The sequence below is a fragment of the Butyrivibrio sp. AD3002 genome (assembly GCF_000420905.1).
GTDB lineage: Bacteria > Bacillota > Clostridia > Lachnospirales > Lachnospiraceae > Butyrivibrio.
Map to the genome: position 1 here is coordinate 173,014 of NZ_ATVV01000001.1, position 57,671 is coordinate 230,684.

At 39.0% G+C, this 57,671-nt stretch carries 52 protein-coding genes (2 of these 52 only partly in view); all 52 read left to right on the top strand.

Features of this window, described 5'->3' with window-relative positions; translation table 11 throughout:
• A protein-coding gene (locus tag G596_RS0100715) for a UDP-N-acetylglucosamine pyrophosphorylase (RefSeq protein ID WP_022759903.1) crosses the window boundary here: on the top strand, positions 1–261 show its 3' portion. The gene continues 417 nt to the left of window position 1, outside the view; 261 of the gene's 678 nt are visible here — the last part of the coding sequence; its start codon lies off the left edge, out of view; the stop codon is at positions 259–261.
• Between the two features lie 72 nt (positions 262–333).
• On the top strand, positions 334–537 hold the full coding sequence (locus G596_RS20395; RefSeq protein ID WP_049944826.1) for a DUF6465 family protein: 204 nt from the start codon (positions 334–336) through the stop codon (positions 535–537).
• Between the two features lie 76 nt (positions 538–613).
• Entirely contained in the window at positions 614–1,468 is an 855-nt protein-coding gene (locus tag G596_RS0100725; protein ID WP_022759905.1) for an HAD-IIA family hydrolase, read from the top strand.
• Between the two features lie 77 nt (positions 1,469–1,545).
• Entirely contained in the window at positions 1,546–2,229 is a 684-nt protein-coding gene (locus G596_RS0100730; protein ID WP_026671142.1) for a F0F1 ATP synthase subunit A, read from the top strand.
• 59 nt (positions 2,230–2,288) lie between these two features.
• Positions 2,289–2,510, top strand: a complete 222-nt coding sequence (gene atpE, locus G596_RS0100735; RefSeq protein ID WP_442855837.1) for an ATP synthase F0 subunit C — start codon at positions 2,289–2,291, stop codon at positions 2,508–2,510.
• 41 nt (positions 2,511–2,551) lie between these two features.
• Positions 2,552–3,025, top strand: a complete 474-nt coding sequence (locus tag G596_RS0100740) for an ATP synthase F0 subunit B (protein ID WP_022759908.1) — start codon at positions 2,552–2,554, stop codon at positions 3,023–3,025.
• 43 nt (positions 3,026–3,068) lie between these two features.
• A complete protein-coding gene (gene atpA, locus G596_RS0100745) occupies positions 3,069–4,868 on the top strand; it encodes a F0F1 ATP synthase subunit alpha (protein ID WP_022759909.1) in 1,800 nt (599 codons plus the stop codon).
• Positions 4,869–4,879: 11 nt separating this feature from the next.
• Positions 4,880–5,824, top strand: coding sequence for an ATP synthase F1 subunit gamma (gene atpG / locus G596_RS20400; protein ID WP_022759910.1), 945 nt, complete (start codon positions 4,880–4,882; stop codon positions 5,822–5,824).
• Positions 5,825–5,839: 15 nt separating this feature from the next.
• On the top strand, positions 5,840–7,246 hold the full coding sequence (gene atpD, locus G596_RS0100755; RefSeq protein ID WP_022759911.1) for a F0F1 ATP synthase subunit beta: 1,407 nt from the start codon (positions 5,840–5,842) through the stop codon (positions 7,244–7,246).
• Between the two features lie 19 nt (positions 7,247–7,265).
• Positions 7,266–7,691 carry an ATP synthase F1 subunit epsilon gene (gene atpC, locus G596_RS0100760; RefSeq protein WP_022759912.1) on the top strand — a complete coding sequence of 142 codons (426 nt, stop codon included), beginning with the start codon at positions 7,266–7,268 and terminating at the stop codon, positions 7,689–7,691.
• Between the two features lie 12 nt (positions 7,692–7,703).
• Positions 7,704–8,804, top strand: a complete 1,101-nt coding sequence (locus tag G596_RS0100765) for an acyltransferase family protein (protein ID WP_022759913.1) — start codon at positions 7,704–7,706, stop codon at positions 8,802–8,804.
• Between the two features lie 41 nt (positions 8,805–8,845).
• Complete coding sequence (locus G596_RS0100770; protein ID WP_022759914.1) at positions 8,846–11,383, top strand: homocysteine S-methyltransferase family protein; 2,538 nt, start codon at positions 8,846–8,848, stop codon at positions 11,381–11,383.
• A gap of 65 nt (positions 11,384–11,448) precedes the next feature.
• Positions 11,449–13,083, top strand: a complete 1,635-nt coding sequence (ilvB, locus tag G596_RS0100775; RefSeq protein WP_022759915.1) for a biosynthetic-type acetolactate synthase large subunit — start codon at positions 11,449–11,451, stop codon at positions 13,081–13,083.
• A gap of 107 nt (positions 13,084–13,190) precedes the next feature.
• On the top strand, positions 13,191–13,679 hold the full coding sequence (ilvN, locus tag G596_RS0100780; RefSeq protein WP_022759916.1) for an acetolactate synthase small subunit: 489 nt from the start codon (positions 13,191–13,193) through the stop codon (positions 13,677–13,679).
• Between the two features lie 189 nt (positions 13,680–13,868).
• Positions 13,869–14,384 carry an acetolactate synthase small subunit gene (gene ilvN / locus G596_RS0100785; RefSeq protein ID WP_022759917.1) on the top strand — a complete coding sequence of 172 codons (516 nt, stop codon included), beginning with the start codon at positions 13,869–13,871 and terminating at the stop codon, positions 14,382–14,384.
• 75 nt (positions 14,385–14,459) lie between these two features.
• Positions 14,460–15,488 (top strand): ketol-acid reductoisomerase, encoded by a 1,029-nt coding sequence (gene ilvC, locus G596_RS0100790; RefSeq protein WP_022759918.1) that lies wholly within the window; start codon positions 14,460–14,462, stop codon positions 15,486–15,488.
• Positions 15,489–15,535: 47 nt separating this feature from the next.
• Positions 15,536–17,977, top strand: coding sequence for a YfhO family protein (locus G596_RS0100795; protein WP_155829088.1), 2,442 nt, complete (start codon positions 15,536–15,538; stop codon positions 17,975–17,977).
• An 84-nt stretch (positions 17,978–18,061) separates the two neighbouring features.
• The gene (gene leuC / locus G596_RS0100800; RefSeq protein WP_022759920.1) at positions 18,062–19,327 is read left to right on the top strand and encodes a 3-isopropylmalate dehydratase large subunit; all 1,266 of its coding nucleotides are present in this window, start codon (positions 18,062–18,064) and stop codon (positions 19,325–19,327) included.
• A gap of 36 nt (positions 19,328–19,363) precedes the next feature.
• The gene (gene leuD, locus G596_RS0100805) at positions 19,364–19,852 is read left to right on the top strand and encodes a 3-isopropylmalate dehydratase small subunit (RefSeq protein WP_022759921.1); all 489 of its coding nucleotides are present in this window, start codon (positions 19,364–19,366) and stop codon (positions 19,850–19,852) included.
• Positions 19,842–20,837, top strand: a complete 996-nt coding sequence (locus G596_RS0100810) for a glycosyltransferase family 2 protein (protein ID WP_022759922.1) — start codon at positions 19,842–19,844, stop codon at positions 20,835–20,837. The genes leuD and G596_RS0100810 overlap by 11 nt, the downstream gene beginning before the upstream one ends.
• A 27-nt stretch (positions 20,838–20,864) precedes the next feature.
• Positions 20,865–21,683, top strand: coding sequence for an Mrp/NBP35 family ATP-binding protein (locus G596_RS0100815; RefSeq protein ID WP_022759923.1), 819 nt, complete (start codon positions 20,865–20,867; stop codon positions 21,681–21,683).
• 48 nt (positions 21,684–21,731) lie between these two features.
• Positions 21,732–23,144, top strand: coding sequence for an AI-2E family transporter (locus G596_RS20405; protein WP_022759924.1), 1,413 nt, complete (start codon positions 21,732–21,734; stop codon positions 23,142–23,144).
• Between the two features lie 193 nt (positions 23,145–23,337).
• Entirely contained in the window at positions 23,338–24,369 is a 1,032-nt protein-coding gene (locus G596_RS0100825) for a branched-chain amino acid aminotransferase (RefSeq protein WP_022759925.1), read from the top strand.
• A gap of 240 nt (positions 24,370–24,609) precedes the next feature.
• Positions 24,610–24,993 (top strand): NusG domain II-containing protein, encoded by a 384-nt coding sequence (locus tag G596_RS0100830; RefSeq protein ID WP_196805171.1) that lies wholly within the window; start codon positions 24,610–24,612, stop codon positions 24,991–24,993.
• A gap of 26 nt (positions 24,994–25,019) precedes the next feature.
• A complete protein-coding gene (locus G596_RS0100835) occupies positions 25,020–25,508 on the top strand; it encodes a Gx transporter family protein (RefSeq protein ID WP_022759927.1) in 489 nt (162 codons plus the stop codon).
• Positions 25,509–25,616: 108 nt separating this feature from the next.
• Positions 25,617–29,393, top strand: a complete 3,777-nt coding sequence (locus G596_RS20410; RefSeq protein ID WP_022759928.1) for a response regulator — start codon at positions 25,617–25,619, stop codon at positions 29,391–29,393.
• Positions 29,394–29,419: 26 nt separating this feature from the next.
• Positions 29,420–30,808 (top strand): GGDEF domain-containing response regulator, encoded by a 1,389-nt coding sequence (locus tag G596_RS0100845; RefSeq protein WP_022759929.1) that lies wholly within the window; start codon positions 29,420–29,422, stop codon positions 30,806–30,808.
• Positions 30,809–30,848: 40 nt separating this feature from the next.
• Positions 30,849–31,466, top strand: a complete 618-nt coding sequence (gene ruvA, locus G596_RS0100850; RefSeq protein ID WP_022759930.1) for a Holliday junction branch migration protein RuvA — start codon at positions 30,849–30,851, stop codon at positions 31,464–31,466.
• Between the two features lie 16 nt (positions 31,467–31,482).
• Entirely contained in the window at positions 31,483–32,520 is a 1,038-nt protein-coding gene (gene ruvB, locus G596_RS0100855; RefSeq protein ID WP_022759931.1) for a Holliday junction branch migration DNA helicase RuvB, read from the top strand.
• Positions 32,521–32,626: 106 nt separating this feature from the next.
• Complete coding sequence (gene zapA, locus G596_RS0100860) at positions 32,627–33,034, top strand: cell division protein ZapA (RefSeq protein ID WP_022759932.1); 408 nt, start codon at positions 32,627–32,629, stop codon at positions 33,032–33,034.
• 50 nt (positions 33,035–33,084) lie between these two features.
• Positions 33,085–35,421, top strand: coding sequence for a peptidase U32 family protein (locus tag G596_RS0100865; protein WP_022759933.1), 2,337 nt, complete (start codon positions 33,085–33,087; stop codon positions 35,419–35,421).
• Between the two features lie 18 nt (positions 35,422–35,439).
• Positions 35,440–36,795: an FtsW/RodA/SpoVE family cell cycle protein gene (locus G596_RS0100870; RefSeq protein ID WP_022759934.1), complete on the top strand. Its 1,356-nt coding sequence runs from the start codon at positions 35,440–35,442 to the stop codon at positions 36,793–36,795.
• Positions 36,779–38,197 (top strand): peptidoglycan D,D-transpeptidase FtsI family protein, encoded by a 1,419-nt coding sequence (locus tag G596_RS0100875; protein WP_022759935.1) that lies wholly within the window; start codon positions 36,779–36,781, stop codon positions 38,195–38,197. Before G596_RS0100870 ends, G596_RS0100875 begins: the two co-directional genes overlap by 17 nt.
• Positions 38,198–38,263: 66 nt before the next feature.
• Entirely contained in the window at positions 38,264–38,566 is a 303-nt protein-coding gene (locus G596_RS0100880; RefSeq protein ID WP_242829156.1) for a hypothetical protein, read from the top strand.
• A complete protein-coding gene (locus tag G596_RS0100885) occupies positions 38,566–39,564 on the top strand; it encodes a DUF2953 domain-containing protein (RefSeq protein WP_022759937.1) in 999 nt (332 codons plus the stop codon). Before G596_RS0100880 ends, G596_RS0100885 begins: the two co-directional genes overlap by 1 nt.
• Before the next feature lie 16 nt (positions 39,565–39,580).
• Complete coding sequence (locus tag G596_RS0100890; RefSeq protein ID WP_022759938.1) at positions 39,581–39,979, top strand: GerW family sporulation protein; 399 nt, start codon at positions 39,581–39,583, stop codon at positions 39,977–39,979.
• Between the two features lie 24 nt (positions 39,980–40,003).
• Entirely contained in the window at positions 40,004–40,537 is a 534-nt protein-coding gene (locus G596_RS0100895) for a hypothetical protein (RefSeq protein WP_022759939.1), read from the top strand.
• A gap of 146 nt (positions 40,538–40,683) precedes the next feature.
• Complete coding sequence (rpmB, locus tag G596_RS0100900; RefSeq protein ID WP_022759940.1) at positions 40,684–40,869, top strand: 50S ribosomal protein L28; 186 nt, start codon at positions 40,684–40,686, stop codon at positions 40,867–40,869.
• A 149-nt stretch (positions 40,870–41,018) separates the two neighbouring features.
• A complete protein-coding gene (locus G596_RS0100905) occupies positions 41,019–41,381 on the top strand; it encodes an Asp23/Gls24 family envelope stress response protein (protein WP_022759941.1) in 363 nt (120 codons plus the stop codon).
• A 16-nt stretch (positions 41,382–41,397) separates the two neighbouring features.
• On the top strand, positions 41,398–43,179 hold the full coding sequence (locus tag G596_RS0100910; protein ID WP_091819627.1) for a DAK2 domain-containing protein: 1,782 nt from the start codon (positions 41,398–41,400) through the stop codon (positions 43,177–43,179).
• A gap of 4 nt (positions 43,180–43,183) precedes the next feature.
• Complete coding sequence (gene recG, locus G596_RS20415) at positions 43,184–45,247, top strand: ATP-dependent DNA helicase RecG (RefSeq protein ID WP_022759943.1); 2,064 nt, start codon at positions 43,184–43,186, stop codon at positions 45,245–45,247.
• A 66-nt stretch (positions 45,248–45,313) separates the two neighbouring features.
• Positions 45,314–46,183, top strand: coding sequence for a DegV family protein (locus G596_RS0100920; protein WP_022759944.1), 870 nt, complete (start codon positions 45,314–45,316; stop codon positions 46,181–46,183).
• Positions 46,184–46,220: 37 nt separating this feature from the next.
• Positions 46,221–48,143 carry a DNA gyrase/topoisomerase IV subunit B gene (locus G596_RS0100925; RefSeq protein ID WP_022759945.1) on the top strand — a complete coding sequence of 641 codons (1,923 nt, stop codon included), beginning with the start codon at positions 46,221–46,223 and terminating at the stop codon, positions 48,141–48,143.
• Between the two features lie 64 nt (positions 48,144–48,207).
• Complete coding sequence (locus G596_RS0100930; protein WP_022759946.1) at positions 48,208–50,445, top strand: DNA gyrase/topoisomerase IV subunit A; 2,238 nt, start codon at positions 48,208–48,210, stop codon at positions 50,443–50,445.
• Positions 50,442–50,990 (top strand): 16S rRNA (guanine(966)-N(2))-methyltransferase RsmD, encoded by a 549-nt coding sequence (gene rsmD / locus G596_RS0100935; RefSeq protein WP_022759947.1) that lies wholly within the window; start codon positions 50,442–50,444, stop codon positions 50,988–50,990. Before G596_RS0100930 ends, rsmD begins: the two co-directional genes overlap by 4 nt.
• 67 nt (positions 50,991–51,057) lie before the next feature.
• Entirely contained in the window at positions 51,058–53,679 is a 2,622-nt protein-coding gene (locus tag G596_RS0100940; protein WP_022759948.1) for an Ig-like domain-containing protein, read from the top strand.
• A gap of 15 nt (positions 53,680–53,694) precedes the next feature.
• Entirely contained in the window at positions 53,695–54,198 is a 504-nt protein-coding gene (gene coaD / locus G596_RS0100945) for a pantetheine-phosphate adenylyltransferase (protein ID WP_022759949.1), read from the top strand.
• Positions 54,199–54,203: 5 nt separating this feature from the next.
• The gene (locus tag G596_RS0100950; RefSeq protein ID WP_022759950.1) at positions 54,204–54,854 is read left to right on the top strand and encodes a vacuolar family H+-ATPase subunit H; all 651 of its coding nucleotides are present in this window, start codon (positions 54,204–54,206) and stop codon (positions 54,852–54,854) included.
• 60 nt (positions 54,855–54,914) lie between these two features.
• Positions 54,915–55,622, top strand: coding sequence for a pseudouridine synthase (locus tag G596_RS0100955; RefSeq protein ID WP_022759951.1), 708 nt, complete (start codon positions 54,915–54,917; stop codon positions 55,620–55,622).
• A gap of 19 nt (positions 55,623–55,641) precedes the next feature.
• On the top strand, positions 55,642–56,244 hold the full coding sequence (locus G596_RS0100960; RefSeq protein WP_022759952.1) for a hypothetical protein: 603 nt from the start codon (positions 55,642–55,644) through the stop codon (positions 56,242–56,244).
• Positions 56,245–56,254: 10 nt separating this feature from the next.
• Positions 56,255–57,313, top strand: a complete 1,059-nt coding sequence (locus G596_RS0100965; protein ID WP_022759953.1) for an RluA family pseudouridine synthase — start codon at positions 56,255–56,257, stop codon at positions 57,311–57,313.
• A gap of 35 nt (positions 57,314–57,348) precedes the next feature.
• Positions 57,349–57,671, top strand: the 5' portion of a protein-coding gene (locus G596_RS0100970; RefSeq protein ID WP_022759954.1) for a Holliday junction resolvase RecU. It continues 211 nt past the right edge of the window; 323 of the gene's 534 nt are visible here — the first part of the coding sequence; the start codon lies at positions 57,349–57,351; the stop codon falls past the right edge of the window.

Genomic DNA, 57,671 nt, shown 5'->3' on the forward strand with positions numbered 1-57,671 from the left:
TCAATAACATCAAATGTTAAATCCGATAAGAAGCTGGTTGTAATCAAGAACGGTAAGGATGATACGGTGGAGACCGGTCTTAAAAAGGTAGGAGCAATGCTTGGGGATAATGTTGAGGTTGGCTGCGGAAGTATTCTTAATCCCGGCACAGTAGTAGGAAGAGAAAGTAATATTTATCCTCTTTCTTCCGTTCGTGGTTGTGTTCCCGCAAAACATATCTATAAAGATAAGGATAATGTTGTATTAAAGACTAACGAATAATTGACTACAAACCGTTTACGGTATTATAATCAAGAAAGTTTATGATAAATTTTTGCGAGGAGGGAAATGAAAATGGCACAGATTAAGACTAAGATCGAGCTTCAGTATGCTGACAAGAGTATCTCTTCAGAGGATCTTATCGAGAGAGCTAAGGCTGCATATGAGGCAGAATACGGTGTGAAGGGTGCTAAGAATCTTGAGCTTTACGTTAAGCCTGAAGAAAATAAGGCTTATTATGTAGTAAATAACAAGATGACAGGTAGCATCGATCTTTAATTTTATGGTAGCAAAGGCCTCAGGTTTAACCTGGGGCTTTTTGTATGCTGCTTGGTACAAAAAGGAATAAGAACTTATGAACAAAGAACTATCATTAGAACAAGACTTTGAAAAAATATGCAATTGTCAATTGTTTCTTCTTGATATGGACGGAACTTTATACCTTGGTGATGAAGTGTTTGATGGAGCGATTGACTTTATTCTTACGCTTGAAAAGCTTGGGAAGAAATATATATATCTTACAAATAATTCATCACGCGCCGGAATAGATTATGTAGATCGTCTGAAAAAACTTGGTTTTCCCTGTGAGATGGAAAATGTTTATACTTCGGGTATGGCTACGGCAGAGTACCTTAAAAAGAATTACGGCAACAGAGATATCTATGTTGTAGGTACCCGTACATTTTACAATGAGCTTAAAAATGCCGGATTAAATGTTTTTAATGCCACGGATTACGACAGCTCCGATTATGGAGATGTTTCTCCTGTGGTGTGTGTCGGCTTTGATACTGAACTCGTATATAGAGATCTGGATCTTGCAGTTCATTTTTTGCGAAAAGGATCTGAATTTATAGCTGCGAATCCTGATTGGGTATGTCCTATGCCTGCAGGAGAGGTACTTCCTGACTGTGGAAGTATATGTGCACTGCTCACAGCTTCCAGTGGCTCTGAACCTACATATATTGGGAAACCAAACCGTAATATGGTAGATATCATTTCGGCTATGACAAATATTGACAATGCAAAAATCTGCTGCGTTGGAGACAGACTTTATACCGATATTGCCGTTGCTCAAAATGCCGGTTCTGTTTCGGTTTGTGTGCTTTCGGGTGAATGTAATGAAGCAGAAATAGCCGATATGGATAAAAAGCCTGATTACGTGATTGATAATGTAGCAGAACTTGCGGATATACTTTTTTCTCATTGTTAAAATTGCTGCCTGGAAGTATAATAATAATTGTGCATGAAATTTGCTAAATTGTTTTTTGGAGATTATTTTTTATGGATATTGGTGGACTTTTAAATGAGCTGTTACTAGAGGACAAGGTGATGATTCACTTTGACTTTATGAACGGCTTTTTTGATATCAATAAGTCTGTAGTTGTCACGTGGGGAGTGATGGCAGTTCTGACTTTATTCCTTCTATGGCTTACCAGTGGTATGAAGGTTCATAATATTAGTACGAAGCAGCTTGTTGCTGAGACTATAGTTGACGGCCTTCGTGGTATAACCGGGGGAATGCTTGGTGAAGAGGGCATCGCATACAGAGATTATATGGCGGTGGTTCTGGTTTTTATAGGAGCATCCAACCTGGTCGGACTATTTGGGCTTACTCCCGCGACAATGGATTTGAATGTAACCGTGGCACTGGCGCTAATGAGTATAGTACTGGTCGAAGGAGCCGGAATACACCACAAAGGTGTAAGGGGATGGCTTAAATCATTTACAGCTCCTTTGTGGCTGATAACTCCAATAAATATTCTTGAGATTGCGATTAAACCGTTGTCATTATGTATGCGACTTTTCGGAAATATTATCGGAGCAACCGTTATTATGGAGCTTCTTAAGATGGCAGTTCCGATAATTGTGCCTGCAGCTTTCAGTATTTATTTTGATATCTTTGACGGACTTATTCAGGCATATGTATTTGTTTTTCTTTCGTCTCTATATATCAAAGAGGCTATTGAATAAAGAAATTATATCTTTTAATGGATAAAATGCATTTAAAAGAAAAATAAAAAACGGAGGTTATGATTATGGATTTAACAGCACTTGGCGCAGCTATTGCAGCATTTACGGGAATTGGAGCAGGTATCGGTATCGGTATAGCAACAGCAAAGGCAGTTGATGCGGTTGCTCGTCAGCCCGAGGCAGATGGTAAGATCATGAAACTTTTAATCCTTGGATGTGCGCTTGCAGAGGCTACTGCTATTTATGGCTTCGTAGTAGCTATCATGATTAAGTTTGCCTGATTGTTTTGGGAGGATATTAAGCAGTGTTAAATATCAGCATAATGGGTATTGTTTATACGGTGGTAAATTTATTACTCCTATATATAATATTCAGATTATTTTTATTTAAAAGAGTTGATGCTGTTTTGCAGAAGAGACGAGAAGAAATTGAACATGCAAAGGATTCCGCATCAAAAATGGAACAAGAGGCAGAAGAGCTTAAGGAAAGCTATGCCAAAAAGCTTCAGGAAGCCGGTAAAGAATGCGAGGAGCTTGTCGCACAGTCCAAGAAAGATGGATATGATGAGTATGATCGCATCATTAATGATGCCAAAGCAAAGGCTGAACAGATTATAGTTGAGGCTAAGCACAATGCTCAGATCGAAGCACAGCGCGAGAAAGATGCTTATGTATCAGAGCTGACCGATCTGGTTGTTCATGCAGCAAATAAGATTGCTGTTTCCAAGCATGACGAAGAGTCAGATAAAGAGCTTTACAACAAATTTATTTTTGAGGCTATTGAGAAAAGCGAATAATATACCTCGTTCATTAAATAATTAATAGAAGAGGATCATTTATATGATAAATGAAAACAAAGCAAGGCTTCGTTATTCTTCAGTTCCGCCCTTGGATCATCAGGCGGAGCAGATAAAGAAGGCTCTTGCAAAAAAGTTTAACAGACCTGATCTTGAGCTTGAGATAATTCATGATCCAAAGGTTAACGGTGGATTTATCGTTAATTATGGGAATTTTGAGTATGACTGGAGTGACGAAGGTCGTACAAGACAGCTCAAAGAACTTATAGAGCTAACAAAAAAACGCCAGAATACCAGTGCTGAGAACCTTGTTTCAATTATAAGAGACAGGGTTAACAGTTTTGATCTTAAGGCAGAAGGAAAAGAAGTCGGTAGAACCATCTGGGTTGGAGATGGTATTGCCAATGTTGTTGGCATTGATCATGCTTTTTACGGAGAAATTGTCCGCTTTGAGGATGGAACCAAGGGTATGGTTCAGGATATAAGAGATGACCATATCGGAGTTATTCTGTTTGGAGGAGACGAAGGAATCCGTCAGGGAAGCAGATGTGTCAGAACCTATAAGCAGGCAGGTATTCCCGTAGGCGAGGCCTTTATAGGAAGAGTTATCGATGCTCTGGGCAATCCTATCGATGGCGGAGAAGAGATAAAGACAGAAGTTTACAGGCCTGTCGAAGAACCTGCTCCCGGTATTGTTGAGAGACGTTCTGTTAATGAACCTATGGAAACCGGAATCCTTTCAATTGATACTATGTTCCCCATCGGAAGAGGACAGCGTGAGCTTATTATTGGTGACAGACAAACCGGTAAGACATCTATTGCTATGGATGCAATCCTCAATCAGAAAGGAAAGGATGTAATCTGCGTTTACGTTGCTATCGGACAGAAGGCAAGTACCATTGCTAAGCTGATAAACACATTAAAAGAAGCAGGAGCAATGGAGTATTCAATTATTGTAGCTTCAACGGCTGCAGACAGTGCACCGCTTCAGTATATTGCTCCTTATGCCGGAACTGCTATGGCAGAGTATTTCATGCTTATGGGTAAGGATGTACTTATCGTATATGATGACCTGTCTAAGCATGCGGTAGCTTACAGAGCGTTGTCACTGCTTCTTGAAAGATCCCCCGGACGAGAAGCCTATCCCGGAGATGTATTCTATCTTCATTCAAGACTTCTTGAGAGATCGAGCAAGCTTTCCAGCGAACTTGGCGGCGGCTCGATTACAGCACTTCCGATTATAGAAACACAGGCAGGCGATGTTTCTGCTTATATTCCTACAAACGTTATATCCATCACTGATGGTCAGATTTTCCTTGAATCGGATCTATTCTTCGAGGGCATGAGACCTGCGGTAAATGTCGGACTTTCCGTTTCCCGTGTAGGTAGTGCTGCGCAGACCAAAGCTATGAAGAAGGCTGCGGGTAGTATACGTATTGACCTTGCTCAGTACAGAGAGATGGCTGTATTTACGCAGTTTGCTTCGGATCTTGATGAGACTACAAAGGATCAGCTCAGACATGGAAGCGTACTGATGGAGCTGTTAAAACAGCCCCTCGGAAGACCGTATTCAATGCATGAACAGGTAATCCTTCTTGTATGCGCAAATGGCAAAAAGATGGATTTTGTTCCGGTTAATCAGGTAAGAGAATATAAAGATAAGCTTTTGAAATTCTTCGAAGAAAACAGAAAGGACATTATCGAGGATATCGATAAGTCTCAGGATCTTTCTGATCTTACGAAGAAGGAAATACTTGAAGCAGCTGATGAATTTGAAAAGCACAACAACGAGAAATTGAAAGAAGAACTTAAAAAGAAGAGAAAGAAATTTACTCTTGATTAAGGTGATTTTCAGTGGCAAACATAAAAGAAATTCGCGATAGAATCGGTAGTATTCGCGACACAATGAAAATTACAAATGCGATGTATATGATATCCTCAAATAAGCTGAGAAAAGCAAAGAAACAGCTTACGGATACAGAGCCTTATTTCTATGCGCTGCAGGCTATGATAGCGAGAGTTTCAAGGCATATTCCGGATGATGTTGAGGATATTTTCTTAAAGACCACAGATGATATTCCCTTTGAAGCAAGAGCTAAAGGGTATCTGGTGCTTACCTCCGATAAAGGTCTTGCAGGTGCTTTTAACCACAATGTTGTTAAAGCGGCAGAGGAGCATATAAGAAATAACAATAAGCTTGTGAACTATAAACTATATGTTGTTGGTGAGTTTGGAAGGCATTATTTTACAAGTCTTGGTCTTAAGATAGAGGAGAATTTCCGATATACTGCGCAAAATCCCAATATGGACAGATCCAGGGATATTACATCCATAATTCTTGATGATTATGCAAATGGCACTATTGATGAGGTATACGTAGTTTTTACTTCAATGAAGAATTCTATAACCAGTGAGGTTAAACTTGAAAAAATTCTTCCGTTGGATATCATCGAAAACGCCCGCAATCGCTACAGAATTATCGATGCCTACAATGAGGAATTCATTTTCGATCCGAGTCCGAAAGCTATTATTGATAATATTGTTCCAAACTTTATAAACGGATTTATTTATGGTGCTTTGGTTGAAACTTTTTGTTCGGAGCAAAACGCCAGAATGATGGCAATGGATAATGCAAATAAAAATGCTACTTCCATGATAGGAGAACTGACAAAGCAGTACAACAGGCAGCGACAGGCTGCGATAACTCAGGAAATAACGGAAGTTGCAAGTGGTGCCAAAGCGTTAAAGAGAGCCAAAGCAGCTAAAGAAGCTAAACTAAGAAAACAATCTTCAAGATAATAAGAGGACAGATTAGTGAGTAGTGAAGGGAAAATCCTGCAGGTTATGGGACCTGTAGTGGATGTATTATTTGAAAACGGAAGTCTTCCGTACATAAGTGATGCTCTTAAAGTTAAGGTTGGTGATAAAAAGGGTGTCATGGAGGTTGCACAACACATCGGTGATAATGTTGTAAGGTGCATCATGCTTACTGCCAGTGAGGGGCTTGCAAAAGACATGCCTGTATATCAGACAGGTGGTTCCATCAGTGTTCCTGTCGGAAGAAAGAACCTTGGAAGATTATTCAATGTTCTTGGCGATACAATTGACGGCGGTCCTAGTCTTGAAAGTGAAAAACACTGGTCAATTCACAGAGAGCCTCCAAAGCTTGAGGATATGAGCCCTGTAGCAGAAATACTTGAAACAGGTATCAAGGTAATAGATCTTCTTGCACCATACGCAAAGGGCGGTAAAATCGGTCTTTTCGGAGGTGCCGGTGTAGGAAAAACAGTTCTTATTCAGGAACTTATCCAGAACATTGCCACCGAGCATGGAGGATATTCCATATTTACAGGTGTAGGAGAGCGTTCCCGTGAGGGTAACGACCTTTGGACTGAAATGAAGGAGTCCGGTGTTATTGAAAAGACGGCACTTGTTTTCGGACAGATGAACGAGCCTCCAGGAGCACGTATGCGTGTTGCCGAGACAGGACTTACAATGGCTGAATATTTCAGAGACAGAGAAAGACAGGACGTTCTTCTTTTCATAGATAATATTTTCAGATTTGTCCAGGCGGGATCAGAGGTTTCTTCACTTCTCGGCCGTATGCCTTCAGCGGTTGGTTATCAGCCCACGCTAGCAACTGACCTTGGACAATTGCAGGAGAGAATCGCATCCACTAAAAGCGGTTCCGTTACTTCAGTTCAGGCTGTCTATGTTCCTGCTGATGACTTGACGGATCCTGCTCCCGCAACTACCTTTGCGCATCTTGATGCAACAACAGTTTTATCAAGAAAGATTGTTGAGCAGGGTATTTATCCCGCCGTAGATCCGCTTGAATCCAGCAGCCGTATCCTTGAAGAGGATGTTGTCGGAAAAGAACACTATATGGTTGCTACCAAAGTTCAGGAGATGCTTCAGAAATATAAGGAGCTTCAGGATATTATCGCAATTCTCGGTATGGATGAGCTTGGAGAAGAGGATAAGCTCACTGTTTATCGTGCACGTAAGATTCAGCGATTTTTATCACAGCCTTTCCATGTTGCCGAGACTTTCACCGGTGTAAAGGGTGTTTATGTTCCTCTTAAAGAGACCATTAAAGGCTTCAAGATGATTATTGAAGGAAAGATGGACCAGTATCCAGAGGTTGCATTCTTCAATGTGGGTACAATTGATGAAGTAATTGCCAAAGCAAAGAAGCTTGAAGGTAACAGTGCCGAATAAACCGGAGGAATGATTTGATTTGAAAGCTGATAGAAAGACCTTTCGTTTACAGGTCATGTCAATAAACGGAATATTTTTTGATGACAGAGCCAGCGAAATTATTCTTCCCTGCATAGATGGAGAATATGCCATTTTACCTGAACATGAGGAACTTGTTTTGGCCATATATAACGGTAAGATGACCATCAGGGATGCAATCGGGGATAAGATTGAGGCAATAGTAGGCGTTGGTTCTGCGCAGATTGCAAATAACAGAGTTATTGTTCTTGTCGATACTGTAGAAAAGCCGGAGGATATCGACAGAGTAAGAGCTCAAAGGGCTCTTGAGAGAGCAGAGGAAGAGATGCGACAGAAAAACTCTATCAAAGAGTATTACACTGCCCAGGCCGCTATGGCAAGAGCTCTCAGCAGACTGAAGCATTCTTCTGATTACGGAATTGATTAAAGGAGATACGATTTGTATAAAGCTGACAGAAATGCAGAAAATTATACATTTGACAATATAAAAGCTGCAGCTTGTATTTTTGTAATTCTTATACACTGTAAGTTCCCCGGCGTTGCCGGAGACTTATTTGAAGCATTGGCTCGTTTTGGCGTGCCAATGTTTTTTGCTATTTCCGGGTATTACCTTCTTAAAGATGATGACAGTACCGGTGGTATTCGCAAAAATATGGCACGAAAATTAAAGAAGACCTCCATAGTTACTTTAAAGATATGGCTCATTTATACAGCTTATTCTTTTCTTTATGCTATTACTGTAAATTACGGAATAAAGGAGTGGGTCAACGAGAAATTTAACCTGTTTGAATTTTCAAGATTATTACTTTTTAACTCAGGCAAATTTATCTATGACTTCACCTATGCTTTTGACCATTTATGGTATTTATTTGCTCTTTTATATGTATATCTGCTTGTTTTTATTTTTGCGCCGATTTTAAAAAAGGGCGCAAAACCGATTTCTATTTTACTTTTGGGATTATTGTTTTTCGGAGAACTTTTGAAGATATATTATCCGATCAGACCGTTCGGAATCAGTGTATCGGTTTGGTATGTGATAAGGAATTGGCTTTTTGTAGGTGTTCCCTTCACATTACTCGGATATTGGATGCATGAGGATAAAGCTGCATCTCTTATTAAAAGGCCGCATACGCTCGGAATGCTTCTTGTTATTACCGGTGTGTTTTTTACTTTCTTTGAATATAAAAAGTGGGGCCAGACAGAAGTATACTTTGGGTCTCTTTTGATTGTTGTTGGCCTTTTATTATTCGGAGACAGCGATAATGAGGATGCGGAATTAATAACGGAGCAGCAAAGTATATTATCGAAACAACTTTCTTTTATCGGTAAAAATCTCTCAGCTAATATATATTTTTTCCATGTTATGGTGATTTCTTTTTTGGGCTGGTGTGTAGACAGGATAAATCCTGATTTCTACGGTAGTCTGGTATTTATGACTTTAAGGCCTATAATAGTAATAACCATTACAATATTAATCTCGTACTGTTTTTATGTGGTTAAATTAATCACTACTAAAAACAATAATAATTTGAGAAAATAACATCTATGTGCGCAAAGCACAAGTAAAAATGCGGAGTAAGTATGAAAAGAGACGAATTTATTTCATTTATTCAAAATAAAAAGATTGCATTCCTTGACGGAGCTACAGGAACGAATCTCATGAAGGAAGGACTTCCTGCAGGAGCATGTACCGAGGAATGGATTCTCGAAAATCCCGAAGTTATAAAAAAATTGCAAAAAAGCTATGTTGAAGCCGGAAGCGATATTATTTACGCACCGACATTTACCGGCAACAGAATAAAGCTTAAAAATTTTGGCCTTGAAGACAGAATTGAAGAAATTAATACAAGGCTTGTAGAACTTGCAAAAGAAAGTGCCGAGGGGAAAGCGCTTATTGCAGGCGATATAACTATGACAGGTCGCCAGCTTAAACCCATGGGCGATCTCGATTTTGAAGAACTAATTGAAGTTTATAAGGAACAGATAACAATTCTTTGCAAGGCCGGAATAGATGTTCTTGTTGTGGAAACCATGATGAGCCTTCAGGAATGCAGAGCTGCCCTTATAGCCGCAAAAGAAGTATCGGATATTGCGGTTATGGTTACGCTTACCTTTGAGGGTGATGGAAGAACTCTCTTTGGTACAGATGCCAAAACTGCTGCAATAGTAATGGAATCACTTGGCGCCGCTGCTGTTGGAGCAAATTGCGGTACAGGCCCCGATAATATGGTTGAGCTTATTGATGATATGGCATCGGTTACGACAATTCCGATAATAGCAAAGCCCAATGCAGGACTTCCGGTCGTAACAGAAGATGGCACTACTGAATATGATATGGAATGCAGTGTATTTGTGCCTGAAATGGAAAAGCTAATAAAAGCCGGAGCAACTATTATTGGTGGATGCTGTGGAACTAGCCCCGAATATATCAAAGGTATTCATGAGAAATACCATAATTATGAACTCTCAGATAAGGTTATCAGAAAAACTGCCGGTGTGAGATATCTTACAAGTGAACGTTCATCCATAGCTTTCGGCATGGACGATCCTTTCATGATCGTCGGTGAGAGAATTAATCCGACAGGTAAAAAGAAACTGCAGGCCGAACTTCGCGAAGGAAATCTCAATATGGTCTGTGATTTTGTCTCACAGCAGGAAGAAGATGGTGCTTCAATCCTTGATGTTAATGTGGGCATGAGCGGTATAGATGAGAAACAGATGATGAGTGATGTTCTTGAAGAGATTATTCCGCTTACATCACTTCCTCTTTGCATTGATACCAGCGATGAAGCCACTATGGAGATGGCACTCAGGAAGTATCCAGGCAGAGCTCTTATAAATTCTATATCTTTGGAAAAAGATAAAGCTGAAAGATTTTTACCTCTTGCTAAAAAATACGGAGCAATGTTTATAGCACTTCCGGTAGGCCCTAAAGGGCTTCCGAAAGATTTGGAAGAAAAGCATGAATTTATTGAGGCGCTTTGTGATAAAGCCTATAATGCCGGCTTATCTAAGGGAGATATTGTTGTTGACGGACTTGTAGCAACTATCGGAGCCAATCCAAATGCAGCTCTTGAGACACTTGCTACCATAAGCTACTGTAAGGAAAGAAATCTCGCAACAATATGCGGCCTTTCAAATATTTCCTTCGGCCTTCCGCAGAGAGCTTTCATCAATACTGCATTTTTAACTATGGCTATAGCTAATGGCCTTACAATGGCTATTTGCAACCCTTCACAGGAACTTCTTGTAAATAGCGCTTTTGCTTCCGATCTGTTAAGACATAAGGAAGAAGCAGATATTCGCTATATTGAGAGGATGAATCGCTACGACGGAATGAATGTTGCCGTGACCTGTGTTCCGAAGGGACAGGCTGTGCAGACAGCTGCAGCGCAGAGTACCGGTAAGGATTCTGCATCTGCAACAAATGCCGGATCAAACAATAATGAAAGCGCAGATGATCCTGTAACATCATTTAAAAAACTCATTAAAAATGATGTTATGAAGGGCAGTAAGAGGATAATAGAAAAGGACACCAAGGAAGCTGTAAATGCAGGCTGTAATCCCAAAGAACTATTAAACGAAGTTCTTATGCCTGCAATAAATGAAGTTGGTGAGCTTTTCGATAAAGGAAAATACTTCCTTCCCCAGCTGATTGCCAGTGCGGAAGCTATGAAGCTTAGCATAGGCGTTCTGGAACCTCTTCTTAAAGAAGCAGAGGGCGAAGATTCAAAGGCTAAGGAAACAATAGTTATTGCAACCGTGCATGGTGATATCCACGATATCGGAAAAAATCTTGTTGCTCTGATGCTTAAGAATCATGGTTTTAATGTTATCGATCTTGGAAAGGACGTTCCAAGCGAAAAGATAGTGGATACTGCAATTACTGAAAAAGCAGGTATTATTGCGCTTTCTGCTCTAATGACAACAACCATGCAGGAAATGAAGAATGTTGTTAAGCTTGCCGGTGAGAAAAATTGTAAAGCAAAGATAATCATAGGCGGGGCAGTGGTTACAGAGGATTACGCTTGGGAAATAGGAGCTGACGGTTATTCCTCCGATGCTGCCAGTGCAGTCAAAGTGGTTAAGAATATACTCAGCGAAGCCGAAAAGAAATAAACGCTTATTACATTTTGACGTTTATCAGTATTTGTTATTAAATATATTCATGGAGGCAATATTTTATGAACGGTGCGCAGGCCATAGTAAAATGTTTATTGGAAGAAAAAGTTGATGTTGTTTTTGGATATTCGGGCGTTGCAATTGCTCCTTTTTATGATGCGCTCGGAGAAACAAACATAAAACAAATCCTAATAAGAACCGAACAGAATTCAGCACACTGTGCTAGTGGATATGCAAGAATCAGCGGAAAGGTGGGCGTCTGTGCTGTTACCAGTGGTCCCGGTGCTACAAATCTAATTACCGGTATCGCTACTGCATATGCTGACAGTATTCCTCTTGTGTGCATTACAGGACAGGTCAATTCCGAACTTATAGGTAGTGATGTTTTCCAGGAAGCTGATATTACAGGTGCTGCAGAATCTTTCGTCAAATACAGCTACCTTATCCGTGATGTAAATGATATACCCAGGATATTTAAAGAGGCTTTCCATATAGCCAATACAGGAAGAAAAGGCCCGGTACTTATTGATATACCGATTGATATACAGCAGGCTACAATCAATAAATTCTCATATCCCGAAAAGGTCAATATGAGAACTTATAAGCCAACCGTTGAGGGTAATGCTGCCCAGATTAAAAAGGTTGTTAAAGAGGTGGCACAGGCAAAGCGTCCGATTATCTGTGTTGGAGGCGGTGTGCACCTTTCAGGAGCAGTTTCTGAAATCAGAAAGTTTGTTAAGGACAACTGCATACCAGTAGTATCAACCATGATGGGAATAGGCGTCATGGCTTCCGAAGATCCTTATTATTTCGGAATGGTCGGAAATAACGGAAGACCTTGTGCCAACAGAGCTCTAAATGAGTCGGATCTTCTTTTAATGGTTGGTGCAAGAGTTGCAGACAGAGCTGTAAACAGACCTGATCTTATCACAGAAAATAAAGTACTTATTCATATAGATGTGGATCCTGCTGAAATCGGTAAAAATGTCGGACCTACAATTCCGCTTGTAGGTGATATCAAACATATTTTCAAGAGAATCAATGAATTTGAAGACAAAGAGGATCTGATACATGAGAGAACTGAGTGGATTAATACACTCAAAAAATACAAGCAGGAAATGATTGAGAAGAGACCTGTTATTGATACAACAAAATTCGTTGATCCTATGCCGTTCCTGCAAAATCTTTCAAGGAAGCTTCCTTCAGATGCAATTTATATTGCTGACGTTGGACAAAATCAGATATGGTCCTGCAGGTGGCACCTGGTCAGAGAAGGAAGATTTCTTACTTCGGGCGGAATGGGTACGATGGGCTATTCAATTCCCGCTGCATTCGGTGCAAAGTATGCAGCTAAAGGAAAGAAAGTTGTAGCCGTTATGGGTGATGGAGCCTTCCAAATGTCTATGATGGAACTCTCAACCCTGCGCCAGTACGGAATGAATGTAGGAATAATTGTCTTCAACAATGGCTATCTTGGCATGGTTCGTGAGTATCAGCATTACAGCTACGATGACCGCTACAATATGGTCGAACTTCACAACACACCAAAGTTGGATAAAATTGCTGAAGCTTACGATATGAAATACCTTCGCGCATCATCACAAGCCGAAGCCGAAGTCCTTATCGATGAGCTCGTCAAAAATGACGAATGCGTCCTCTGCGAAGTAGTCGTCGATCCCATGGACCTCGCCAAATAAAGACAACTATAATTTTTCATTGATAATTGATAAGGTGATTTTTTGTATATTTATCCAATGCACAGCCGGAATAAATATATATTTATGACGGCGTACTCGGAGGAACTATGAAAAGAATTTATTCAGTTTTAGTTGAGAATCATGCCGGTGTGCTTAGTAAAGTTGCGGGCCTTTTCTCACGAAGAAATTTTAATATTGACTCGCTTGTTGTGGGTGAAACTAATTCAAAGGATGTCTCATGCATGACAATTGTATCAAGCGGTGATGAAAGGACAATTGAGCAGATTGAGAAACAGCTCAATAAAAAGCTTGATGTAATAAAGGTTAAGACTTTTAAGGAAAGCATGAGCATCTGCCGCGAGCTCACCCTCATCAAGGTTCGTTACAATCGCGAAAACAGAAGAGATATCATGGAAAACTGTGACATCATGAAAGCGCAGATTGTCGATATGAGCAAAAACATGATGATTATACAGATTTGTGATACTCCTGAGCGAGTAGAAGTTTTTATAGAAATGCTTAGAACAGTTTCTATTGTTGAAATTGCTCGAACAGGAACAGTTGCTCTCACAAAATGCAGTGAGGGTGAGAAGTAAGGGGATTAGATTAAAAAACATCAATAAAGTATTTGTTAAAGTAAATCAATAATTTAGCCCTTTAAAGTTTTAATTTTGTAAAGTATTTCGTTGACTTTGTGCATAAAAGCGCATATAATCCATTGTTAAAGGTGCAAACAAGAAAATAAATGCACCCAAAATCTGATTATCAGTTTTTTTCGGAGGGACATGAAGAGAAAAGTTTTTCAATTGCTGGTAGATAATACATCCGGCGTTCTTACAAGAATCTCAGGTCTTTTTGCAAGAAGAGGATACAATATCGAGAGTATAACGGCCGGAACTACAGCAGATCCCAATTATACCAGAATAACAATTGTAACATCCGGAGATGATGTGATCCTTGATCAGATTGAGAAACAGTTAAGCAAACTGATCGATGTCAGGGATATTCATGAACTCGAACCTGAAGAGAGTGTATACAGAGAACTTGCTCTTATAAAGGTTAGAGCTGATGAGAAGGAGCGAGATAGTCTTATTTCGATAGTTAATATTTTCAGAGCAAATATTATCGATGTGACTCCCGAATCGCTCATCATTGAGATAACCGGTAACCAATCCAAGGTTGATGCACTTCTTAAGATGCTTGAGGGAAAAGAAATTCTCGAGCTTGCAAGAACAGGAATTGCCGGTCTCGGAAGAGGTGTTGATAAGGTTATTTCTATCGAGGAATTACAGAATATGTAACAGTTAACTTCGAAAAATGCTTATAAGCTGTTTTCGTTGGTATATAAAAATTAATTTTTTACGGAGGTAAGAAACATGTCACAGGATGCACGTATTTTCTATCAGGAAGATTGTAATCTTTCACTTTTAGAGGGCAAGACAATTGCCATTATAGGTTATGGTTCCCAGGGACACGCTCATGCACTTAACCTTAAGGAGTCCGGATGCAAGGTCATCGTTGGTCTTTATGAGGGTTCTAAGAGCAAGGCTAAGGCTGAGGCACAGGGACTTGAAGTTTACACAACAGCAGAAGCTGCTAAGAAGGCTGACGTGATTATGATTCTTATCAACGATGAGAAGCAGGCTAAGATGTATAAGGAAGACATCGAGCCCAATCTTGAAGCAGGCAATATGCTGATGTTTGCTCATGGTTTCAATATTCATTTTGGTCTTATCCAGCCTCCGAAGGATGTCGATGTTACAATGATCGCACCCAAGGCTCCCGGCCATACAGTAAGAAGTGAGTATCAGGCTGGAAAGGGTACACCTTGTCTTGTAGCTGTATATCAGGATGCTACAGGTAAGGCACTTGATAAGGCACTTGCTTATGGTGCAGGAATCGGCGGAGCAAGAGCTGGTATTCTTGAAACAACATTCAGAACAGAGACTGAGACAGACCTCTTTGGTGAGCAGGCAGTTCTTTGCGGCGGTGTTTGCGCACTTATGCAGGCTGGTTTCGAAACACTTGTTGAAGCCGGCTATGATCCGAGAAATGCTTACTTCGAGTGTGTACATGAGATGAAGCTCATCGTAGACCTTATCTATCAGTCAGGTTTTGCAGGAATGAGATATTCAATTTCAAATACAGCTGAGTATGGTGATTATGTAACAGGTCCCAAGATTGTTACAGAGGATACTAAGAAGGCTATGAAGAAGATCCTTTCAGATATTCAGGATGGTACTTTCGCAAAAGAATTCCTTCTTGATATGAGTGACGCAGGCGGACAGGTTCACTTCCAGGCTATGAGAAAGCTTGCTGCAGAGCATCCCGCAGAGCAGGTTGGTGCTGAGATCAGAAAGCTTTACAGCTGGAACAATGAGAGCGACAAGCTCATCAATAACTAAGATTTAAGGAGAGCTGCCGCTGATGCGGCAGCTCATTTTAGGTGATTATGGAATATTATAGGGAAAAGCCTTTAAAAGTCAGACTGGTTCAGATTTATTTTCTTTCATTTATCATGTATATGGTAGCGGTTTTGCCTTTTTTTATTGAAAGAGGCATGCCGTTTTTCTATTACGGAGACTACAATGTACAGCAAATCCCGTTTTACACTGTGGCACACAGAGCAATTCGAAGCGGTAATTTGTTTTATTTGTGGAATGTGGATTTCGGAAGCTCTCTTGTAGGTAGTTTTTCTTTTTATCTTCTTGGGAGTCCGTTTTTTTGGCTGACAATTCCTTTTCCCGAAAAGTTTATTCCATATATGATGCCATATCTTATGGCACTAAAATATAGTGTTTGCGCAGTTACTGCTTATGCATATATCAGACGCAAAGTAATTCGCGATGATTCCGCATTTATCGGCGCTCTTTTGTATGCATTTTCCGGTTTTAATGCCTGTAACATTGTCTTTAACCATTTTACTGATGCAGTGGCTTTTTTTCCGTTATTTCTTCTGAGTTTTGACAGGCTTATGGAGCTGGATCACCATAAAGATCTTTGGTTTTTCAGACCGGCAGGAAAGAGGTTCATTTTCTTTGTACTAATGACATCTCTTATGGCTGTGATAAATTACTATTTCTTTTTCGGTGAAGTCTTATTTCTGATACTGTATTTTGTAATATGCTATATTCCCGGGAATAATATCAGAACTGTTTTAAGAATGTTTATGCGTGCTCTTTTAGGCGGACTTCTTGGCGTTCTTATTCCTGCATTCTATGTACTGCAGGCAGTTCTTGGTGTCAGCGGAAACAGCCGTATTTCAAACATACTTCTTGGCTACGACCTTGTTTCATATGAGAGTATGAATATGCTCTGGGATATTTTAAAGAGCATGGTGATGATTCCTGACATCATTGGGAAAGGAACCGTTTTTTATACAGCCAGCGTAAAAAATGCTTCACTTGCTGTATTTTTGCCGCTTTTTGGTCTTTCAGGTGTAATAGCATATTTTTACATGAAGAAAAAGAGCGTTTATAAAAGACTAATTCTTGTCTGTCTGATATTTGCGCTTATTCCGGGACTGAATGCATTATTTTCTCTTTTAAACGAGAACTATTATGCGAGATGGTTTTATATGCCTATTCTCATTATGTCACTTATGACTGCAAAGGTGATTGAGAGAGGCGCATCAAAGGAACTGAAAAAAGGATGCCTGATAACCTGTGGATTATTTTTACTGGTTCTCGGCATTTCGATTCTTCCGTCTTACAATGATTATCATAAGATAAAATATATGGCGCTTATCGAAAACGATAAGATATTCTGGAGAGATGTCATCGGAACTTCCATAATTTTGCTGATGCTCATTGTATCGATTTTCCTGGTTCCCAAATGTATAAGGAAAATACCTAATCCTTTTGGGAAAACCATAGAATTAAAGCGTCCGATCATGCGGCTTGAGATCTTGCTTATAATGACTGCGATTTCTTCTGTTGTATCTTTGCATATAGTGCTTAAGAACGGCAGCGGACTTATTACAGATTACGGAAAAGAGCAGTGGGAAAAGCAGATGCTTAATTCCAGTCCTACATTGGACGATGAAGAGGATTATTTCAGGACTGAAACTGATAACACTGCAACAAATTATGATATGTACTGGGGATATGGATCACTTCATAGTTTTATCAGTACAATTCCGGCCCAAACCTTTGATTTTCTGAAAGGTACGCTTGATATCGAAAGAACAGTCGAAACAAGAATACCTGAATTTTGTCTTGGTATAAGAGCTATATTGTCCAATAAGTATTATCTTGAAAATTCGCTTATAAACGATGATGCAATGTTTAAAAGCGGTAATGGCATACCGGGCTTTATGTTTACAAGTTCACAAAACGGAATAGATATATATCGAAATATGAACTATATTCCGATGGGCTTTACCTATGATTACTACATCAAGGAGTCAGTTTGGGAAAGCATTGAAGATATTGAGATTAAGGACAGACTTCTCAGTGTAGTCCTGATTCTTCCGGATAAAGAAGCTTTAAAATATGACGGAATTATAAATGAACTGCCCGAGTCATATTATAAAGAGGCAATGCCGATCGAGGTTTTCGAGAAAAACTGTGATGATCGAAGGCAGAGCGCATGTCAGAAGTTTGATACGAATACAAGAGGCTTCTATGCAATGACCTCAAATTTGAGTTCCGATAAGATAATGTTTTTCTCGGTTCCCAATATGAAGGGATTAAAATTGAAAATAGAAGATAAAAACGCTGAGATAATAAATGCTGACTACGGGATGATTGCTATTAAAGTTCCGGCCGGTGTCCATTTCATTAGAGCTCTGTATTTACCGGCAGGATTCATACCCGGACTTGTTTTAAGTGTAATTGGTTTAGTGTTATTTGCGGCATACATTATGTTTTGTCGTTTTTACAAAAACCGCTAAATATGGTATCTTTATTCAAGATGATTTGTAGCGGTTTTATGAGATTTTATCTGAGTTTTTTGGAAAGGTGAGGAGTAAAAGTACATGGCTTCAATGACTATGAGCCAGAAGATTCTGGCAGCACATGCGGGACTTTCTGAAGTTAAACCCGGACAGCTGATCGAAGCTGATCTTGATCTGGTTTTAGGTAATGATATTACCAGCCCCGTAGCAATTAAGGAAATGGAAAAATTCAAGACGAATTCTGTCTTTGATAAGGACAAGATTGCACTTGTTCCCGATCATTTTGTTCCCAATAAGGATATTAAATCCGCTGAAAACTGCAAATGTGTAAGAGAATTTGCAAAAAGAAATTCCATCACCAATTATTTTGAAGTTGGTCAGATGGGTATCGAGCATGCACTTTTGCCGGAAAAAGGACTCACGGTTCCCGGCGATCTGATAATCGGTGCTGACTCACACACATGTACATATGGCGCGCTTGGTGCTTTCAGTACAGGCGTTGGTTCTACCGATATGGCTGCCGGTATGGCTACGGGTAAGGCATGGTTTAAAGTTCCTTCAGCTATTAAGTTTAATCTTATCGGAGAGCTCCCTGAATATGTAAGTGGAAAAGACGTAATTCTCCATATCATCGGTATGATCGGCGTAGACGGAGCGCTTTATAAATCAATGGAGTTTACCGGAGAAGGTGTTAAAGCACTTTCTATGGATGATCGTTTTACTATTGCTAACATGGCCATCGAAGCAGGAGGTAAGAACGGAATATTCCCGGTAGATGAGAAAACTATAGAGTATCTTAAGGAGCATGCTCCCGGAAAAGAATTTAAAACTTTTGAAGCTGATGAGGATGCTGAATATGATGAGGAGTACACTATTGATTTATCTACTCTTAAGTCAACAGTTGCATTTCCGCATTTACCTGAAAATACACACACTTTTGATGATATTGCTGATATAAAGATCGATCAGGTAGTGATTGGTTCCTGCACAAATGGACGTATAGATGATATCAGAATGGCTGCGAAAATTCTTAAGGGAAGAAAAGTAGCTGATGGAATCAGATGCATCATAATTCCCGCAACTCAGGCTATTTATATGCAGGCTATGGAAGAGGGACTTCTAAAGATCTTTATTGAAGCCGGAGCAGTAGTTTCAACACCTACCTGCGGACCTTGCCTTGGCGGATACATGGGAATTCTTGCTTCAGGTGAGAGATGTGTATCAACAACCAACAGAAACTTTGTCGGCAGAATGGGAGCTACGGATTCTGAGATTTATCTTGCTTCACCTGCGGTTGCTGCTGCAAGTGCGGTAACAGGCAAGCTTTCATCGCCCACAGAACTGTAAATTTGGGCATAACCAGACTTTGAAAGGAAAATGACTATGAAAGAAGCAAGAGGAAATGTTTTTAAGTTCGGGGATAATGTTGATACGGATGTAATCATCCCCGCAAGATATCTTAATACTACCGACCATGCAGAGCTTGCTGCTCATTGTATGGAGGATATTGATAAGACATTTATTCAGAATGTAAAAAAAGGTGACATCATTGTTGCCAATAAGAACTTTGGTTGCGGCTCTTCAAGAGAGCATGCACCCATTGCAATAAAGGCTGCCGGTGTTTCCTGTGTTATAGCAGAAACCTTTGCCAGGATTTTTTATAGAAACAGCATCAATATCGGCCTTCCCATTGTTGAATGCAAAGAGGCAGCCGATGAAATTGAAGCCGGCGATATCGTAAGTATCAATTTTGATACGGGTGTAATTACCGACGAGACAACAGGTAAGACCTATCAGGGACAGGCATTCCCTCCTTTTATGCAAAAAATAATCGACAGCGAAGGACTGGTAAATTATATCAATGCAAAATGATATCAGATTATTCATGGTAATCCCCTGCTACAATGAGCAGGAGGTATTACCTGAAACCTCCAGGAGACTTGAGGAAAAACTGAACAGTCTTATAGAAAGTAAAACCATATCAGCTAATAGCAGAGTGGTTTTTGTTGATGACGGTTCAAAAGATAATACCTGGAAAATTATAGATGAATTACATAAAAAAAATGAACTTTTCCAGGGGGTAAAGCTTTCAAGAAACAGAGGTCATCAGAATGCACTTCTTGCCGGCCTTATGACGGTCAGAAATGTTTGCGATATTTCAATTTCAATGGATGCCGATCTCCAGGATGATATTGGTGCAATCGATGAGATGATTGAAAAATATAAGCAGGGAGCTGAGATTGTTTTTGGCGTAAGAAGCAGCAGACAGACTGATACAGCTTTTAAAAGAGGTACAGCCCAAAGCTATTACAAGCTTATGAATAATTTGGGTGCTGATATCGTTTATAATCATGCTGATTTCAGACTTATGAGCAGTACGGCGCTGGAGATGCTTTCCGAATTCACTGAGGTAAATCTGTTCCTTCGCGGAATCGTTCCTATGGTTGGACTTAAGACAGATATTGTGTATTATGAGAGATCTGAGAGATTTGCGGGAGAAAGTAAATATCCGCTGATGAAGATGCTTTCATTTGCATTCGAGGGGATAACATCACTTAGTGTTAAGCCAATAAGGATTATATCCGGTCTAGGCGTATTAATATTTTCTGTAAGTATAATTATACTTATTTATTCTCTTGTGCGACATTTTTCAGGAAATACGATACCGGGGTGGACCACAACTGTTTTATCAATTTGGGCTATCGGCGGTCTCACAATGATTTCACTTGGTGTGATAGGAGAATATGTTGGTAAGATTTATCTTGAGACAAAAAATAGGCCAAGATACATAATAAGTGAATATCTTGGTGATAAAGAAGATAAGGTTAATCTTACGGATGTTAAAATAATTAGATAAAAAATATATAGATTTGAGGTTTTAGTAATGTCAGAAGAAAAGAAAAAGAAGACTCCTGCGGATTTTAAAAAGGAGAGTGAGCAGAGCTTTCGCGTAGACCTTGCAAAAGGTTCAACTGTAAAAAAAGTAATCGGAGTAGTAAGTGGTAAGGGCGGTGTTGGAAAAAGCCTTGTTACCGGACTTTCTGCTTGTGCCATGAATAAGAAAGGATATAAAACAGCAATTCTTGATGCTGATATTACAGGTCCCTCGATTCCCAAAATGTTTGGCGCTTCACAGATCAGATACGCAGATGATGATGGCAATATGATTCCGTCTGAATCCGAAAACGGAATAAAAATGGTATCAATCAATCTTTTGATGGAAAATGATACAGATCCCGTTATCTGGAGAGGCCCTGTTATAGCAGGTGTTGTTAAACAGTTCTGGGGTGAAGCCTGCTGGGGAGATGTGGACTACATGTTTGTAGATATGCCGCCCGGAACCGGTGATGTTCCGCTCACTGTTTTCCAGTCACTTCCCATCGATGGAATACTTGTTGTCTCAACTCCTCAGGAACTTGTTTCCATGATAGTTGAGAAGGCTGTAAATATGGCTAAAATGATGAATGTACCTGTCATCGGCCTTATTGAAAATATGAGCTATATGAATTGCCCTCACTGCAATAAGCCTATTTATGTATTTGGCGAAAGTAAGATTGATTCTTACGCTGCAGCAAACGGACTTGACGTTCTTGCAAGAATTCCGCTTGATCCTGAATTTGCCACAAAATGTGACGCAGGTAAGATAGAAGAATATGATGCAGACTTTATGGACAGTCTTGTATATAAGCTTGAAAATCTATAATATATTATTAAAATGACGTTTTAAGTTTATCGTTGGGGGATGGACCTTATGAAATGGAAACCGGGGAAGAAACAGCTTAGTATAATGGCATGCGTAGTTATTTGTGCACTGATCATTATGCTGATCTACTATGTACTTTTTAACGGGAAGGCACTCACTAAAAGCATAAACCGGCTTCTTTCCATTCTCACGCCAATTATCTTAGGATGTGTTATAGGCTATATTCTTACGCCTATTCTAAATACCATTGAACACAGATGGATTTATCCGCTTTATAATCTTAAGGGGATTGATCTCAAAAAACCTCAGTATTTTAAAAGAAAAAAGAAAGTAAGAAAAATCAGCGTTACAATAACGATGGCGTTCTTCTTTTTAATTCTTTATGCAATGCTGATGGTTCTTATTCCTCAACTTATTAGAAGCATAAGGGACATTATTCGCAATTTCCCTTTCTATGCTTCAAATTTTCAAAGATTTATGGATAAATATCTCAATGATAATCCTTCCGTCAGGAGAGTGGTGGATTCTCTTTTGCAGGAATATTCTACGACTCTGACAAAGCTTTTCAGAGATAATTTTGTTCCTAATCTTTCCACAATGATTTCTACAATATCCAAGAGTATGATGAACATAGTTCAGATATTTTTATATCTGATAGTAGGAACTGTCGTAGCTGTCTATGTTCTTAACTCCAAAGAAGTATTTATCGGGCAGGGCAAAAAGCTTTGCTATGCATATCTAAAAAAAGAGTTTGCAAATGAAGTTATTGGCGCCTTTAGATATGCGCATCATACCTTTACCGGATTCATCATGGGTAAAATTGTAGATTCGCTTATTGTCGGAATAATTTGCTTTATCGTTATCAAGTTATTAAAGGTTCCATATCCGATAGTTCTTGCTTTCTGTGTGGGACTTACTAACCTGATTCCCTTCTTTGGCCCGTATATAGGCGGAGGCTTTGGACTTATCCTGCTTATCATGATCAATCCAATAAAGGCATTGGCATTCCTTATAACAATTGTTGTGCTTCAGCAGATAGACGGTAATATCATCGGGCCTTTAATTCTTGGCAATTCAACAGGCTTATCGAGCTTTTGGGTTATTTTTGCCATTATGTTTTTTGGCGGCATATGGGGGCCTATAGGATGGCTTATAGGTGTTCCTGTTTTTGCATGTATTTATGCACTCTTCAGTCATATTACATTAAAGAGACTTCGGGAAAAGAAATTGCCGAGAGACACTTCAACATATATCGATACTGCATATATGGACGATGAAGGTATTGTGACTCTCGAAGATGCTGATAATACAAAATATTATGTTCATAATGAGGCATCAACCTGGAGGAGAATATTCAAGTTTTACAAGAAAGCAAAGAAAAACATAGAAAATGTTGTACCTACTCCGCCATCACCTCTCAGTATTTCTGATGATTCAGAGAAAGATGATGAGAAAGATTGAGCAAAATTAATGAAACATTAATTTTGTAATGTATACCTTAAATTATTAATGCTTAAATTTGCGCCTTGACACTTGATTTTATGTAACTATAATATTCTTTAAACATTGGCGCGTTAAAGCGTTAAAACTAATCGGCTTAGAGATATTTTCATCCCTGAACTGATCTATAAAATATCAAAGGAGCATAGTTATTATGGGGAAAAAGAATTTAGACTGGTCAAGTATTGGATTTAATTATCACGTAACGGATTACCGCTATGTGTCAAATTTTAAAGATGGTAAATGGGATGACGGCGCCATTACAACAGATTCTAAGATTGTTCTGAGTGAGGATGCCGGAGTGCTTCATTATGCACAGGAGGTATTCGAGGGACTTAAGGCTTATACAACAGAGGATGGTCATATCGTTTGTTTCAGACCGGATCTCAACGCAAAGAGAATGGTTGATTCAGCTCAAAGACTTGAAATGCCTGCATTTCCTGAGGACAGATTCATAAAAGCTGTCGAGGAAGTTGTTAAGGCTAACGAAGATTGGGTTCCTCCTTTCGGAAGCGGAGCTACTCTCTATATCAGACCTGTAATGTTTGCAACAGGCAATGTAATAGGTGTTAAGCCTGCTGATGAGTATCAGTTCAGAATTTTTGTTACACCTGTAGGTCCTTACTTCAAGGGTGGCGCTAAGCCAATCGTAGTAAAAATCAGTGATTTTGACAGAGCCGCACCGCATGGCACAGGTAACATCAAGGCAGGTCTCAACTATGCGATGAGTCTTCATGCAATTGTAACCGCTCATGATGAAGGCTTCGCTGAGAACGTTTATCTTGATGCTCAGAACAGAACTTACATTGAAGAGACAGGTGGAGCAAATATCCTGTTTGTAGATGAAAACGGTAATCTTGTTGTTCCAAAGTCCTTTACCGATTCAATTCTTCCTTCAATCACAAGAAGATCAATTGTTCAGGTAGCTAAGGATTATCTTGGACTTACAGTAGATGAGCGTCCTGTACGTCTTGACGAGGTACACAACTTCAAGGAGATGGGTCTTTGCGGAACCGCTGCGGTAATCAGTCCCGTAGGTAAGATCAACGATCACGGCAATGAGATTTGCTTCGAGTCCGGCATGGAGAAGATGGGTCCCGTTATCCAGAAGCTCTACGATACTCTCACCGGAATCCAGATGGGCGAAATCGAAGCTCCCGAAGGCTGGGTTCATGTTATAAAATAAAATAAATAAGGTCGAACACTGCTTATTGCTTGTTATTAGGCGAATATATGTGATATTTGTTTGCGTGGAACTATACATTCCAAAGCTAACAAAGTATCACATATATCCGCCTTATCCAATCAATCTGCAGCGTTCGACCTTTTCTATTATGTAAACTTTCTATATAATTATTTTATGTCCCTGTTTCCTTGAGGAGATGGGGCGTTTTTTGTTAATTACATTATAAGTTGGGCAATGAATATGAAAGAAAAAAATAAGAAAGCAAAAAGTTATGCGTTATTAGTGGGAGTGGTTTTATTAGCTTTGTTGATTATGCTGTTTAACAGGGTTAATTCAAGGAATGGCGAGCTTGTGGTGGTTTCGGTTGATGGGGAAGTGGTAAAGGAATTGGCCCTTGATGTTGATAATGAGTTGGAAGTTATCGGGTTTGATGGTGGTAAAAATAAGGTTGTTGTCAGGGATGGAGTTTGTTATGTAAATGAGGCTGATTGCCCTGATAAACTGTGTATTAAGCAGGGGGGAATTTCAAAGATCGGGGAGTCGATAATATGTCTGCCGCACAGAGTTGTTGTTACTATAAAGGGTAGTGAAGAAAAGGGTGAACTCGACAGTATGTCGAAATAATCTGATTAAATGCCTGAAGGATTGTTATGAAAACAAAAAAGCTTGCACTGCTTGGGCTTCTTTTGGCCTACGCGATGATTTTATCATATATAGAGAGTTTAATTCCGTTTTTCGGAGGTGTTCCTGGGATGAAGCTTGGACTTCCGAATATGGCAATCGTATATTTGATCTACAGTTATGGGAATAAGGAAGGGGCAGTTGTAAACCTGTTAAGGATTGTGCTTACTGGTTTCTTGTTCGGAAATATGTTTGGCATACTTTTCTCTATTGCAGGAGCTGTGATTAGCTTTATTGTCATGTGTGTTGTTAAGAAGACAGATATTTTCGATGTGAGAGGAGTAAGTATTTGCGGCGGTGTTGCGCATAACATCGGTCAGCTTCTTATTGCTGCATTTGTGGTTAAAACCTCCGGAATAATCTACTATTTACCGCTTCTTTTGATCTCAGGTGCTCTGTGCGGCTTTTTAAATGGTTTAATAGCCGGTTATATGCTTAAATACAGCAAGATTTTATGAACGTTTTAAGAAAACTTTATAATGTGCTTACCTAAAAACACTTATAATTTATTTGTGTAATTATGATGTAATCTATTGATTTTTCTGTTAACTTATGAGGGTTTTTCGGTGAGGAAAAGTAAAAGTACAGCCGGAATAATTATAATTGTATTAATAGCTCTGATATTCGTTACCCTGATAAATACTTTTCTTGTATTTAATATGACAGCTGAAGAAACAAGAAATTCCGGTGCTTATCAGCTGGAGAGTATTGTTGCAGAGCTTGATAAAGGTATAATTACCGCAAAAAATCATGCATCAGAAATAGCCATTGAAGTTTTGCCTATATTAAATGATAAAGATGCTTTGGAAACCTACATTTATACAAAAAAAGATGCGATTTTCAAAGATTCTGACGGCGTTGGTTTTAATGTATACATTGCGGGAAAAGACTATGAAATTATTCCGGATCTTGATGAAACAGATGGTTATAATGCCAAGGACAGAATTTGGTATCTGGGTGCCGTTAACAATGATAAAAAGGTTTATGTAAGCGATCCCTATGTTGATGTTGTAACAGGTCAAATTTGTTATACGGTTTCAAAAGAGACTTTGGAAGATGGAACCGTAATTGCCATAGATTGTTCTTTAAATAAAATCCAGAAAGAAATCGAACAGATTGCGATTGCAAACAATAATACCGCAGTAATGGTTTCAGGAGATGGTGTTATTGCAGGTTGCAGCAATAAGGACGATGTAGGTTTTAAGCTCCAGGATACATATCCTGAACTTGCCGGGGTTTTTGATCATGCAAAAACGTCGGATAATACAGTTTCTTCGAGGATAAAAAACGGGCTTTTTAACGATAATCTTTTTGCCACCGGTACTGATTTTGGGTGGTATCTTATAGTATGTATCAATGACTGGGAATTATATCATGACTCTTATTTGTGGCTTTTAGCTGCGATTATTCTTAATGCTATTCTTTTTATAATTATTTTTGTCCTTTACTATGTAAGTAAGAAAAATGAGCAAAAAGCTCAGGATGCACTTGAATCAAAAGATAAATTCCTTAGGGCTGTTTCAGGCGACTTAAAATCGCCGTTAAATACAATCATTAACAATTCAACCTCAAAGGCTTTTGATGAAGATAAAAATTATGAAGCCAGATTTGAGGCTATTCAGGATGCAACAAAGCAGCTTTCCGAAAGCATTCAGCAAATCATCAGTTATTCCAATTTTGTAAAAGAAGAAAAACAGAAACATAATACTCAAAGTGTAAAACGATACACAAAAGTCAGCAGCAGGTTCAGAAATCTCATCATATCACTGATGGCTCTTACAATGTTAATCAGTGTCCTTTCAATCAGCTGGATGACCTCAAGATGGTGTAAGGCACGCATGCGTGAAATGGTTGGTCAATATAACAACCAGGTTTCGGAATGGGTTGTTACACAAGAGAGTATTCTTGATATGTTCTGTGCAGATATATCAACAAAGCCCGATATCCTTAATAATTATGATAATACAGTAGATTATCTTGAAAGAATAACCGCGCAATACGAGCAGATATCAGCAACTTATATTGCTAATAAAGAATTCACTCCTACGGTATATATGAATAACGGTTGGAAGCCCGACAGCAATTTTAAGGTTGAAGACAGACAGTGGTACATGGATAGTATTAATTCTGATCAAGAGACATGTATTTCAAGTCCTTATATAGATGCCAAAACAGGATATTACTGTGTAACAATTTCAAGGGCTGTATATGACAACAAAACAGGAAAATTCCTAGGGGTATTTGGTATAGATTTTTACATGGATAAGCTTATAGATATCCTCGGAAAATCCTATGATGACAAAAACTATGCCTTCCTTACCGATACAAGAGGCATGATTATCAATCATCCGAACGGATCTTATCAAATGCGGGAAGGAAAAACTACTAATATTGCAAATCTGCCTTATGCAAAAGCCCAGACAAACGGCGAAAGTATAATGATATTTAAGGATTATGATAATGATCTTAAAGTTTTACTTGCAGTTGAGAATGAGTATTCCGGCTTTAAGGTTTATATTGTGTTCTATTTCCTTAACATTTACGGAAGGACCATACTATACGGTACAATTGCATTCTTGTCATCACTTATATGTGTGATAGCTGTGTACAGGCTGCTTGGAGGACTGCTTACGTGGCAGGAGGAGATGAACAGCCAGTTGCAGGAGGCCGCTGACAGTGCGATTGCAGCAGGAAAAGCAAAGAGTGACTTCCTTGCAATGATGTCACATGAAATTCGAACTCCTATCAATGCCATTATTGGAATGAACGAAATGATCCTCCGAGAAAATCCGGGATCAGATATAAAGGGTTATGCAAGCAAGATAAGAAGCGCTTCTAAGACACTTCTTAGTTTAATTAACAGTATTCTTGATTTTTCAAAGATCGAGGAAGGAAAACTCGAGATTATCTGTGTTAATTATGAAACAAGGACACTTTTAAATGATGTCATAAACATGATAAGTCCCAGATTTAAAAATAAAAATATTGAACTTAAGCTTGAGATTGATCCGGATATACCGAGAGGGATGTATGGTGATGACGTCAGAATAAAGCAGATTATCCTAAACATTCTTACCAATGCGGTAAAATATACGGAGAAGGGTTCTGTTACCCTGTCTGTTTCTGCGGAAAATTACGATAAAGAGCACACTATTCTGAAAGTAAAGGTTACTGATACCGGTATAGGTATTAAGGATGTTGATCTTGATAAACTGAATGCTCTTTTCCAGAGACTTGATGAAAAGAGAAACCGAAATATTGAGGGCACGGGGCTTGGTATTGCTATTGTTACAAGTCTTCTTAAAATGATGGGCAGTCATCTTGAGGTTAAGAGCGTATACGGCGAAGGTTCGGAATTTTCATTTGACCTCAATCAGAAGGTAACCGATTGGGGTTATCTCGGAGATTTCGATATTTCCACTGTTGTTACTGATGAGCAGGATACTACCGAGAAGTATCTTGTTGCTGAGCATGCTGATATCCTTGTTGTTGATGATAACGAAATGAACCTTGCGGTTATAAAAGGTCTCCTTAAAAGAAATAAGATTTCTCCCGACTTTGCAACATCAGGAGCCCAGTGTATAAGTGAGGTCAGAAAAAAGCATTATGATATCATCCTTCTCGATCATATGATGCCAGAAATGGATGGTATTGAGACTTTACAAGAATTAAAGAAAGAGAATTTATTACGGAAAGATACCACAGTTATTGCACTTACTGCCAATGCTGTTGTCGGAGCAAGAGAAGAATATATTGCAGCAGGTTTTCATGATTATCTGTCAAAACCCGTCGACCCGGCAGCTCTTGAAAAAATGCTTGGTAAATATCTTCCAGATTTCAAAATGTCTTATGAAGAAGTTATTTCTGAAAAAGAGGCTGAACCTGAAAAAATACCGTCATCTGATGAGATTATTGAAGACGATGATATTATTGAGTTTATACCGGGACAATCTATATTTGAATCAAAAGCCGATCAGGACAATGCTTCCGATAATATGAAAAAGCTCAGAAAGCTTTCATATCTGAATATCGATGAGGCTATTTCATTATGTGGTTCTGAGGATGCCTATATCACTATTCTTCAGATGTTTATACGAACTGCAGATGTAAAAAAGAAGAGAATAAAAGAACTCTATGAGAAAAAAGATATTAAGAATTATATAATTGAGCTGCATGCGCTTAAGAGTTCAACTAAACTTCTTGGAGCTGAGGAATTCAGCGAACTCGCCAAAGAACTGGAATTTGCAGGAAAAGATAATAATTTATCGATAATTGATGAAAAAACAGAAAAAATCTTTGAATGGTATGATAAAATTGAAGATGAAATCAGTTCAATTATTTAATGGTACTTTTTTCGGAGGAGTTGAAAATGGCCGGTTGGGTTTTTGTGGTCGATGATGACATGACCAATCTGCTCGCAGCAGGTAATATTCTTAGCCAGAATAATATACGTGTCACTGCGATCAAATCAGGAAAAAAGCTTCTTGCTCATTTAAAGAACAATAAACCTGATCTGATTCTTCTGGACATTCTTATGCCTGAAATGGATGGCTTTGAGACCTATGAGAAACTTCGCGAACAGGAAAAGGACAGGGACGAAGAGGAAACTCCCGTGATTTTCTTAACTGCCGACGAAGATAAAAACTCAGAGAACAGAGCCCTCCAGCTTGGTGCGGTCGATTATATTCACAAACCTCTTAATGAAGAGGTACTGCTAAAAAGAATTTCCAATGTTCTTGAAAACACTTCAAAAATTAAGGAACTTATTAATGATGCTACAATAGATGGCCTTACCGGATTTTTAAATAAATCTGCCGTAAATGAAAAATTATTATCAGTGTGCAAGGACACAGATGGAGCGTTAATGATTCTTGATATTGATAATTTCAAGAAGGTTAACGATCTTTACGGACATGATAAAGGAGACCTTGTCCTTAAAGCTTTTTCCGATATTATTAAGACTAATACTCGTGAGCATGATATCATCGGCAGAATAGGCGGCGACGAATTTGTCATCTTCCTAAAAAACTTTAAGGGAGAGAATGGTATCAGCTCTTTAAACGATAGAATAAATCAGCAGCTTGCAGTCAAAATGCATGAGTTGGTAGGAGATACGCTGCCGTTTAATACCGGCGTATCCATAGGTGTATCTTTTATACCGAATGATGGAAGAGATTATGACCTTCTGTTCAGAAAGGCTGATACCGCGCTTTATCAGGTTAAACAACATGGTAAGCATGGCTACAATATTTTCTCGGATTCCATGGAACAGGTAATTGAATATGATGTTGCTTCCAAAGACGAGATAGAAAGAATCAGTAATTTGCTCAAGGAAAACGAAACTTATAACAGTGCAATGTGGATAGGCCAGGATGCATTCAGCCACATCTACAGATATATGCTGCGATATATCAGAAGCTATAACGGCACTGCATATAAAGTACTCTTTAATGCAACGCCAGTTTCATCAGATATGACCAAAGTCGAATTTACAGAATGCATGAAGAAATTCGGTACATTTTTATCTAATTCACTCAGAAAGAGTGACGTTATGATGCAAAACGGTATAAATGAGTTTTTTCTGTTTTTGCCTGATATCGATGAACAATATATAGATAGCGTTATAGGAAGATTAATTACGTCCTGGCAAAAACTTGATTTTTCTTCAAAAATAAATGTCTCCTATGAGACAGAGATCATCTCTTCCAACAGTGAAAATGATGGTAAGAGAAGATCCGGGGATTTTTCAAAAAAATAAATATTTCCCAAAAAAATAATTAAATTGGAGCTCTTTGATAATGATTGCTTTTGTTAACGGAATACTGGATGAAAAAAGAGATCTGCAGGCAATTATAGATGTCGGAGGTATTGGCTATAATGTCAATATCTCTGCTTATACTGCAGACAGACTTCCTTCTAAGGGAGAACCGATAAAACTTTATACATATATGAGTGTTCGTGAGGATGCCATGAATTTGTACGGATTTCTTACAAGAGATGAGCTTGATTTTTTCAAGCTTCTTATTAGTGTTAGCGGCATTGGCCCCAAAGGAGGGCAGGCAATTTTATCCGTAATGACACCGGATGACCTGAGATTTGCAATTGTTTCAGGTGATTCCAAAGCAATAAGCAAGGCTCCCGGAGTTGGTAAAAAAACAGCGGAACGACTTGTCCTCGAACTAAAGGATAAAATTTCCGATGATGATATTTTGTCCGGAAAAGCCGGTGGAAACGGTGAGAATATATCGGTTCCCGGAGCTGATGAACCTTCGAATGAGGCAGTTGAAGCACTTGTAAGTCTTGGCTATGGTCTGTCTGAAGCTTCTCGTGCTGTAAGGAAAGTCATTGGAGATGGCGGTGCAGCTGCAGAAGATACTGAGGGTATTCTTAAGCTTGCATTAAAAGAGCTAATTTAAGAGGATATAAAAAGGTATGGAAAAAAGAACAATAAGAACCTCTGCAGAGCGTGGAAACGGTGCCGTTAATGCAGAGGTAATTGATGAAGATAAAAAAATAGAGGGGTCTCTTCGACCAAAGAGGCTTGCGGATTATATTGGTCAGTCAAAAATTAAGGAAAATCTTGTTGTATCTATTGAGGCTGCCAAAAAGAGAAATCAGAGTCTTGATCACATTCTTCTCTATGGACCTCCCGGACTTGGTAAAACGACTCTTGCCGAGATTATTGCAAATGAAATGGGTGTTCATTGCAAGGTAACCAGTGGTCCGGCTATTGAGAAGCCCGGTGAAATTGCTGCAATCCTTAATAATCTTAAAGAGGGTGATGTTCTTTTCATCGATGAGATTCACCGACTAAACAGGCAGGTGGAAGAGGTTCTCTATCCTGCAATGGAAGATTTCAAAATAGATATTATGATCGGAAAAGGACCGACTGCAAGATCTATAAGACTAGATCTTCCTCATTTTACTCTTATAGGAGCCACTACAAGAGCAGGTATGCTTACAGCTCCGCTTCGCGACAGATTTGGAATGCTCTATAAAATGGAATTCTATGAGACACCTGAGCTAATGCAGATAATCATGCAGTCGGCAAAGGTTCTTGGGGTTGAAACCATGGAAGACGGTGCACGTGAAATGGCAAGAAGAAGTCGCGGTACACCTAGAATCGCCAATAGAATTCTGAAGAGAGTACGTGACTATGCCCAGGTTCGGTATGATGGTGTAATCACAGAAGAAGTTGCAAAGACTGCTCTCGATCTGATGGATGTAGATAAACTGGGACTTGACCATAACGATAGGACACTTCTTCTTACACTTATAGAAAAATTTGGCGGAGGTCCTGCCGGTCTTGATACATTGGCGGCTTCAATAGGAGAGGACCCCGGTACTATTGAGGATGTATACGAGCCTTATCTTTTGAAAAACGGTCTTATAAACAGAACCCCGAGAGGAAGAGTTGTTACAGACCTTGCATATGCACATCTTGGGCTCACAGGGATGACAAATACATGATGTTGTGGTATATTTATTATTAAATAACATCCAATACTATTGCTAATCCTTACTTCTAAGTTATATAATTTAATACATATTTAGTTTTAAGGTGGGGAGGAAAACTATGGCTTCTAAGACAGATACAGAGGTAATTATAGGCGGTAAGGTCTTTACACTTAGCGGATACGAGAGTGAAGAATATCTGCAGAAGGTTGCTTCTTATATCAACAATAAGATAGCTGATTACAACAAGATGGACGGCTTTAAGAGACAACCCGTGGATACACAGAATGTTCTGCTTCAGCTCAATATCGCAGATGACTATTTCAAAGCAAAGAAACAGGTAGAAATGCTTGAAGGTCAACTCAGTGATAAGGAAAAAGAACTTTACGATATTAAACATGAGCTGATTGCTACTCAAATAAAGCTTGAAAATACAGAGAAAAATGTTAAGAATCTTCAGTCTGACATTTCAGAGGATTCAAGAAAGATCATCCAGATGGAGACAGAGCTTAAAACTCTGAAAAAGTAATATGAGGCTGCCGATTGGCAGCCTTTTTCATCTTAAGGAAAGGTTTATCTATGGATAAAGTAGAATTGCTTGCTCCCGCCGGCAATTATGAGACCATGATTGGTGCCTTTAACGCTGGTGCTGATGCTGTATATCTTGGTGGTCAGGGCTTTGGCGCAAGAGCTTTTGCAGACAATTTCACAGATGAAGAAGTGATTAAGGCTATTCGCTATGCCCACTTGATTGGAAAAAAGATTTACCTCACTGTAAATACTCTTCTAAAGGAAAAAGAAATTCCTGCTTTTATAGATTTTTTTGCACAATTTGCTTATGCCGGCCTCGATGGTGCAATAATTCAGGATCTTGGTATATTCCGGATTATAAGGGAGACTTTCCCCTGGGTAGAATTGCATGTCAGTACGCAGATGACAATTACGGGTAATGCCGGAGCATCGCTTCTTATGGAACTTGGAGCTTCAAGAGTAGTACCCGCGAGAGAGCTTTCCCTTGATGAAATCAGACAAATACATGATAATTGCAAATTTCCTGACGGACATAGCATAGAAATTGAAGCTTTTATACATGGTGCAATGTGTTACTGTTACTCCGGAGCATGCCTGTTCTCCAGCATGGTTGGAGAGAGGAGCGGTAACAGAGGACGTTGCGCACAGCCCTGCAGACTTCCTTACAGGACTTCTAAGAATACTGAATGTTATACACTCAGTCTTAAAGACATGTGCATGTTTGATCGTATTCCCGAGCTTATAGAAGCCGGTATCGATTCATTCAAGATAGAAGGAAGAATGAAAAAGCCCGAATATGCAGCTGGTGTTACTTCAATTTACAGAAAGCTTATAGATAATTATTATGAGCAGAAAAGTTCTGCCAAGCCTTTTGAACCCGGTAAAATTCGGATAAAGGCTACCTCCGAGGATAAAAGAATCCTTGCTTCTTTATATCTTCGTTCAGAGACAGGGGAAGGATATTACTTTAAACATAACGGAGCCGATATGGTTACGCTTGACAGTCCTGCCTACAATGGCTCTGATGATGCTGTTCTTGGTGATATACGAAATAAATATCTTACCGGAGAGAAGAAACTACCAGTTTTTCTAAAATGTAAACTAATGGCCGGGAAAGAGGCTGAACTTAGTTTATGCCTGGAAAAATGCGCAGAAATAGATGAAAATTTATCTATAACAGCCATTGGAGAAATTGTGCAGACAGCTCAAAAAAGACCTATGTCTGCAACCGATATAGAAAAACAGCTCTCAAAGTTTGGAAATACTCATTTCGAACTTGTTGATAAAAAAATAGAAATAGACACAGATAATATCTTTATACCAAACAAGGCTTTAAATGAGCTGCGAAGAAATGCCGTACTTTTGCTTGAAGATGAAATATGCAAATTCAGAGGGTATTCAAATGAATATCAGAAGAAAGAATCTAAGTCGGATAAATCAGGATCTTTGACGCCGAAGAAAAATGAAGGATTTTTGATCTCTGTATTAACAAAAGCGCAATTGGAAGAAGCTGTGAGATATTCGGAAGAATCTGAAAACGTTAATGCAATCTATATAGATAGCAGAATTGTCCTTTTAAACGATGAATTGCATTTATCACCTAAATGCAGAAATTATATTAGTCTTCCTTACATTACAAGAGATGAAAACTTCATTGATTGCAGGAAGGAGATAAAAAGCCTTCTTGATATTGCCGAAAGCGAAGATTATGACGGCGTGCTTGTCAGAAACCTTGAACAACTGAGTATTATTAAAGAATACAAGTTCAAGAAAGAAATAATAACTGATTACGGACTCTATATCTGGAATCATGAAGCTCTTTCTTCATATTGTGAAATCCTTAAGGACTTATCGTTCGCTGGATTTAATCTTCCACTGGAGCTTAATCATCATGAAGCGGAAGACCTTTTGTCTTGTTTGTGTGAAGAAAAAACGATATCCATTGACGCTGATCAAAAAATCAGCGTAGGGACTATGATTTACGGAAGAGTTCCCATGATGCTAACTGCCAATTGCATTAAAAATACGCTAAAAGGTTGTACCGGTGACAGAGGAAAAGCTATCAACTATGAAAATGACAAGTTGATTGACAGAACCGGAAGAATACTACCTGTTACATGTGATTGCTTTCACTGTTATAATATTATTTGGAACAGTGTTCCTGTTTCACTCTTTAAGAAAATTCATAAATTAAAGAGCATTGCTTCCAAATATTATGTTTCTTATCGTCTTGATTTTACAACCGAAAAACCGGAAGAAGTAAGAGATGTGCTGTATGCTTATAACAGCCTGTTTTTCGCTACAGAATCAGACAAAAACAAATATGAAAATATATTATCCGCAAAAGACTACACTACAGGCCACTTTGAACGCAGTGCGGATTAATGGAAAATCAGACAGCTTATGGAATTATACCTGACAGAAATATCTAAATATGTGATTGCAGGAAGCATGGGAGCATATACGTTTTTCAGCTTCCTTGTTTTCATGTACAGAGGTGAAAAGAGAAGAAGCTGGATTTACTTACTCCAGATCATATCCCTATTTGCTACCCAGTTTGCATGCTTTATTCAGATCATTGCACAGACCGGAAGTAAACGTTATTTCTTTCTTCTGATGATACAGGCGCTTGTGCTTGCAAGCACAATATCGATGTTTCATATGGTTTATCCCGACGGAAACAGGCTGATTATCAACAACATGTGCATGATGCTTATGGTCGGGATGATAATGATTACGCGAATATCTTATGGGAAAGGGATACGACAATTCATTATCTCAAGTGCATCATTGGTACTTGCCTTTGTCATACCGGAGCTGTTGTTCAGATTGGAGTTTTTGGAAAGAAGAGGCTATGTCTTTGCCGCAATTGGAATTTTAATTCTGGGGATTATTTTAATTTATGGTTCTGTTGTTAACGGCTCCAGAATAAGCTTTAGAATTGCCGGCTTATCATTCCAGCCGCAGGAGCTCGTAAAGATTATTTACGTCTTTTTTATAGCTTCCGTACTATCTTTAAATAAGGATTTTAAGACTGTTGCAATAACTTCAGCGCTGGCCGCTGTTCATGTCATCATACTTGTTCTGCTTAAGGATCTTGGCAGTGCACTGATTTTTTTTGTTGTGTATTTATGTGTACTTTTTGTAGCTACCGACAGTTATTTCTATTTGATATCAGGAATTCTTGCAGGATCTGTTGCAAGTGTTCTGGCATACAAGCTTTTTCCGCATGTTCAGCAAAGAGTGCAGGCCTGGAGTGATCCGTGGACCACTATAGATTCAACCGGATATCAGATAACTCAGTCTCTTTTTGCGATAAGCGGCGGCGGACTATGGGGGCTTGGCCTTTACGGAGGAACTCCTTCCTCTATTCCTTATGTTGAGGAGGATTTTATGTTTGCCGCAATTGCCGAGGAAATGGGAATTATTTTTGCATCATGCCTTCTTGCGATTTGTGTGTCAACTTTTGTCATGATACTTCTGGAAGCATATAAAATAAAAAATTCCTTCGGCAGACTATTATGTACAGGTCTTGGAATAACATATATTTTTCAGGTATTTCTTACTGTTGGCGGAGATTCCAAATTCATTCCGCTTACAGGAGTAACGCTTCCTCTCGTAAGCTATGGCGGTACCTCAGTAATGGTTACAATCATTATGTTTTCTCTAATTGAGGGGGAATGTCTTGTAAGAAGCGATGAGAGATATCAGGAATATTTGAAAAGAAAAAGGGAGAAGATAAATGCAGGAAAAAAATAAATCTTATCCCATAATTATAATCGGTGTTTTTACAGTGATCCTTTTTATATCCATGATTTCCTATATATCAATTTATGCTATTACCAATCACAGGGAGATGATGGATAACAGTTATAATGCGCATCAGCAGCTTCTGAAAAAGCAAAATACCAGAGGCACAATCTACTCTGCTGACGGTCAGGCACTGGCAATTACATCAACAGATGAAGAGGGGAATGAAACGAGGGAGTATCCTTTTGGTAAAACTTTTTCTCATGTTGTGGGCTTTTCCGTAAATGGAAGGAGCGGAATAGAAGATCTTGCCAACTATTACCTTATCAATTCCAATGCAGCACTAAAAAGTAAAGCAGAAGCTAAGGAAAATGAAAAAAAATTTCCCGGAGATAATGTATACACAACTCTTGATGTCGATTTGCAACAGACTGCCTATGAAGCTCTTTCTGCAAGAAATGGTGCAATAATAGTCACAGAAGTAAAAACAGGCAAGGTACTTGCTCTTGTTTCCAAACCGGATTTTGATCCTGCAACCATCTTAAAAGACTGGGATTCTATTACGAATGATAAAAGTAACACCCAGTTACTTAACAGGGCAACGCAGGGGCTCTATCCTCCGGGATCAACTTTTAAGATTGTTACCTCTTTAGAATACTATCGCGAAATTGGCGAAGATTATAAAAATTATAAATTTAACTGTAATGGCAAATTTGCTTCAGGTGATGATGTTATAAGATGTTTTCATGGAGAGAATCATGGAAGCCTTGATTTTTCCATGTCATTTGCCAAATCATGCAATTCATCTTTTGCAAATATTTCTTTGCAGCTGAACAGAGATGCTTTCGGTAAAACCTTAGATAAGCTTATGTTTAATAACGAACTTCCCTGGGATATGAATTACTCTGTATCTTCTGCAGTATGCGATAACAACCTGGGAGATGCCGATACTATGCAGCTTGGCATAGGTCAGGGTAAAACTCTTGTCACTCCGCTTCATATGAATCTGATTACAGCAGCCATTGCCAATAACGGTACCCTGATGAAACCATATCTCATCGATAGTGTTGTCAGCGCAGATGGAAAAAAGATTGAAACCTTTTCACCCAAAGCCTATAAAACACTTGTTTCTGAAGAAGAATCGGATTTTTTAAAGGAAATGATGCTTGGAGTTGTGGAAAAAGGTACCGCATCAAAACTAAAAGGTCTTTCATATAATGCTGCGGGTAAGACAGGCTCTGCGGAATTTAAAGATTCTACATCAGATTCGCATGCATGGTTCACCGGCTTTGCACCTTATGAGGATCCTGAGATTGCGGTCACTATAATTGTTGAAAATGCAGGATCGGGCGGAGAATTTGCTGTACCTATCGCAAAAAGATTGTTTGATTGCTATTTTAACGAAAAGTAAAATGTTATTTTTGATTGTTGGGAGGCTTTTTTGAGATTAAGGGGATGTTGTAATTTTTTCTCAAAATTGTATATAGGCGATTCGATTAAGGATGCTCGCCTTGTAAAGTGGAAGCTAAAGCATGGTGCAGGACAGCTTTTCATATATGTTATTACCGCATCTGATATTCCGACGGGGCAGCTTGAAATAAAGCATTGTGCTTTCCTTAAACAGAAGTATTATTTGAGACATCCTGAATTTATATATGGAATCGCAGGAAGCTATAATGAAGCTTTGGATATTGTTGTAAAGATTTCCGAAGAAGCTTCAAAAAAGGGTATGGAAGGAGATATAAAAGGCTATCTTATCAGCCTTTTGGGGAATAACTGATGTCACTTTTTCTTACTATTCTTAAAATAATAGGAATAGTTTTGCTTATTATACTTGGAGTGTTGCTTCTGCTTTTACTCCTTGTTCTTTTTGTACCCGTTAGGTACAAACTGGATGCTTCTGTTAAAGAGACTGATCTGCAAACGGAAAAAGATAAGTTAAAAGAAAATATCTCTGCCGATGTAAGATTTAGCTGGCTCCTGCATCTTGTGAGAGGAGGATTATCCTATCCCGATGATTTGGAGTTCAGGATAAAGGTGTTATGTTTCACGGTATTTCCGCCGAAAATGAAATTATCTGAAGAGAATATCGCCAATGACGAAGCATTGGAAACAGAAAAAGAAAGCGGTTTTGAAGATTCCACAGTAACAAGCGAGGTGAAGAAAGAAGAAGTATCCGACGATTCATCTGCCGAAGAACAATCCTTAGGTAATTCCGAAAGGGATTTTGATGATCAGGATAGTAATAATGAAAATTCAAAAACGGATGATTTTGATGCGGACGATTTTGATAATGAGGATAAAGGATTCCTGAATTTTCTGAAAAAAATATTGGATACTGTAATAAAAATAGTAAAAGTACCACAAGATGTATTTTTAAAAATCCAATATACAACATCTAGAATATGTGATAAGATAAACATGGTCAAAAATACGTTATCCAACGATATTTTCAAGCGTGCTTTCGAAGTCACAAAAAAGCAGCTTATCAAAGTCCTGAAGATGATTATTCCGAAACGCTTTAAGGCGGAATTTCTTATCGGACTTGAGGATCCGACAGTCACAGCTGATATCCTTTCGGCATATGGTGTGCTTTATCCGCTGCTTGTTAACAAAGTATATGTTGTGCCGGATTTTGAGAGACAGATATTGAAGGGTGATATCCATATTAAAGGAAGGATAACAGTATTCAGAATCGTCTGGGCTGCTGCAATTCTTTATTTTAATAAGGATGTAAAAAAGACATATAGAAGATTTAAACGAATTATTAATTCTTGATTGGGGAGAGTTTTTTATGGGAGATTCAAATTTTAATTCCGTTGTAGATTCTCTAATGAATGGCATGAATACAATTATGGGAGCCAAGACCGTAGTAGGTGAAGCCACTAAGGTCGGCGATACAATAATTGTCCCTCTCGTGGATGTATCCTTCGGAGTGGGTGCGGGTGCAAGTAATGCCGACAAGAAGAATTCAGGGGCCGGCGGTTTTGCGGCAAAAATGTCGCCAAGCGCGGTTCTTGTTATAAAAAACGGTCAGACAAAGCTTGTTAATATAAAGAACCAGGATGCGGTAACCAAGGTCCTTGATCTTGTTCCCGATATAGCTGACCGCTTCATGAATCGCAGCAATGACATGATGGATGATGACAGCGCGGTTGATATTGCCTTTCCTGAAGAAGAGAACCTGGAGTAGTTTTACGGTTTTAGGGGGTTCCGTATGGAAAAGTTTATTAGTGAAGAAAGAATCGACAAAGCAACCGAGGAAGAGCTCTTTGAGATGAGACTCTGGATTTATAAAGAAAGTCAGAGACTTGAAGCAGAGCAGAAGACTGTCGACTCAAAAGTTGCTGAAATTGAAGCAAAAATGGAAAGATTCCGCTCAAAATTTCAGTCTGAAAGAAGTCAGTTTGAGCATGACAAGCAAAAATTTAAGGATGATCAAGCTCTATTTGATCAGCAGATAGAGATCCTTAAGGACGGTTTTGATAAGCTCAATGCAGACAAGAAGAAGCTGGAACGGGAATGGAAGAAACTCGAACAGGAGAAGGGGTACCTGAGAGAGGATGAGTATAGCAGAGCGGAATTTTTCTTCCAGGGTGTCAATTCGCTTCTTGCTCTAAAGAAGAGATATCGTGATCTTATGAAGATATATCATCCGGATAATCTATGCGGTGATCATAAGCTCTGCGATATGATCAATGAAGAATATAATATTCTTCTTCGCCAATTTGATACTTATATGAAGGCTTAAATAAAAGATTATTAATTAAATAATTATTTTTTGCTTGCATTTGCTTACCATTTCTGATATCATGTGTGATGTTGCGAATATATTTATGTAGTTATTTATTCGCTTGATGCATTTGATTAAAATATGGCTTATAAGGAGGTGTCAAAGTGGCTAAGTGTGAAGTATGCGGCAAGAGCGTTCATTTCGGTAACAACGTAAGCCATTCCCATAGAAAGAGCAATAGAATCTGGAATGCTAACGTACATAAGGTTGCAGTTAAGGTTAACGGCGGTACTAAGAGAATGAACGTTTGCACAAGCTGTCTCAGATCCAAAAAGGTTGAGCGTGCTTAATTATTGCAGATGAGTATTAAAAGGATTCACGAAAGTGAGTCCTTTTTTTATCTTAGCAGATGGGTTTTGGTAGCAAAACTCTTTTTGACTTCTTTTTTTTGCTTAATTAGTTTATAATCTGTTATATGCGATTTTAATGGAGGTGCAGTATGAAGTCTACTTCAATGAACACTCATATGGGAAGTATTGCAATTGATAATGAAGTAATTGCTCAGTACGCAGGCGCTGTTGCCAATGAATGCTTTGGTATTGTCGGCATGGCTAATGTAAATGTGGCTGAGGGACTTGTCAGTCTTCTGAAGAAGGACAACATCAAGAGAGGAATTAATGTTACTGTCGGAGCCAACAGAAAGCTTACACTTGATTTTCATGTAATCATAGCTTATGGCGTAAGCATTTCCGCTGTAACCGATAACCTTATAGATAATGTTAAGTACAAGGTTGAGGAATTCACCGGCCTTGAAATTGAGAAGATAAACATCTTCGTCGAAGGCGTTCGTGTCATCGACTAAGGTCAAGGAGGGTAGAATTTTGGCTAACACTATTAAAGCGTCTGATGTAAAGAAAATGTTTCTTGCAGGCGCAAGTAATTTGAATGCAAAAAAAGAGTGGATAAACGAGCTTAACGTTTTCCCTGTTCCTGATGGAGATACAGGAACAAATATGACAATGACTATAATGTCTGCTGCAAAGGATGTAAAGAACCTTCCGGAAGATGTTGATATGGGAAGCCTTTGCAAAAGTATTTATTCCGGCGCTATGCGCGGAGCCAGAGGTAACTCCGGCGTTATCCTTTCACAGCTTCTTCGTGGTTTTACAAAGGGTGTCCGTGATTATGATGAACTGGATGCTTCAATAATTGCAACCGCTTTTGATAAAGCAGTTGAGACTGCATATAAAGCAGTAATGAAGCCTAAAGAAGGAACAATTCTTACCGTTGCAAAGGGTGCTGCGGAAAAGGCTATGGAGTTATCAAAGGAAGGCGCTGAAGATCTTGAGCCTTTCTTTGAAGAAATCATAAAGTACGGCGACGAAGTATTAAATAAAACTCCTGAGATGCTTCCTGTTCTTAAGCAGGCCGGCGTAGTTGATTCCGGCGGACAGGGTCTTATGCAGGTTCTTAAGGGAGCTCTTGATGCATATCTCGGAAAAGAGATTGATTACACAATAGATGAAGCAGCAGCAACACCGGTAGCATCAAAGGCTCAGGCAACAGCCGAAGTAGATATTAAATTTGGATATTGTACAGAATTTATAGTTCTTTTAAGTAAACCTTTAAATGTTAAGCAGGAAATAGATTTTAAGGCATTTCTGGAATCAATTGGCGATAGTATTGTTATGGTTGCCGATGATGAAATCTGCAAAGTTCATGTTCACAGTAATGATCCCGGACTTGCTATTCAGCGTGCTCTTATGTATGGCCAGTTATCAAACATGAAAATTGATAACATGAGAATGGAGCACCGTGAAAAGCTTTTCCACGAGACACAGAACGGAGTATATGCGGAAATAGATACTGAGATTAATGGAGCCGCTGAGTCAACTCCCACTTATAACAGAGATGATGATATTCCGCTGAAAGACCAGACTCCTGTTTCTGAAAAGAAAGCTGAGCCTGAGTTTGTTAATTCAGAGCACAAGGATATCGGATTTGTTGCAGTATGTGCAGGCGACGGTCTTGCAGAGATATTCAGAGGTCTTGGCGTTGATTATGTAATCGAAGGCGGACAGACTATGAACCCCAGTACAGAGGACATTCTCGATGCTGCATCCAGAGTCAATGCCGATACTGTATTTGTATTACCCAACAATAAGAACATAATACTCGCCGCTAATCAGGCAAAGATTATGATGGAAGATAAGGGTGACAATAAGAAAATTGTTGTTATTCCCACTAAGACTGTACCCCAGGGTATCACTGCTGCTATCAACTTCATGCCCGGAACGTCTGTAGAAGAGAATGAAGAGGGCATGAAAGAAGCTATTTCAACAGTAAAAACCGGTGAGGTTACATATGCTGTTCGCGATACAATGATAGATGATGTCACAATCAAACAGGGTGACTACATGGGAATCGGCGACAACGGAATTCTTGGAGTCGGTTCTGATATTGAAGATGTTACAGCGATGATGATCGATAAGATTGTAGATGACTCTACCGAACTTATCAGCCTGTATTATGGTTCTGACATCAAGGAAGAAGAAGCAGCTGCTCTAAGCGATAGAATCAGTGCTAAATTCTCAGGCTGTGATGTTGAAGTTCAGTATGGTGGTCAGCCTATTTACTATTACATTGTGAGTGCGGAGTAATAAGATGGTAAATAAAAATCCATCCTTAATTGAACATGTATCTTCTTTAAAGGGCGTTGGCGATAAAAGCAGCGCCCTTTTTGAAAAGTGCGGAATAAAGACTGTAGAAGACCTTCTTTCATATTTTCCGAGAGATTACGATATCTGCGAAGAAATAAAAAATGTTTCAGACTTAGCTTCAGGAGAGATTAGTGCAGTCAGACTTACCGCTGTAGGTAATATTGCTGTTAAGAAAGTCCGAAATTTAAGCATTCTTACATTCAAAGCAGGGGATGTTACAGGCACATTACAAATCACGTATTTTAATATGCCTTTTATGAGGAACAATATCAAACCGGGAAAATATTATGTTTTCCGAGGTCTTGTTCAAAAAAAAGGTAATTCATTTGTTATGGAACAGCCCAAAATGTTCAAAACAGAGGACTATCTTGAAATTATGGGTTCTATGCAACCCAGATATCCGCTTGTCAAAGGGCTTTCCAATCAGCTTGTAATAAAAGCCGTAAAGCAGGCAATTCCTTCAACTCCGTATTTGGAAGAGATGCTACCTTCATATATAAGAAGACAATTAGGGCTTATGGACTACTCAGAGGCAGTAAGGAAAATACATTTTCCTGCAAATATGGAAGAATTTTCTACTGCAAGAAGACGTATAGCATTTAATGAAATACTGGAATTTATTCTCAGACTGCGTTTTCTCAAAAGATATGAAGAACAGTCAATAAATGATTATGATTATAAATTAAGTATACAGTCAGATTCATTAATTGACAGGCTTCCTTACAAGCTTACCGGAAAGCAGCTCGAAATATGGGCTGATATAAAAAGTGATCTGACCGGCAAAAATGTTATGAACAGACTGATACAGGGCGACGTTGGATCCGGAAAGACCATTCTTGCATTTTTATCGCTTCTTTTTACTGCCGAAAATGGCTATCAGGGTGCAATTATGGCACCCACAGAAGTTCTTGCCAGGCAACATTATGAAGGTTTCATAGAGATGAAAGAGCGGTATAATCTTCCCATTACACCTATTCTGCTTGTAGGTTCACTTTCTGTAAAGGAAAAAAGGATAGCACAGGAAGGTATCGAGAACGGTGATTATAATCTGATTATCGGTACCAATGCGCTTATACAGGAGAAGGTAAATTATAATAATCTTTCTCTTGTTATTACTGATGAACAGCATAGATTTGGCGTCCAGCAAAGAGAAAGACTCTCTGAAAAAGGAAAAAATGTGCATATTCTTGCGATGAGTGCAACGCCTATTCCCAGAACGCTTGCAATTATTCTTTACGGAGACCTTCATATTTCTATACTGGATGAAATGCCAAAAGGAAGAATTCCTATTAAGAATTGTGTCGTTGGCACTGAGTATAGACCCACTGCTTATAAATTTATTGCGGATCAGGTCAAAAAGGGACATCAGGCATATGTAATATGTCCGATGATTGAAGAGGGCGAAACGGATGGGCTTGAAAATGTATCTGATTATACAGAAAAGCTTAGAGATTCCATGCCGTCTGATATTAGAATACGTACGCTTCACGGTAAACAAAAACCGTCCGAAAAAGAAAGCATTATGGAAGAGTTTGCAAGAGGTGAAATAGATATTCTTGTATCCACAACAGTCATTGAAGTCGGCATTAATGTTCCGAATGCAACTGTGATGATGATAGAAAACTCTGAACGTTTCGGTCTTGCACAGCTACATCAGCTTCGCGGAAGAGTTGGAAGAGGAAAGGACCAGTCATACTGTATTTTTATAAATACTTCCGGTCGCGAAGAAGCTAAACAAAGGCTTGATATAATGAATCATTCCAACGATGGTTTTGTCATAGCTGAAGAGGATTTAAAACAAAGAGGCCCGGGTGACTTATTCGGAATAAGACAAAGCGGAGAAATGTCATTTCACGTTGCTGATATTTATCAGGATGCTGCACTTATTAGGGAAGCAGCAGCACTTGCCGACAGGCTGCTTTCAGAAGATCCGGATTTTATCATGGAAGAAAACAGCCCATTAAAGCAGTGGCTTATATCGAATTCATTTGACTTTACGGCATTATAAAAGTAAAATTTAGTAGAGTATGTGTTCGAATAATACAATATATTGTATATTTTCTCGGAGGATAACATGTCAAAAGTAGCAATCATAACAGATACAAATAGCGGAATTATGCCTGCAGATGGTGAAGCACTTGGAATAAAAGTAATTCCTACTCCTTTTATGATTGATGGTGTTGAGTATTTAGAAGGAATTAATCTTACTCAGGAGGATTTCTTCAAAAAGCTTGCAGATGGAGCCGATGTATCAACCAGTCAGCCCAGCCCCGGCGCTCTTCTTGAGCTATGGGATGCAATGCTTAAAGAATATGATGAGATTGTATATATACCTCTCAGCAGCGGCCTGAGCAGTTCATGTCAGACAGCAATTATGCTTGCATCCGATGATTATGAGGGCAAAGTATTTGTTGTCAATAATCAGAGAATCTCAGTAACAATGAGGCAGTCTGTTCTCGATGCAATAGAGCTTAGAGATAAAGGAATGAACGGCAAGGAAATAAAGGACAAGCTCGAAGAGGTTAAATTTGAGTCAAGTATTTATATTATGCTTGATACATTGTACTACCTTAAAAAGGGCGGAAGAATAACACCTGCCGCAGCAGCTCTTGGTACTTTGTTAAAACTCAAACCGGTTTTGCAGATCCAGGGCGAAAAACTTGATGCCTTTGCTAAAGCAAGAACCGCAACTCAAGGTAAGAATATTATGATTAATGCCATGCTCTCGGATTTTGAGAACAGATTTGGTGGAATTGATGCGCATGATGTTCACTTAAGCGGCGCCTACTCATATGATCTTGAAAAGGCAAACGAATTTAAAGGTGAGGTTGAAGCTGCTTTCCCAGGATATGAGATGCATATGGATCCGCTATCACTCGTGGTTTCCTGTCATATCGGGCCCGGAGCCTTGGCAATTGCTGCATCAAGAAAAATACATGTATAAAAAGTAAGAAAAAAGTTTTGTAAGGTTGGGAAGTTTTATGTCAGTAAATAATAACTATGATGCTTCAAGCATTACAGTTTTGGAGGGTCTCGAAGCCGTTAGAATGAGACCCGGTATGTATATAGGAAGTGTTTCAACAAGGGGACTCAATCATCTTGTCTACGAAATAGTGGATAATGCTGTGGATGAGCATCTTGCAGGATATTGCTCACAGATAACAGTGACACTCAATCCTGACGGAAGTGCTACGGTAGAAGATAATGGTCGTGGAATCCCTGTTGGTATGCATGCCAAGGGAATTACTGCAGAACGTGTTGTACTGACTATGCTCCATGCAGGTGGTAAGTTTGATAACGCTGCATACAAGACCAGTGGTGGACTTCACGGTGTAGGTTCTTCTGTTGTTAACGCTTTATCTACCTGGCTAAAGGTTCAGGTTAAAACCGATGGTCAGATATATGAAGACGCTTATGAGAGAGGCGTTCCCACTGTCAAACTTAAGGATGGACTTCTTGAGCCTGTCGGTAAAACAAGAGAACATGGTACAACCATATCATTTTTACCCGATCCTACAATTTTCGAAAAAACCAGATTCAGAGAAGAAGATATAAAATCCAGACTTCATGAGACCGCTTATCTTAATCCGAATCTAACTATTATTTATATTGATGACAGACCGGGTACAGAGGAGTATATAGAATTCCATGAGCCTGAAGGCATTACCGGTTTTATCAGAGATATGAATAAGTCCAAGGAAGCAGTTACAGATGTAATCTTCTATAGCGGAGAGAGCGACGGAGTCTCAGTTGATGTGGCTTTTCAGTATGTCAACGAATTCCATGAAAACATTCTTGGCTTTTGTAATAACATTTATAATGCCGAAGGTGGAACACACCTCACCGGCTTTAAAACCATGTTTACAAATATTATCAATCAATACGCCAGAGAGATTGGTTCTCTTAAAGAAAAAGATGCCAACTTTAACGGTACTGATGTGCGAAACGGTATGACTGCTGTTGTCAGTATCAAGCATCCGGACCCAAGATTTGAGGGCCAGACAAAGACCAAGCTTGATAATCAGGATGCGGCCAAGATTGTTTCGCAGATTACCGGTGATGAAGTTACAAGATTTTTTGACAGAAATATTGAAGTATTAAAATCTATTATCGGTTGTGCCGAAAAGGCAGCAAAGATCAGAAAAACCGAAGAAAAAGCCAAGACGAATCTTTTAACAAAACAGAAATATTCATTTGATTCCAACGGAAAGCTGGCTAACTGCATTAGTAAGGATGCTTCAAAGTGTGAGATTTTCATCGTCGAGGGAGATTCTGCGGGCGGCAGCGCCAAGATGGCAAGAAACCGTGAATTTCAGGCTATCCTTCCTATCAGAGGTAAGATTCTTAATGTTGAAAAGGCAAGTATTGATAAGGTGCTCGCCAATGCTGAGATCAAGACTATGATCAATGCGTTCGGATGTGGTTTTTCAGAAGGCTACGGCAATGACTTTGATATTTCAAAGCTTCGCTATGACAAGATAGTTATCATGGCCGATGCCGATGTCGATGGTTCTCATATTGCGACGCTTTTGCTTACTCTGTTCTACAGATTCATGCCTGAGCTTATTTTCGAGGGGCATGTTTATATTGCTATGCCGCCTCTTTACAAGGCTATCCCGAGCAGAGGAAAAGAGGAATACCTCTATGATGATTCTGCTCTTGAAAAATACAGAAAAAATCACAAGGGGTCTTTTACACTTCAGAGATATAAGGGTCTTGGAGAGATGGATCCCGAACAGCTTTGGGAGACAACACTCGATCCCGAGAATCGTATGATGAGACTCGTTGAGATTGAGGATGCCAAGATGGCATCACATATGACAGAGCTTCTTATGGGTAATGAAGTTCCGCCAAGAAGAGATTTTATTCATCAGCACGCAACCGATGCTGAGCTTGATATTTAAATAATTGCCTTCTGCGTTAAAAAGCACAGATAAGGTGTCAGCTAAGCTGACGGATGAGGTATAAATGGAAGAAAGATTAATTCGCTCCGAATACTCGGAGATAATGCAAAAATCTTATATTGATTATGCTATGAGTGTTATCGTGGCAAGAGCGCTTCCTGATATCAGGGATGGTCTTAAGCCTGTTCAGAGAAGAACTCTTTACGATATGTATGAGCTTGGAATCAGATATGACAGACCATATCGTAAGAGCGCACGTATTGTCGGCGATACCATGGGTAAATATCATCCTCACGGTGACAGTTCTATTTACGATTCGCTCGTTGTGATGACTCAGGATTTCAAGAAGGCTGTTCCGCTTGTTGACGGTCATGGTAACTTTGGCAATATCGAGGGAGACGGTGCCGCTGCCATGCGTTATACAGAGGCGAGACTTGCCCAGATTACTCAGGAAAATTTCCTGGCTGATCTTGATAAGGATGTTGTTGACTTTGTCCCCAACTTTGACGAGACCGAGAGAGAACCTTCGGTTTTGCCTGTAAAAATACCGAATTTCCTTATTAACGGATCTGAAGGTATAGCTGTTGGTATGGCTACAAGCACACCTCCTCATAATATCGGAGAGGTTATTGATGCTGAGATTGCTTATATGCAAAATCCGGAGTTATCCGCCAAGCAGCTCATGAAATATATAAAAGGACCCGATTTCCCTACAGGCGGCATTGTCACAAACAAGGACGAACTTCGCGCTATTTATGAGACCGGTCAGGGCAAGATAAGAGTAAGAGGTAAGGTCGAAGTTGAAAAAGGAAAAGCAGGACATATAAATCTTGTAGTTACTGAGATTCCTTACACCATGATTGGTGCCGGAATAGGTAAATTTCTTTCTGACGTGGCTGAGCTTGCTGAGAAGAAAATAACCAATGACATTATCGATATATCCAACCAGTCTTCTAAGGAAGGTATCAGAATTGTAATTGAGCTTAAGAAAGATACAGATGTTGAGAACTTCAAGAATCTTCTCTATAAGAAGACAAAACTTGAGGATACATTCGGCGTAAATATGCTTGCTATCTGTGATGGAAGACCCGAGACTATGAGTCTTTCATCAATAATGAGATCAGTTGTCGATTTTCAGTTTGAGACAGCAAGAAGAAAATATACAACACTTCTTAAGAAGGAACAGGATAAGAAAGAGATCCAGGAAGGTCTCATCAAAGCCTGCAACGTAATTGATATTGTAATTGAAATTTTAAGAGGTTCCAAGGACAGACCTATGGCTAAGGACTGTCTTGTAAACGGTAATACCGAGGGAATCAGATTTAAGAGTGAGGCTTCAAGAGCTATGGCTGCACAGCTTCTTTTCACAGAGAGACAGGCTGATGCCATTCTTGAGATGAGGCTATATAAATTAATCGGTCTCGAACTTGAAGCTCTTGTTAAGGAGCATGAAGACACAATCGCCAAGATATATCGCTATGAGGATATTCTTGAAGATCACGAGTCCATGTCACTTGTAATTCAGAATGAACTCTCAGAAATCAAGAAGAAATACAATGTGAAGAGACGCACTGTTGTTGATAACGTTGAAGATGCTGTTTACGAAGAGAAGCCCATTGAGGAGATTGATGTTGCATTCCTTATGGACCGCTTCGGATATGCCAAGACAATTGATGTAACAACTTATGAGAAGAATCTTGAGACTATCAAGAATGACTTTAAATATTCGTTTGTAATGAAGAACACCGGAAAGGTCTGCGTCTTTACTGCAAACGGAACGCTTCATACCATAAAGGCAATGGATCTTCCTGCGGGAAGGATGCGTGACAAGGGTGTTCCTATTGATAATGTCAGTGATTTCGACACGACAAGTGATCAGATTATATATGTAGCAAGCCAAAGCAGCCTTAACCTTTACAGGATAATGTTTGTTACAAAGCAGGCTAATATGAAGATTGTCGACGGCGGAGAATTTGATGTATCCAGAAGATCCGTTGCAGCCACAAAGCTTGCGGAAGATGATGAAGTTGTCAGTGTTCATGAACTTCACGAAATCAGTACTGTTGTGCTACAATCAGAAAACGGCTTCTTTCTGAGATTCAATGTTACAGATGTCCCTGAGAAGAAAAAAGGTGCCGTGGGCGTTCGCGGTATGAGACTTGGAGCAAAAGACCTTGTAAGAGATGTTTATTATTTAAGGGAAACGGATGATCTTTCAATAGAGCATAACGGAAAAGCCTTAGCTCTTGATCATCTAAAGATCACAAGCAGAGATACAAAGGGTACAAAGGTGAGATTATGAGAGTAATAGCAGGTGAAGCAAGAAGGCTAAAACTGGTAACTCCCGAGGGGAATGATACCAGGCCCACGCAGGACCGTATAAAAGAGACTCTTTTTAATATGCTTCAAAATGATGTGCCGGGTGCTATTTTTATAGATGTTTTCGCCGGCAGCGGCGGTATTGGAATTGAAGCTTTATCAAGAGGCGCCAAAAGAGCGTATTTTATAGAGAATAATATCAAGGCAATTAAGTGTATCAATCAGAATCTACAGACAACTCATTTTGAGGACAGAGCTACTGTATTAAAGTCTGATGTTCTGGTCGGCTTAAAAAATGTCAACGAAAAGGAAGCTCATATAATATTTGTGGATCCGCCTTATGAGTCGGGACTATATGAGAGAACCTTTGAGTTACTTGGAAGATTACCTTATGTCACAGAATATACCATGCTCATAGCTGAATGTAGTCTTGATATGGATTTATCAGTTTTTGAAGAAAATGGTTTTGAAATCATAAAAGAAAAGAGATATAAGACAAATCAGCATGTTTTCATGAAAAAGGCTTAATGCCACGCGAAAACATATGATTATATATTTTCTGTGAGAGGGGTACACAGAAAGGAAAAGAGAGTAAGTGAGAAAAGAAATTTGGGGAAAAAGTGTTTTAGCACTTGTACTAAGTGCTGCCTTGTTTGCAGAAGGCGTAGCGCCTTTAAGCGTAAAAGCGGAAGAAGATAACTCCGCTGAATTTCTGCAGACAATTGAAGAGACTGAAGATGTAAATCTCTTATCTGTTTCAGACGGTAATGCTGAGGAAGAAGTACCTGCCGAAACTGAATCAGAAGAAACCACAAAAGAACCGGAGAAAACTGAAGAGGCAATTGATACTCCCGCTTCAGAAGAATCTGTTCCTGCAGAAAATGAATCCAATGAAAATCCGGATGTATCAGAAAACGAAGAAATTACTGAAGCTGAAACTGAAGAAGATCTGAATAATTCAGCTGATGCCGTTTCAGATGGCAATGCTGCAAATGAAGCAGCTGTTTCGGATGGAAATGCGCAGGCTCCCGGGCCTTTTGATTTTGAAAAAGAGATCGATGGCTATATAATTAAGCTTCATGCAGAAGAGGGGATTGTTCCTGAGGGTACAACAGTTGACATCAAAAAGGTAAAAAAGGTTGGCGGCCAGAAGGTAGATGATCTTGTAAATGATGTACTTCCTGCTGAATCCGTAGTTTACGATTCCGCATCATTTGATATAACACTTTTAAAGGATGGTCAGGAGTTTGAGCCTGATGGAAATGTTTCTGTAGAAATAACATTAAATGATAAGCTTTCTGATGCTAATTCAGAGAACGAAAGTACTTCCGTTCAGGTGTTCCATATCGAGGATGATGCCACTACAACAGAGGTTCCTGCTGATGTAACAGAGAATGCCACAGATGTTTACGGTGATGGCGAAGAAACAGTTGTATCTTATGATGCCGAAAGTTTCTCAGTTTATGACGTAGCTATAGTACTTAATTTCGAGACAACAGCGGCAACAGCAGAAGTAAATCCCGTTTATGAAAACAGAATTGCCGTTAGCCAGAATGAACTTAACACGCTTGCGTCACAGCTTGACTCAACCGTAAATGTTAAATCACTTCTTTCATTAGGCGGAAAATGCACTTCAATTCAGGAGATGGCAGAGGTTGCAAGAGAGGCAATTAAAGCAAGACAGACTTCTGTAATGATTAATTTCAAATTGCCGGATTTGTATAACGAGACCACTATATTAAATCCTATGCTTCCTATTATTTGGGAGCACACCGGTGTGCCTAATGAAGGCGATTATGTTAGATGGGCATTCCATCAAATTGCAAGACAGTCTTCCATTGCATATGCCGACAATTACACATACGGTTCTATACAGCTTATGTTTGTATATAATCATGATGCTGCGCAGGAAGTACTGACAACTCAGAAGATTGATCAAATAATTAAGAATAATGGATTAAATAAGGGTACTGATTACCAGAAAATTTATAAAACATATAGATATATAACCACGCACATATCTTATGATTATGAAACTATATCAAATCCAAACAAGTTTATTGGCTACTCATGTTATTCTGCAGCTTGCTTAAATAATACGGTATGTGAAGGGTATTCTCTTCTTTTCTACAGAATTATGCTTTCAGTTGGAATTGATTCAAGATTAGTTGCAGGTCTTGCAGAGGAAGGTGATCAGAATTCGGGTCATGGTTGGAATATAGTACAACTTGGCAATATATATTATTATGTTGATGGCACCTGGGACGCATATGATCCCAGACCCGGCCACAATACACCTGCAAAAACGGATAATTTCTTAAAAGGAAGTCGTGTCGATTATAATAAAAAAGTAGCTTTTGACAGCATTTATCACATTAGGTATCCGGAATATGCAACAGCTGATTTCTACAGAGTTTATCCTGTAAGCAGTACTGATTATAACGGTTCCGAAGGCAGCTTTGTTAAACCCACAAGCGTTGCTATAAGTCAGGCCAATGCTATAATTGCGGTTGGTTCACCATTACAGCTTAGTGCAACCTGTCTCCCCGCAAATTCCAAGCAGGGTATCAGATGGAATTCTTCTGATACGACAGTTGCCACTGTAAGTGATAACGGCCTTGTAATGGGTATAAGGAACGGTGAATGCGAAATCTTCGCAACCTCTGCATATGGCGGAAAAAAGGCTCGTTGCCGACTCATAGTTACAGACGGAAGAGTAAAAGGTTTTGATGTGTCCGCAAAAAAAATCACCGTTTATGCCGGATCAAAAGCATCAATCGGCACAGCTGTATTCCCTGAATGGGCCTTTAATAAGAGCATAAAGTTCAAGTCAAGCAATAAGAAAATTGCGACAGTCAATAAATACGGTATTATTACAGGTAAGAAACCAGGTAAATGCTTTATTACATGTAAGACACGAGATGGCGGAATTTCAAGGAAAGTTACTGTCATTGTAAAAAAAGCTAAACGTGTAAGATCCGTAAAACTTACCAAGAAGAAATTAAAACTTACAGTGGGTAGTACTTATACTCTCGGAGTTAAGTTCAACCCCAAAAAGGCAACAAATAAGAATGTGACCTGGAAGAGCTCTAAACCCGGTGTTGTTTCAGTAGATGCTTATGGCAATCTTGTTGCATTAAGTCCAGGAAAAGCCAAGATTACTGTTAAATCCGAGGATGGAAATCACAAGGCAACCTGTATTATAAAAGTTAGATAAAAAAGAGGATTTGTAATGAAAGTAGCTGTTTATCCCGGAAGCTTTGATCCAATAACATTAGGACATCTTGATATTATCAAAAGAGCTTCTGCCATGTTTGATAAGCTGGTCGTTGTGGTAAGCGTGAACACAGCTAAGAGTCCGTTGTTTTCAGTAGATGAACGTGTTAAGATGATTAAGGAAGCAGTTAAGGATCTTGATAATGTTGAGATTGACTGTCATGAAGGTCTTATCATCGATTATTGCAAGCAAAACAATATAAGGATTCTTTTACGAGGTCTCAGAGCTATCACCGATTTTGAATATGAACTCCAGATTGCTCAGACCAATAAAGCATTTTCACAAAATGAAGTTGATACTGTTTTCCTGACAACAAGCCTTGAATACGCATATCTAAGCAGTTCAACTGTTCGTGAATTCGCAAGCTTTCATGGGGATATAAGCCGCTGTGTAACAGAGTATGTCGCACAAATGGTTTATAAGAAATATGGGTATGATAAACAGCAAATTGGGGGGTAAAGACTATGAGCAGTAGAATTGAACAATGCATTGATGAAATTGAAACATTCATTGACAACTGCAAGTATCAGCCGCTGTCACATACTAACATTGTAGTAAACAAAGAAGAGATTGATGAACTTCTAAGAGAGCTTCGCAGTAAAACACCCGAAGAAATCAGAAGATATCAGACTATTATCAGCAATAAAGAAGCTATTCTTGAGGATGCCAGGAAAAAGGCAAAAGACCTGATTGACAGAGCCACAGAGCAGACTCATGCAATGATAAATGAACATGATATCATGCAGCAGGCTTATGCACAGGCTAATGAGGTAATTGCCCATGCTGCAAAGCAAGCTGAGGAGATTCTTACAAGATCCACAAATGAAGCCAATCAGATGAAGGCTGCAGCAGTAAGTTATACAGATAACCTGCTTGCAGAGGTTGAAGTAATAGTAAATAAAGCAATTGAAACCACTAATGCAAGTACAACTTCTTTCTTAAAAGATCTTACTTCATATAGTGAAACAATTAAATCAAACAGAGCGGATCTTGTTCCGCCAAGTGTCAATCCTTCTAACGTAAAAGAGAAACCCAAGCCGGCTTCAAATTTTACAGAAATAACTCCAGAAGTTATGCTTGACGATGGCTCTGATTTGAATCTTGATTTATTGTAATAATAATTTTATAGCTGCCGGTGAGTAAATCATGCGGCAGCTTTTCTTTTAGGATATATTATGAGATTAGATAAGTTTTTGGGATCCTGCGGTATCGGAAGTAGGAAACAACTTAAAGAATATATAAAAAACGGTATGGTATGCGTTGATGGTAATGTTATAACAAAACCTGAGTTTAGCGTTGATCCTACCATAAATGAAATCATATTTTCGGGCGAAAGTCTCACTTCCGATTATAAAGAATTCAGATATTATCTGCTTAATAAGCCGCAAGGCGTTGTTTCTGCAACAAAAGACAATCATGACAAGACTGTTCTTGATCTCATTGATATTGGTTTTGACAATAATTTGGCTCCTGTCGGAAGGCTTGATAAAGATACTGAAGGACTTCTGATAATAACAAATGATGGAAAGCTTGCTCACAGGCTTCTTTCTCCCAAAAAGCATGTTGAAAAGGAATATGAAGTCCATACTGCAAGAGTGATATCAGATTTTGATCTTAAGAAGCTTGAGGAAGGCGTTGATATAGGTGATGATGAACCTACCCTTCCTGCAAAAGCATTTATTGAAGATGTAAATGGTGAAGCAGTTTTGCACCTTATCATCCATGAGGGGAGATTCCATCAGGTTAAGCGTATGCTTGAAGCCATAGGAAATGAAGTTACTTTCCTAAAAAGGATAAGGATGGGGGGACTTGTTCTTGATCCGACTCTTGCTCCGGGAGAATACCGAGAGCTTACGGATGAAGAGCTTGATCTATTAAAATAGCTGATATTCAGAGGTTGTCATGAAAAAAGTAGCAAAAGGAAATTTTGGATATATTGAATATAATCGTAAGTTTGCAACTATAAGAACCTTTATTGCACTTGCAATTTGTCTGATTATATTTTTCACAGGTCTTTTTATCTATAAATCAAATAAGAGTGCATTTAGTATAATTGCTGCACTTGGATGCCTGCCCACAGGACTTAGTGCTGTCAATCTTATAATGTACATGAAAGCGCATCCTTGCAGCAAGGCTGCGTATGACATAATTGAAACTCACAGAGGCGGGCTTCTCATCAGATATGATCTTGAGATGACTAGTTACGATGAAAATTATAGTATTGCAGCTGCAACAGTTCTTGATAAGAATGTAATCTGCTATACGGAAAATAAAGCCCTTGATACCTCAAACTGCGAGAAACACATTAGAAACCAGATATCACAGAGCGGTTACAGCAGTTACACAGTCAAGGTATTTAAAGATATTAATGCATTTTGTAACAGGCTGGATAATCTTGAACAGATACGGCAATCCAAGAATATCGATCCTCAGGCAATTGAAGATTCCTGGGTCCCCGGCACGGTTGAAACCTGTGCGCTTGTTTTACTTTCAATTTCGTTATAATCAGGGTGATATGAGAGAAATTAAAATAGATAAAAATTCAACAGGTAAGAGATTGGATAAATTTCTTGGGAGTTATTTTACTGAATGCTCCATGGGATTTTTATTTAAGATGCTTAGAAAAAAGAATATTACCCTTAACGGAAAAAAAGCAAGCGGAAAGGAAGCTCTTAAAGAAGGAGATGTTATATCCGTATTTTTTTCCGATGAAACATTCTACAAATTCGCAAATAAGCATGTGAATGCTTTAGATTCCGGAAGTGTTGTCGATGATACCGCGGCGGTGTATGAGAGAGCCTTTGCGAAATTCGGAGACCTTGAAATTATATATGAAGATGAGAATATTCTTCTTTTAAACAAACCCTGCGGAATTTTATCTCAGAAATCTGAAGCTAAAGATTTAAGCATTAATGAATGGCTTATAGGATATCTTCTTAACCGTGGAGAAATAAGCAAGGAGAGTCTTGCGACTTTCAGGCCATCAGTATGTAATCGTCTGGATCGAAATACATCGGGGCTTCTAATATGTTCAAAATCCCTACCCGGAGCCAGAAAAATGGCCAATCTGTTAAAAGACAGAACTCTTCATAAATATTACAGGACAATTGTTATTGGAAATATTGTCTCTGATTCGCATTTATCCGGTTATCTCTTTAAGGATAGAAAAACAAATAAAGTGGTTCTTACTGATACTAAGCCCGATAATGAACAAAATGACTTATATTCACCTGTAGAGACATCCTTTAAGGTTATGGGTCATGGTGCTCTCTATATTTCAGATAAAAAAACTATACTTACAGAGCTTGAAGTATTACTTCATACGGGCAAAACACATCAGATAAGAGCACATTTATCATCGGAGGGGCATCCACTGATCGGTGATACAAAGTATGGTAATGAGCAGACCAATAAGATAATTAAATCCGAATTCGGATTAAAGTATCAGCTGCTTCATTCAAGCAGGTTGGAATTTCCGATAATGGCTGACGATTTTTCATATCTTTCGGGCAGGATATTCGAAGCTGAGCTTCCTGCTATTTACTCAAATATAAAATCCAAACTGTTTTCATAAATAATTTCGTATTTATTCTTTCGAATGGAGACAATATGGCCACATGGAATTCAAGAGGACTTCGTGGTAACACTCTGGAGGAACTGATAAATCGAACAAACGAAAAATATCAGGAAGAGGCACTCGCCCTCATCCAAAAGATTCCCACGCCTATTACACCGATAAATATTGATAAAGAAACAAGACATATTACACTTGCCTATTTTGATCAAAAAAGTACTGTCGATTATATAGGCGCAGTTCAGGGAATTCCTGTTTGCTTTGATGCAAAAGAATGTGCACAGGATACATTCACCCTGGAAAACATCCATCCCCATCAGGTTTCTTTTATGGAAAAATTTGAAGCACAGGACGGCAT

What these genes read in the sequence shown, in the direction of transcription:
- G596_RS20395 (WP_049944826.1), top strand. Translation starts at nt 334, where the DNA reads ATGGCACAGATTAAGACTAAGATCGAGCTTCAGTATGCTGACAAGAGT.
- G596_RS0100725 (WP_022759905.1), top strand. Translation starts at nt 614, where the DNA reads ATGAACAAAGAACTATCATTAGAACAAGACTTTGAAAAAATATGCAAT.
- atpE (WP_442855837.1), top strand. Translation starts at nt 2,289, where the DNA reads ATGATTATGGATTTAACAGCACTTGGCGCAGCTATTGCAGCATTTACG.
- G596_RS0100740 (WP_022759908.1), top strand. Translation starts at nt 2,552, where the DNA reads ATGGGTATTGTTTATACGGTGGTAAATTTATTACTCCTATATATAATA.
- atpA (WP_022759909.1), top strand. Translation starts at nt 3,069, where the DNA reads ATGATAAATGAAAACAAAGCAAGGCTTCGTTATTCTTCAGTTCCGCCC.
- G596_RS0100770 (WP_022759914.1), top strand. Translation starts at nt 8,846, where the DNA reads ATGAAAAGAGACGAATTTATTTCATTTATTCAAAATAAAAAGATTGCA.
- ilvB (WP_022759915.1), top strand. Translation starts at nt 11,449, where the DNA reads ATGAACGGTGCGCAGGCCATAGTAAAATGTTTATTGGAAGAAAAAGTT.
- ilvN (WP_022759916.1), top strand. Translation starts at nt 13,191, where the DNA reads ATGAAAAGAATTTATTCAGTTTTAGTTGAGAATCATGCCGGTGTGCTT.
- ilvN (WP_022759917.1), top strand. Translation starts at nt 13,869, where the DNA reads ATGAAGAGAAAAGTTTTTCAATTGCTGGTAGATAATACATCCGGCGTT.
- ilvC (WP_022759918.1), top strand. Translation starts at nt 14,460, where the DNA reads ATGTCACAGGATGCACGTATTTTCTATCAGGAAGATTGTAATCTTTCA.
- G596_RS0100795 (WP_155829088.1), top strand. Translation starts at nt 15,536, where the DNA reads ATGGAATATTATAGGGAAAAGCCTTTAAAAGTCAGACTGGTTCAGATT.
- leuC (WP_022759920.1), top strand. Translation starts at nt 18,062, where the DNA reads ATGGCTTCAATGACTATGAGCCAGAAGATTCTGGCAGCACATGCGGGA.
- leuD (WP_022759921.1), top strand. Translation starts at nt 19,364, where the DNA reads ATGAAAGAAGCAAGAGGAAATGTTTTTAAGTTCGGGGATAATGTTGAT.
- G596_RS0100810 (WP_022759922.1), top strand. Translation starts at nt 19,842, where the DNA reads ATGCAAAATGATATCAGATTATTCATGGTAATCCCCTGCTACAATGAG.
- G596_RS0100815 (WP_022759923.1), top strand. Translation starts at nt 20,865, where the DNA reads ATGTCAGAAGAAAAGAAAAAGAAGACTCCTGCGGATTTTAAAAAGGAG.
- G596_RS20405 (WP_022759924.1), top strand. Translation starts at nt 21,732, where the DNA reads ATGAAATGGAAACCGGGGAAGAAACAGCTTAGTATAATGGCATGCGTA.
- G596_RS0100825 (WP_022759925.1), top strand. Translation starts at nt 23,338, where the DNA reads ATGGGGAAAAAGAATTTAGACTGGTCAAGTATTGGATTTAATTATCAC.
- G596_RS0100830 (WP_196805171.1), top strand. Translation starts at nt 24,610, where the DNA reads ATGAAAGAAAAAAATAAGAAAGCAAAAAGTTATGCGTTATTAGTGGGA.
- G596_RS0100835 (WP_022759927.1), top strand. Translation starts at nt 25,020, where the DNA reads ATGAAAACAAAAAAGCTTGCACTGCTTGGGCTTCTTTTGGCCTACGCG.
- G596_RS0100845 (WP_022759929.1), top strand. Translation starts at nt 29,420, where the DNA reads ATGGCCGGTTGGGTTTTTGTGGTCGATGATGACATGACCAATCTGCTC.
- ruvA (WP_022759930.1), top strand. Translation starts at nt 30,849, where the DNA reads ATGATTGCTTTTGTTAACGGAATACTGGATGAAAAAAGAGATCTGCAG.
- ruvB (WP_022759931.1), top strand. Translation starts at nt 31,483, where the DNA reads ATGGAAAAAAGAACAATAAGAACCTCTGCAGAGCGTGGAAACGGTGCC.
- zapA (WP_022759932.1), top strand. Translation starts at nt 32,627, where the DNA reads ATGGCTTCTAAGACAGATACAGAGGTAATTATAGGCGGTAAGGTCTTT.
- G596_RS0100865 (WP_022759933.1), top strand. Translation starts at nt 33,085, where the DNA reads ATGGATAAAGTAGAATTGCTTGCTCCCGCCGGCAATTATGAGACCATG.
- G596_RS0100870 (WP_022759934.1), top strand. Translation starts at nt 35,440, where the DNA reads ATGGAATTATACCTGACAGAAATATCTAAATATGTGATTGCAGGAAGC.
- G596_RS0100875 (WP_022759935.1), top strand. Translation starts at nt 36,779, where the DNA reads ATGCAGGAAAAAAATAAATCTTATCCCATAATTATAATCGGTGTTTTT.
- G596_RS0100885 (WP_022759937.1), top strand. Translation starts at nt 38,566, where the DNA reads ATGTCACTTTTTCTTACTATTCTTAAAATAATAGGAATAGTTTTGCTT.
- G596_RS0100890 (WP_022759938.1), top strand. Translation starts at nt 39,581, where the DNA reads ATGGGAGATTCAAATTTTAATTCCGTTGTAGATTCTCTAATGAATGGC.
- G596_RS0100895 (WP_022759939.1), top strand. Translation starts at nt 40,004, where the DNA reads ATGGAAAAGTTTATTAGTGAAGAAAGAATCGACAAAGCAACCGAGGAA.
- G596_RS0100905 (WP_022759941.1), top strand. Translation starts at nt 41,019, where the DNA reads ATGAAGTCTACTTCAATGAACACTCATATGGGAAGTATTGCAATTGAT.
- recG (WP_022759943.1), top strand. Translation starts at nt 43,184, where the DNA reads ATGGTAAATAAAAATCCATCCTTAATTGAACATGTATCTTCTTTAAAG.
- G596_RS0100920 (WP_022759944.1), top strand. Translation starts at nt 45,314, where the DNA reads ATGTCAAAAGTAGCAATCATAACAGATACAAATAGCGGAATTATGCCT.
- G596_RS0100925 (WP_022759945.1), top strand. Translation starts at nt 46,221, where the DNA reads ATGTCAGTAAATAATAACTATGATGCTTCAAGCATTACAGTTTTGGAG.
- G596_RS0100930 (WP_022759946.1), top strand. Translation starts at nt 48,208, where the DNA reads ATGGAAGAAAGATTAATTCGCTCCGAATACTCGGAGATAATGCAAAAA.
- rsmD (WP_022759947.1), top strand. Translation starts at nt 50,442, where the DNA reads ATGAGAGTAATAGCAGGTGAAGCAAGAAGGCTAAAACTGGTAACTCCC.
- coaD (WP_022759949.1), top strand. Translation starts at nt 53,695, where the DNA reads ATGAAAGTAGCTGTTTATCCCGGAAGCTTTGATCCAATAACATTAGGA.
- G596_RS0100950 (WP_022759950.1), top strand. Translation starts at nt 54,204, where the DNA reads ATGAGCAGTAGAATTGAACAATGCATTGATGAAATTGAAACATTCATT.
- G596_RS0100955 (WP_022759951.1), top strand. Translation starts at nt 54,915, where the DNA reads ATGAGATTAGATAAGTTTTTGGGATCCTGCGGTATCGGAAGTAGGAAA.
- G596_RS0100960 (WP_022759952.1), top strand. Translation starts at nt 55,642, where the DNA reads ATGAAAAAAGTAGCAAAAGGAAATTTTGGATATATTGAATATAATCGT.
- G596_RS0100965 (WP_022759953.1), top strand. Translation starts at nt 56,255, where the DNA reads ATGAGAGAAATTAAAATAGATAAAAATTCAACAGGTAAGAGATTGGAT.